This is a genomic window from Wenxinia marina DSM 24838, from assembly GCF_000379485.1.
Lineage (GTDB): Bacteria > Pseudomonadota > Alphaproteobacteria > Rhodobacterales > Rhodobacteraceae > Wenxinia > Wenxinia marina.
In genome coordinates, this window is sequence record NZ_KB902276.1 from 54,473 (window position 1) to 110,666 (window position 56,194).

The following is a 56,194-nucleotide window of genomic DNA, read 5'->3' on the forward strand; positions in this document are numbered from 1 at the left end:
CATGTCAGCCATGATCCGGACGATCTTGCGGACTGCGACAGGGTCCTCTGGCTCGATGGCGGAGGGGTGCGGGCCGAGGGGCCGGCGGGCGCGGTGCTGGAGGCGTACGTGGCCGAGATGACCCGGGCGGGAGAGCGCGATGATCTCGCTGACCTCGCCGGTTAGGACCCGCGCCCACGGCTGGCCGGCGGGGCCGAAGCTGGCGGGCCTGTGCCTCGCGACGCTGCTGCTGTTCCTCGCGGACTCCCTGCCCGTGCAGGCGGCGGCGCTGGCGGCGACGCTGGGCCTCTATGCCGCGTGCGGTGGGGTCTTCCTGCGCGAGGGGCTGCGGCGGCTGCGTCCGCTCTGGCCGTTCCTGCTGATCGTCGGCGCCTTCCACCTCTGGTCGGGGCGGACAGAGGAGGGGGCCGTCATCGTGCTGCGCCTCGTCACCGCGGTCGGCCTCGCCAACCTCGTGACGATGACCACGCGCCTCGGCGACATGATCGATGTCGTCCGCCGCCTGACCGCGCCGCTGCGCCGCCTCGGCGTGAGCACCAGGCCGCTGGAGATCGCGATCGGCCTCGTCATCCGCATGGTGCCCGCGATGTTCGCCCGCGGCCGGCAGCTGGGCGAGGCCTGGCGGGCGCGGTCGCCCCGGCGGGTGACGTGGCGCATCGTCCTGCCGTTCGCGCTGACCGCCCTTGACGATGCCGACCGCGTGGCCGAGGCGTTGCGGGCGCGGGGCGGCCTGACCCCGGCCCCCGAACGAGAGGTCTGAGATGGAACGGTCCGTCACCCTGGTCGCGGTCTTCGCCGCCCTCACCGCCGTGCTGGGGCTGATCCCGCCGGTCACCCTCGGCTTCGGCGTGCCGGTCACGGCGCAGAGCCTTGGCGTCATGCTGTGCGGCACCGTTCTCGGCGCCCGGCGCGGGGCGCTGGCGATGCTGCTGTTCCTGCTGCTGGTCGCGCTCGGCCTGCCGCTCCTCAGCGGCGGGCGCGGCGGTCTCGGCGTCTTCGTCGCGCCGTCGGCGGGGTTCCTGATCGGCTTCCCCGTCGCCGCCTTCGTCACCGGCTGGATCGTGGAGCGCTGGCGCGCTGCGCCGCTCGGACTCGTCGCCGGAATCGCCTCGGTCGTGGGCGGGATCGCGGCGCTCTACGCCTTCGGAATTGCCGGGCTGATGCTGGCGCTCGGCCGTTCGCTGCCCGAGGCGGCGCTGCTGGCGCTCGCCTTCCTGCCGGGGGACCTGGCCAAGGCGGGCCTCGCCGGCGCGCTGACCGCCGGCCTCGCCCGGGCGCGGCCCGGCAGCCTGCTCAGCCGGCCCGATGTCCACGCGGCTTGAGGAGCTGCTGGCGCGGCGCCGGTCGATCCGCGCCTTCACGGGCCGGACGGTCTCACGGGTCGAAATCGAGGCGCTGCTGGCGGCCGCCCGCCGCGCGCCCTCGGGCGCGAACCTGCAGCCCGGTGCCTTCCACGTCCTGACCGGCGCGCCGCTCGCGGACCTGAGCGCGGCCCTGCAGGACGCGCTCAAGACGGACGCGCCGACCAGCCGCGAATATTCCTGGTTTCCCGCCGAGATGCCGGCCGAGCTCAAGGCCCGCCAGCGCGCCGCCGGCTATGCCCTGTACGAGGCGCTGGGGATCGGGCGACGGGATCTCGACGGCCGCCGCCGCCAGTGGGCGCGGAACTACGACTTCTTCGGTGCGCCGGTCGGGATCGTGGTGACGATCCGCCGCGACATGGGCGCGGGCGGGTTCATGGATCTCGGCATGGCGCTGATGGCGCTGATGCTTGCGGCGACGGAGCGGGGACTGGCGGCGACGGGCATCGGCGCGCTCGCGACCTACGCGTCCGTCGTCCACGCCCGCCTCGGGCTGCCGGAGGAGGAGATGGTCGTCTGCGGCCTCGCGGTGGGCGCGCCGGACGAAGGTGCGCCGGTGAACGCCGTGCGGACCGAGCGGGCGCCGGTCTCCGACTTCGCGACCTTCTCGGGGTTCGACTAGGCCCGCAGGACCAGCGCCGTCCCGATCCCGCCCGCCGCGGCGATGGCGGCGAGACCGGCCTCGCCGGGCGCGAGGCCGTGGAACAGGTCCACCGCCAGCACCGCGCCCGACGCGCCGACGGGGTGGCCCCGCGCCAACGCGCCGCCGTCCGGGTTCACGATGTGCGGCCGCAGCCCCAGCCCGTGCACGCAGGCGATGGCCTGTACCGCGAACGCCTCCATGATTTCGGCCCTCGCAAGGTCGTCCGCATTCAGCCCCGCCGCCGCCAGCGCCGCGCGGCCGGCGGCCACCGGGGCGAGGCCGGGCAGGTCGGGCGCGCCGCCGAGCGTGGCGCCGGAGAGGATGGCCGGCCCGGTGCGGCCGAGCGCGGCGGCGGCCCGGGGCGAGGCGACGACGCAGACGGCGGCCGCGTCCGCCGCGACCGCCATCGTCGCGACCGTGACGGCGCCGCGCACCGGGCGGGCGCGGGCGAGGAGGCGGGGCGTCAGCCTCCGGGCGAAGGGGTCGGCCGCGACGCCGTGCAGGGGCACCATCCCGGGCGCCGGCCCGGCGGCGAGGGCCTTGCGGTGGCTCTCGGCCGCCCAGGCCTCCTGCGCCGCCCGGTCGATCCGGAGCTCCCGGCCCAGCCGGTCGGCGGCCTCGGCCATGCCCGGGTCGCGATCCGGCCATGGCGTGAAGGGCGCCTGGTCGTAAGGGACCGCCGGTCCGCCGTCCGGGTCGGTCCGCAGGCGCTGGGGCCGGCGCGAATAGCTCTCCACCCCGCCCGCGACGACGACGTCATAAACCCCCGCCCGCACGAGCGCGTCGGCGAGGAGGAGCGCGTCGAGACCGCCCGCGCATTGCCGGTCGATGGTCAGCCCCGCCACCCGCTCCGGCAGCCCGGCGGCCAGCGAGGCGACCCGCGCGAGGTTGCCGCCGGCGCCGAGGGCGTTGGAGAGGATCACTTCGCCCACGTCCTGCGGCCCAAGGCCGGCGTCGGCCAGCGCCGCCCGGATGACCGGCGCGGCGAGTTCGTGCGGCAGGAGGCGCGCGAAGGCGCCGCCGCGGGGGACGATCGCGGTGCGGCGTGCGGCGAGGAGGCGGGCATTCATGCCCGGCCTCCGGCGGACCGCGTCCGCCCCGTCACTCCGTCACCAAACGCTGGATCGCTGCGAGGTCCGTCTTGCCCGCCGGCAGCAGCGGCAGCGCGTCCACGACCCGCACCCGCCGCGGGACCGCCTGCGGCGGCAGGACCGCGCGGCACCCCTCGCGGATCGCGTCCGACTCCGCCGGCCCGGTCACGACGCCCACGATCACCGCGCCCCGCGCCGCGTCCGGCAGGGCCACGGCCGCGGCGGGCCGGCCGGTGAGCCCCGCAAGCGCCGCCTCGACGTCCTCCAGGAAGACGTCCCGCTCGGCCACCCGCACCACCCGGTCGCGCCGGCCGGACAGCCAGAGGTGCCCGTCCGCGTCCAGCCGTCCGACCTCGCCCACGGTGACCCAGCCGTCCCGGCTGCGGGTCAGCGCGCTGCCGGCGCCCTCGTAGCCGTCGAACAGATAGGGCGAGCGCACCCAGACCTCGCCGGTCCCTCCGTCGATCGACAGCTCCACCCCCGGATAGGGCCGGCCGACCGCCCCCTCGGGCGTGCCGTCGTCCGTCAGCGTCACGAAGCTCGTTTCGCTCGCGCCGTAGAAGGCGCGCAATTCGGCCGCCGGCATCCGCTCCACCAGCCGCGCGCGCAGCTCCGGCGACAGCCGGCCGCCGCCGCAGAGGACCAGCCGGACGCCGGGCAGCGGGTCGCCGTCGACCAGAAGGCTCAGCTGCGAGGGGGTCGCGTAGATCACGGTCACGCCCAGCTCCGCGGCCGCGCGGGCCTGCGCCCGGCCGTGCCGGCCGCCGAGCAGGGCGAGGCCGCAGCCGAGATGCAAGGCCTCGATGGCGGCGTAGAGCGTCAGGGAATGGCCGAGGGCGCCGAGCGCCGCGACGACGTCCGCGGGGCCGAGGCCGAAAAGCTGCGCATTCACCTCGAAGCTGGCGATCCAGCTCGCCGGGCGGCGGTGCACGACCTTGGGCGCTCCGCCCGAGCCGGAGGTCCGGCACCAGAGGAACGGCGCCTCCCGTGCCTCGACGCCGCCTTCGCCGGCGACGATCCCGCGCCCCTCCCGCAGCGCCCGCACCAGCGCCGCCGCGCCGGGCGCGTCGGGCGTCAGCAGGCGGCTCTCGGGATGCAGGCGGAACCTCTCGTCCATGTCCCCGGCATGCCCTGCCGCCGCCGCGGGCGCCAGCCCCGACGAGTGTTGGCATCGCCCGCCGCAGAGGGCAAAAGGGCGGGCGAGGGAGAGACGAGACATGACCGACAGACCCGTCCTGATCGCCGGCGGCGGCATCGCCGGCCTTTCCGCCGCGCTGACGCTGCACCAGATCGGCGTGCCATGCGTCGTCTTCGAGGGCGTCACGTCGCTCAAGCCGCTCGGCGTCGGGATCAACCTGCAGCCGAACGCGGTGCGCGAGCTGTCGGACTTGGGCCTCGGCGAGGACTTTCTCGACCGCGTCGGGCTGCCGGCGAGGGAATGGGCGCTGGTCGGCCTGAACGGCAACGACATCTATTCCGAGCCGCGGGGCCGCGACGCCGGCTACGACTGGCCGCAGTACGCCGCGCACCGGGGCCTTCTGCACGTGGCGCTGGCCGACGCGGTCCGCGACAGGCTGGGCGACGGCGCTCTGCGCCTGGGCCGGAAGGTCACGGGCTACGAGACGCGGGCGGACGGCGTGACGGCGATCGTGCGGCGCGCCGACGGGACGGAGGAGCGGCACGAGGGGGCGCTGCTGATCGGCGCGGACGGGATCCATTCGGCGATCCGGGCGCAGATGCACCCGGACCAGCCGCCGATCCACTGGGGCGGCGCGCTGATGTGGCGCGGCACGACGCGGGCGCGGCCGATCCGCACCGGCTCGTCCTTCGTCGGGCTCGGGACGCACCGGCACCGGATGGTGATCTACCCGATCTCGCGCCCCGATGCGGACGGCCTCGCCACGATCAACTGGATCGCCGAGGTGACGCTGGACGACATGGACGGCGCGCAGCGGGACAGCTGGTTCCGGCCGGTCGAGGTCGCGGAGTTCGCGCACCATTTCGACGGGTTCCGCTACGACTGGCTCGACGTGCCGGCGCTGCTGGCGGAGGCGGACATCGCCTACGAGAACCCGATGATCGACCGCGACCCGGTGCCCACCTGGGTCGACGGGCGGGTGGCGCTGATCGGCGACGCGGCGCACGCGATGTATCCCACCGGCTCCAACGGAGCGAGCCAGGCGATCGTGGACGGACGGGTGCTCGGGGCCGAGCTGGTGGCGCACGGGGTGGGGCCGGAGGCGCTTGCCGCCTACGACGCGCGCCTCTGCGGTCCGATCTCGGAGGTGGTGCTCCGGAATCGGGGGGCGGGGCCGTTCGGCCTGCTCAACCTCGTGGACGAACGGTGCGGCGGGGTGTTCGACGACATCGACGCGGTGATCCCGCCGGACGAGCGGCGGGACTTCATGGCCGGCTACCAGCGCGCGGCGGGCTTCGCGAAGGACGCGCTGAACGCCGCGCCGCCGACGATCCCGCCGGGCGCGACCGTGCGCGAGCCGGCGTGAGGGCGGGCGGTACGGATCAGTCCCCCTCCCTCGGGACGATCGCGCCCGGCAGGCCGACGACCCGGGACGCCAGAGCGTGGCCGGCGGCCAGCGCCGCGGCGTCGTCCCCGCCGGTGAGGCGGGCGGCGAGGTAGGCGCCGTTGAAGCTGTCCCCGGCGGCGGTGGTGTCGACGACCTTCGGGGCGGGCGGGAACGGTCCGGCGGGGGCGCCCGACAGCGCGATGGGTCCATCCGGGCCGCGCTTTAGCGCGCCGTCCGTCACGCCCCAACCCCGCAGCCGCGCGACGACCCCCTTGGCGTCCTCGTCCCCCCAGAGGGCGATTTCGTCGTCGCAGGACGGCAGGCCGATGTCCGTGACCTCCCACACCGCCCGCATCGCGGCGCGGGCGGTCCGGACATCCTCCCACAGGCGCGGGCGGTAGTTCGAATCGAAGACGACTTGGCCGGGATGGCCTGCGAGCGCCGTGGTCAGGCCCGCCCGGACCGCCGGCGGCAGGATGGCGAGCGTGATGCCGGAGAGGTAGACGACGTCGAAGCCGTCCAGGAGGCCGAACCCGTTCTCGAACAAGGTCCGCGCCGCCGAGGCGTCGCGCCAGTAGCTGAAGCTGCGCTCGCCGTCGGGGTCCGTCGCGATCGCGTAGATTCCCGGCAGCCGCGTCGGATGCCGGGCGAGGAGCCGGGTCGAGACCCCCTCGGCCTCGGCGAAGGCGGCGAGCATGTCCGACAGGCTGTCCTGCCCGACAACCGAGACGAAGGCGACCTCGTGAGCGGGTCCCAGACCGCGGGCGAGGTAGATCGCGGTGTTCAGCACGTCCCCCGCGAAACCGATCTGCCGGCCCGGATTGTCGGGCGTCAGCTCCACCATCGCCTCGCCGACGCAGGCCACCGTCACCATCGTCCCTCTCCTCCGCGCGCATCGGGACAATGGCCGGGGCCGGCGGTGGCGGCAACCGGGGATGGCGTACGGCGCTCGGCCTGCGGCCATCGCCCCGCCCGCCGTCCCCGGGAAGGCCGCTTCGGCCGCGGGTGCGGTGCGGTGGGAGGGGGAAGGGCCCGTGCTGGGGAAGCGGTTCAGGGGCAGGTGTGCCCTGAACGCGCCCCGTCCAGGGTGGGTCGGTCCGGGTCCGCGTCAAGGATGAACCGGCTTCGCCGGCGCGCGTGCGCGCGTCCTTGACCCGGCCCCGGACCTCGGGGCGCAGCGGTCGCGGACGTCAGGGCGGCGGGAGGGGGTGTTCGCGGGGCGGAGGAGGCGGGTCGGTTCGGAAAGGCCGTTGCTGCGGTGGCGGGGGTTCGTCCCCGCCATCGACCGTGGGTCTCACACGCCGTTCAGCGTGATCCGGACGGGGGCGTCGGAGGGTGCCTCGGGCCAGACCGGGGAGCCGCCGGGGACGGCGCCGGCAAGAGCGCCGCTGTCGGCGTCGATCGCCAGGGCGACGTTGAGCGACGCGCCGCCCTCGCGGCGGGCGAAGGCGCAGACGCCGGCCGGCGCCTCGATCGGGTGATACCCGCCCGACAGGAACAGCGCCGGCCGCTCGCGGCGCAGCCGCAGGAGCGTCCGCGTCAGCTCGAACTTGGCGGCGTCGAGCGGGCGGGCCGGCGCCTCGCCCTCCAGCGCGCGGGCGCGGGCGCCGAAATCCACCTCGCGCCGGTTGTCGGGATCGGTCAGCGCGTAGGCGGCGAATTCGCAGCCCTGGTAGATGTCGGGGATGCCGGGCACCGTCAGCTTCAGCGCGGTCTGGATCAGCGACAGACGGTCCGCGATCCGCAGGATCGGCGTCACCTCCATCGCGTGGCGGGGGAAGTGCTGGGCGAGGCGGCGGACATAGGTCTGCGCGGCTTCCTCGAGCTCCAGGTCGGGGGCGGTCCAGAACGTTTCGGACTTCGCCTCGCGCAGCGCCTTGACCACGTGGTCGGCGAGGCGGTCGCCCATGTCCCCGTCGGACTGGTCGAGGGCGAGGAAGGTCTGGGCCACGTACCAGACGAGGTTGGGGTTCAGCCGCTCTGGCGCGAAGCCACGACAGATGCGGAACCAGGCGCCGAACGCCTCCGGGGCGCGGGTGATCGCGGCGATGCGCATCCGCGCGTCCTCGCTCCGCTTGGTGTCGTGCGAGGAGGTGAGCGTCAGGCCGTGGGGCATCCTCTCGGCGCGTCGGGACATCGCCCGGTGGAAGCCGTCGATGCCGAGCGAATCGTCGTCGGGCTCGCTGCCGACCTCGTTGGCGGAGAGCAGGCGCACCTCGCGGTAGAAGGCGGTGTCCTCCTGGCTCTTGGCGACGGCGGCGCCGGTGACCTGCTGCAGGCGCAGCCGGAAGGCGGCGGTCTCCTTTGTCGGGCGTGTCAGGACCTCGGCGAGGAAGGGCAGGGCGCCCGGGTCGGTCAGCCGCGCGGCCGCCTCGGCGGCGGTGCGGCGGACGAGGGCGGCGTCGGCCTGCGACACCTCGCCGTCCGTCATGTAGGTGCGGTAGCGCGGGAAGGCCGCGATGAAGGCGAGGAGGGCCTCTCGCAGCGTCTCGGGCCCCAGCTCGCAGCCGACGGGGTCGTCGGCGGCGATGGCGGCGAGCTGGCGCTGCAGCGTCCATAGCTCGGCCGCAAGGTCGTGGGTCATGATCTGCCGCCGCGCCCGGTGCAGCACGTCCTCGACCGGGTCGGTGCGGCCGGTGGCGGCCCGGTAGGCGTCATCGACGGCATCGAGGCCGTCGGCGTCGGTCAGCAGCCGGCTGAAGGCGCGGGCGGCGACGTAGCCGGTCGTGCCCTCGATCGGCCAGTCGCGGGGCAGCGTCTCGGGGCCGGAGAGGATCTTCTCGACCCAGATCGGGGTGTCCGGCAGGCGTCCGCGCAGCCGCGCGAGGTAGCCGGCCGGATCGGCGAGGCCGTCGATGTGGTCGATCCGGATGCCGTCGACGATGCCGCTGTCGACGAGGTCGAAGGTCAGGCGATGCACGTCCTCGAACACAGCCTCGTCCTCCACCCGCACGCCGATCAGGCCGGTGACGTTGAAGAAGCGGCGGTGGCTGAGGGCGTCGCTTTCCGTCCGCCAGTGGACGAGGCGCCAGGGCTGAGCGGCGTGGAGGGCGCGGAGCGCTCCGGCGTCGCCGCCGCGGGCGCCGTCGATCTCGGCGCCGGCGGCGAGGGGCACGCGCAGGCCGCCGTCGATGACCAGCACGGGACCTTCCTCGTCGTCCTCTACGGCGAGCTTGCCGTCCGCCAGCACGTCCTCGAACGGCGCGGTCAGCCAGGGCAGGCGGATGCGCTCCTCCTCGGGGTCGAGGTCGAAATGACGCGCATAGCGGCTGTCCGGGCCGCGGCGCAGGACGTCGCGCAGCCACGGCGTCTCGACCGAGAAGGCCATGTGGTTCGGCACGATGTCGAGGACGAGGCCGAGGCCCTCCGCCTTCAGCGCTGCCGACAGCCGCTCCAGCCCCGCGCGGCCGCCGAGGGCCGGGTCCACTTCGCCCTGGTCGGTCACGTCGTAGCCGTGGGTGGAGCCGCTCTGCGCTGTGAAGAGAGGCGAGGCGTAGAGGTGGCTGATCCCCAGCCGGGCGAGGTAGGGGGCCAGCGTGGCGGCGCGGTCGAAGTCCATCCCGCCGCGGAACTGCAGGCGGTAGCAGGCGGTGGGGAGGGTCATTCCGTCTCCGGTCCGGGCCGTTCGGCGCGCATGAGGGATGCGGTGGCGACGAAGGCGGGGTGGTCCGCGATCGTCTCCACCAGCGTCGGGCTGCGGGGCTGCCAGTTGGGGTACTCGTCGAGGGTGCCGGGCACGTTCGTCGGTGCCTCGGGACCGACGAGGTCGGCGAGGCGCACTCCCGCCAGCAGGCAGGGCGTGCGGGCGAGGAAACGGTGGGCGGCGTCGAGTATGCCCGGCGGCAGCTCGTCGGTGTCGGGATCGACGGGGCCGTCGAGGAGTCCCGCGCTGCGCAGGCATGCGATCAGCGCCGCCCGTTCCTCGCGCCGGTTGGCGGCGTCGGAGGCGGACTGCGCGGCGTCGACGAGGCCGAAGGTGCGCCGCCGCTCCACGTCCTCGCCGCGCCACCAGGCCGAAAGGACGGGCAGGTCGTGGGTGGACAGGCAGGCGAGCGCGGTGCGGGGATAGGCGGAGGCCGGCTTGAACCCGGTTTCGTCCTGCTCGAACACCAGGATGCGGTAGGACAGGACGTTCGCGCCCGACATCGTCCGGCGGAAGCCGGGGGGCACGAAGCCGAGATCCTCGCCGATCACCAGGGCCTGATGCTCGTGGCTGAGGTCGGCGAGCGTGCGGACGAGGTCGGCGAACGGGTAGCGCAGGTGCGTGCCCTCGGCGGGGCCGGCGCCCCACGGGATCAGGAACAGCTGCCACAGCGCCATCGCGTGGTCGATCCGCAGAGCGCCGGCGTCCTGCATCTGCGCGGCGATCATCTCGCGGAACGGCTCGAAACCGGCGGCCTGGAGCGCGGTGGGCGAGGGGGCGGAGAGGCCCCAGTCCTGGCCCTCGGCCGCGAACATGTCGGGCGGTGCGCCGACGCCGAGGCCGGGAAGCGCGGCCGCGGCGCCGGACCAGGTGGACGAGCCGTCCGGTGCCTCGCCGACGGCGAGATCGAGGTAGAGGCCGATCCGCATGCCGGCGGCGTGCGCCGTCGCGGACGCCTCGGACAGCTGGCGGCGCGCGATCATCTGCAGCCAGACGTGGAACAGGGCATCGTCCGCGAGCTCTTCGGACAGCAGGGCAACCTCGGCGCCTTGCGGGTCCTGCAGCGCCTGCGGCCATGCGTGCCAGCCGGCACCATGGCCTTCGGCGACCATACGGGCCGAGATCGCCTCGAACAGGGCGTGCAGGCGCAGCGGTCCGCCGCCGGCTTCGGCAAAGGCCGCGAGGCCCTCGCGCTCCGCCCCCGCGTCGAAGGCGGCGCGCAGGGCGCCGATCTTGACGCGGGCGAGGGCGGGATAGTCGAGGAGCTCGGCCTCCCGCAGCGCCGCGACCTCCGCCGGCTCGGTCACGCCGTCGACGCGGTCGGGGGCGATGTAGAGCGGGTTCAGGAACCGCCGGTTGGACGGGAAGAACGGGCTGCGCCGGTGCGGATCGGACAGGAAGAGGGCGTGGACGGGATTGATGCCGAGGAAGTCGGCGCCGGCTGCGCCGCAGGTCCGCGCCAGTACCGCGAGGTCGGCGAAGTCGCCGATGCCCCAGTTCCGCGCCGATCGCAGCTCGTAGAGCTGGCAGAACACGCCCCAGCCGGGCGCGGTCTCCAGCGTCGGCGGCAGCCAGCAGCGGACGTCCTCCGGCAGGTCCATCTCGCACGGGGCGGCTGGCCCGCCCGGAGGCGCGTCGGGATCGACGCCGAGGCCGTCGAGGATCAGCCGCAGGGTCGTCTCGGGCACGGCACGCCCGGCGCCGCCGAACGGATCGTCGTAGGACAGCGTCAGCCCGTGGTGGCGGGCGAGGCGGTGCAGCTCGCGCTGGCTCATGTCCCGAGCCAATGGACGGCCGAGATCGGGCCGCCGGGCGCTCCGACACGGTGCAGCTCCTCCCCCGTGGCCGGGGGCAGGTCGCGCGGCTGGTCCTCGAGGTTGGCGCGCAGCTGCAGCAGCGCGCCGCCGCCGAGCCGCCAGTCGACGGCGATCGCGCCCTCGTCGGCCTTGAGGACCGTCCCGCAATGCGGCCCGGCCCCGGCGAGAAGTGGCACGATCCGCTCGCGGCGCAGGGTCAGCAGGTGCCTTGTCCGGTCCAGCGTCGCGCGATGGTCGTCGTCCGAGAGCTTGGCCCAGTCCAGCTTCGACGCCTCGAAGGTGGAGCGCGCGATCGGATCGGGAATCGAGGAGGTATCGGCCACGGTGAAGGCGGAAAAGTCCGCGAACTCGCGACGGCGTCCCTCGGTCACGGCCCGGGCTAGATCCCCATCGAACCCGGCGAAGAAGCAGAAGGACCGGGTCTCGCCGTACTCCTCGCCCATGAACATCAGCGGGATGTGGGGCGACAGCAGCAGGATGGCGGTCAGCGCGTCGACCATCCGCGGCGAGGCAAGGTTGCACAAGCGCTCGCCGAAGGCGCGGTTGCCGATCTGGTCGTGGTTCTGCAGGAAGTCGACGAAGGCCGTCGGCGGCTGGTGGCCCGAGGTCTTGCCCCGCACCTTGCCGCTGCGGTCGGGCTCGCCCTGATAGGCGAACCCTTCGGCAAGCGTCCGTGCAAGATGTGCCCATTCCTTCTGGGCGAAATCCGCGTAGTAGGCCTCGGTCTCGCCGGTGGCGATCACGTGAGCCACGTTGTGAAAGTCGTCGTTCCATTCGGCGGTGTGCAGCGTGACGCGCCCGTCCTCGCGCTCGTGCAGGTGGGTGACGTTGCGGGAATCCTCGGTCGTCAGGTGCACCGGGCGGCCCGGCAGGGCGGCGCGGAGTTCGCGGGCGAACTCGATCAGCACCTCCTCGTCCGAAGGGTCGTCGATGTGGTCGATGGCGTCGAGCCGGAGCCCGTCGAAGCCGAACTCGCGCAGCCAGTAGAGGCCGTTCTCGATCATGAACCGCCGGACGGGCTGCCGCTCGAAGGCGATCGCGCCGCCCCAGGGAGTGTCCTTCTCGTCGTGGAAGAAGTCCGGCGCGTAGGCGTGCAGGTAGGACCCTTCGGGGCCGAAATGGTTGTAGACGACGTCGAGCAGGACCATCAGCCCGCGCTCGTGCGCGGCGCGGACCAGCGCGCGCAGGTCGTCGGGCGTGCCGTAGGCCGGGTGCGGCGCGTAGAGCAGGACGCCGTCGTAACCCCAGCCGCGGTCGCCGGCGAACTGGGCCACCGGCATGATCTCGATGGCCGTGAAGCCGGCCTTCGCGATGTGGTCCAGGCGGTCGATGGCGGCCCGGAAGGTGCCCTCGCCGGTGAAGGTGCCGACATGCAGCTCCAGGATGGCGGCCTCCTCCCACGGGCGCCCGGACCAGCCGGCCCACGGGTCGTCGGCGGGCGGCGCGGTCAGCAGCGACGGGCCATGCACGTCGCCCTGCTGGCGGCGGGCGGCGGGGTCCGGCACGGCCATCCCGTCCGGCAGGACGAACGAATAGGGCGCGCCTTCCTCGGCCTCGACCTCCAGCCCGAACCAGCCGTCGCCTTCGGCCTCCATCGGCCGGTCGGCGGCGCCGAGGCGCAGGGAGAGGCTGTCGGCACCGGGCGCCCAGAGGCGGAGGTGCCAGTGGCCGGGGCGGGTGGGCACCGCGCCCCATGCGGGGCGGCGGTCAGTCATCGGCCGGGGCCTCCAGAACGATCATGGAGCGGGGGCCGAGCGTCAGGTTCGAGGAGTCCACGACCGGCGCGTCGGTGGGGTCGGCCACGCCCTCGGCGGTGTCGATCAGGCGCGCCCACGGCCCGACCTTGGGCTCGGGCACGGTGAAGGGCACGTCCTCGTGGCTGGCGTTGAGCATCAGGTACACGTTGGTGCCGCGCTGGTGCAGCATCAGCCCCACCGCCTTGGACAGGCCGTTGTCCCAGTCGCCCGGCTCCATCGGGGTCCCGTCGGGGCGGAGCCAGCGGGCATAGCGGTTGCCGCGGGCGTCGGGGCCGGAATGCAGGTACCGCTCGGCGAGGAAGAGGCCGCGGGTGTTGCGGATCTCGAGCACCCGCCGCACGAATTCCTCGAACGCCTGCTGCCTCTCGTCCGGCGACCAGTCCAGCCAGTTCATCTCGCCCGGCTGGCAGTAGGTGTTGTTGTTGCCGTCCTGGCTGCGGCCCCGCTCGTCGCCCATCAGGATCATCGGCGTGCCCTGGGACAGCAGCAGCGTCGTCATCATGTTGCGGCGCTGGCGGTCGCGCAGGGCGATGATCTCGGGATCGTCCGTCGGCCCCTCGACGCCGCAGTTCCAGCTGAGGTTGTGGCTGTGGCCGTCGCGGTTGTCCTCGCCGTTCGCCTCGTTGTGCTTCTCGTTGTACGAGACGAGGTCCATCAGCGTGAAGCCGTCGTGGGCGGTGATGAAGTTCACGCTCGCCCAGGGGCGGCGGCCGTCGTGGCTGAACGTGTCGGCCGACCCGAGCATGCCGTTCGCCAGCTTGGGCAGCAGACCGTCGTCGCCCTTCCAGAAGGCGCGCGTGTTGTCGCGGTACTGGTCGTTCCACTCCGCCCAGCCGGGGGGGAAGTTGCCGACCTGGTAGCCGTTGGCCCCGGTGTCCCAGGGCTCGGCGATCAGCTTGACGTTGGCGAGGACGGGGTCCTGGCGCGTCGCCTCGAGGAACACGGCGTGCTGCGAGAAGGAGTCGCGGTCGCGGCCGAGCGTGGAGGCGAGGTCGAAGCGGAAGCCGTCGACGTGGCACTCCTCCACCCAGTAGCGCAGGCTGTCCATGACCATCTGCAGAACACGCGAATTCTTCATGTTCAGCGAGTTGCCGGTGCCGGTCGTGTCGAAATAGTAGCGGGGGTCATCGGCGAGCGTGTAGTAGGACGCGTTGTCGATGCCGCGGAAGGACAGGGTCGGGCCCTGCTCGGACCCTTCGGACGTGTGGTTGTAGACCACGTCCATGATGACCTCGATCCCCGCCTCGTGCAGGCGGCGGACCATCAGCTTGAACTCGTGCAGGCTCTCGTTCGGCGACAGGTACCGCTGGGCGGGCGCGAAGAAGCCGAGCGTGGCGTAGCCCCACCAGTTGACCAGACCTTTGTCGGCGAGGTGGCCCTCGTCGTAGAAGGCCTGCACCGGCAGCAGCTCCAGCGAGGTGACGCCGAGCTTCACGAGGTGGTCGATCACCCGGGGATCGGCGAGGCCCTCGAAGGTGCCGCGCAGGTGCGGCTCCACCTCGTCGTTGCCCATCGTCATGCCGCCGACATGGGCCTCGTAGACGATGGTCTTGGCCCACGGGATCTCGGGCCGAACGTCGTTGCCCCAGGTGTGGGCGGTGTCGACGACCATGCATTTCGGCATCACGAACGCGCTGTCGCGGCGGTCGAAGGACAGGTCCTTCTTCTCGTGCCCCATCCGGTAGCCGAACAGGGCGGGGTGGGAGCGCAGGTTGCCCCGATGCTGCAGGGCGTAGGGGTCGAGGAGCAGCTTGTTGGGATTGAAGCGGTGCCCTGCCTCGGGCGCGTAGGGCCCGTGGACGCGGTAGCCGTAGAGCTGCCCGGGCCTGACGTCCGGCAGGTAGCCGTGCCAGACCTGATGGGTGAACTCGGGCAGTTCGATCCGCTCGATCTCGCGCTTGCCGCGGGAGTCGAACAGGCACAGCTCCACCTTTTCGGCGTGGGCCGAGAACAGGGCGAAGTTGGTCCCCGTGCCGTCCCAGGTCGCGCCGAGTGGCACGTCCGACCCGGCGAGGATGCGGCGGTCGGACAGGACGGCAGGAGACTGCATGTAGGTCACTCCGGAACGAGGAAGATGGTGGCGAGAGGCGGCAACGTGACCGCCACCGATGCCGGCTGCCCGTGCATCGCGTCGTCCAACGCACGTATCGCGCCGCCGTTCCCGACCCCGGACCCGCCGTAATCCGATCCGTCGGAATTGAGCGCCTCGCGCCACGTCCCGCCCTGCGGCACGCCGAAGCGGAAGTTCTCGCGCACCACCGGCGCCATGTTCGAGATGACGACCACCGGCTTGGTCCCGTCCTCGCCGTAGCGGACGAAGGAGAAGACGTTGTTGACGTCGTCGCCGCCTTCGATCCACTGGAAGCCGTCGCCGCGGCAGTCGCGCTGGTGCAGCGCCGGCTCGCCCCGGTAGAGGGCGTTGAGGTCGCGGACGAACCTGCGGACGCCCTCGTGATGGTGGTCCTGCAGCAGATGCCAGTCGAGGGACTGGTCGTGGTTCCACTCCTTCTCCTGCCCGAACTCGCTACCCATGAAGAGCAGCTTCTTGCCCGGATGGCCCCACATGAAGCCGTAATAGGCGCGCAGGTTCGCGAACTTCTGCCAGCGGTCTCCCGGCATCTTGCCCAGCATGGAGCCCTTGCCGTGCACCACCTCGTCGTGGCTGAGCGGCAGCACGAAGTTCTCGGAGAAGGCGTAGACGAGACCGAACGTCATCTCGTTGTGGTGGTAGCGGCGGTGGATCGGGTCGTGGCTCATGTACTGGAGCGTGTCGTGCATCCAGCCCATGTTCCACTTGAAGTCGAAGCCGAGGCCGCCCTCGCTGACGGGGCTGCTGACGCCGGGCCAGGCGGTCGATTCCTCGGCGATCGACAGCGCGCCCGGGACGTAGGCGCGGACCGTCTCGTTGGTACCCTTGAGGAACTCGATCGCGTCCAGGTTCTCGCGGCCGCCATACTGGTTCGGCACCCACTCGCCCTCGTTGCGCGAATAGTCGAGGTACAGCATCGAGGCGACGGCATCGACGCGCAGCGCGTCGACGTGGAACTCCTTCAGCCAGTAGGTCGCGGAGGCGCGCAGGAAGTTCGCCACCTCGCGCCGGCCGAAGTTGTAGATCAGCGTGTTCCAGTCCTTGTGGAAGCCCTGACGGGGATCGGCATGTTCGTAGAGGGCGGTGCCGTCGAACTGGCCGAGGCCGTGGGCATCGGTGGGGAAGTGCGCGGGCACCCAGTCGACGATGACGCCGATGCCGGCGCCGTGCAGGCTGTCGACCATCGCGGCGAAATCCTCGGGCGAGCCGAAGCGCGAGGTGGGGGCGAACATGCCGACCGGCTGGTAGCCCCAGGAGCCGGAGAACGGGTGTTCGGTGACCGGCAGGAACTCCACATGCGTGAAGCCCATCTCGCCGACATAGTCGATGAGCTGCCGGCCAAGCTCCGCGTAGCTCAGCATCTCGTTGCCGTCGCCGCGGCGCCAGCTGGCGAGGTGGACCTCGTAGATCGAGATCGGCTCGGCCCGCTGGTCGCGGCCGCGGGCGGCGATCCAGCCGTCGTCGGTCCATTCGTGGCGGGGCAGGCCGTGCACGACGCTGGCCTGCTGCGGCGGGACCTCGGCGTAGGTGCCGACGGGGTCCGCCTTCAGCGGCAGGAGCTGGCCGTAGGCGCCGACGATCTCGTACTTGTAGATCTCGCCCCGGCCGATGCCGGGCACGAACAGCTCCCACAGGCCGGTGGCGCCGCGGCGGCGCATGGCGTGCCGCCGGCCGTCCCAGGCGTTGAAGTGGCCGACGACGCTGACGCGTCGGGCGTTGGGCGCCCAGAGCGCGAAGGTCGTGCCCTCGACGCCGCCATGGGTCGTGGGGTGTGCGCCGAGGCGGCGGTACAGCTCCTCGTGCCGGCCCTCGGCGAGGAGGTATTCGTCCATCTCGCCAAGCACCGGGCCGAACATGTAGGGGTCCGCCAGCTCCCACGAGTGCCCGCCGCGGTTGGCGCAGCGCAGGCGGTACTCGAACGGCTTGCGCTTCTTGGGGATGACGCCGTGGAAGAACCCCTCGGGGTCGATCTTCGTCAGCGGCGCGACCTCCTTGCCCTTGGCGTCGAGGACCGTCACCTCGGACGCGTCGGGCGCGAAGACATTGACGACGACCGGCCCCTTGCCGTCGTCGAGGTGGTGCATCCCCAGCCAGCGGAAGGGGTCCCCCTGCTGGCCGCGCAGGATCGCCTCGATCTCGTGCCGGGGCGGGGCGGTGTCGGGGATGGTGTCGCGGGTCGTGTCGGTCATTCGGACGCTCCCGTGTCGTCGGTGAGGGCGAGAAGGCCGCGGAGCGGGATGTCGATCCAGTCCGGCCGCATCGCCAATTCGTAGCCGACCTCGTAGGCCGCCTTGTGGATGAGGAAGAGATCGAGGAGGGCCTCCTCGAACTCACGGTCGGACGGGTGCAGCGAGGCCCCCGCCATCGTGTCGCGATAGGCGCCGAGGAAGGCGCCCTGCGTCGCCTGCCGCCAGTCCTCGACTCCGCGCATCGTCGTCTCGGCGTCGGCGCCAAGCTCGATCCGGCGGCGGGCGGTGGACCACAGCGCATAGTCGAAGGACCGCAGCATCCCGGCGACGTCGCGCAGCGGCGTGGTCCGGGCGGTGCGTTCCTCCAGCGGCCGGGCCGGCTCGCCCTCGAAGTCGATGATCATCACGTCGGTCTGCACGACGAGGACCTGGCCGAGGTGGTAGTCGCCGTGGATGCGGCTCTGCCCGCCCGACGGCTCCATGCCCTTCAGCGCCGCGAGGCGGTCCTTCAGGATGCCCCGCCGCTCCAGGACCGCCTCGGCCAGCTCGCGGCCGGGGGAGGGCAGGTCGGCGGCGCGGGCGGACAGGCGGTCGAGGTGGCCGTCCAGCTCCCCGGAGACGGTATCGACCAGCGCCGACAGGTCGTCCGCCGTCAGCGGCTCCTGCGCGAAGGCGCTGCCCGGCTCGCCGCTGGCGAGCGCGAGGTGCAGCTCCGCCGTGCGCTGGCCGAGGACGGTGCCGAGGTCGAGCGGTCCGCCCATCACCGGCGCGTCGCCCTCGTCGGCCGGCTCGGCCAGGTCCAGCCGCTCCATGTCGCGCTCCAGCGCCTCGGTTACGTAGGTCCAGGCGTCGCCCTGGTTGCGCACGAACTCGGACGCGGCGGCGAGGGTGGTGACGGTGCCGTCAGCGTCGATCCAGTCGACCGTGCCGAGAAGCGCCGGCGTCGCCTCGAACGCCGTCTCCTCGGTGAGGAAGCGGCCGACCTCGATGTCGGGCTGCACGCCCTTCTGCAGACGGCGGTACAGCTTGAAGATCACGGCGTCGCCGAACGCGATGGAGGCGTTGGACTGCTCGGCCGACAGGAGCCGGGGCTCGCCCGGATCCTCGTCCACGTCGGCGAGGCCGGACAGGGGCCGGAACTCCACCCGGCCCTCGCCGGCCTCCAGCGTGTCGCCGGCCCGCAGGCTCGCGAGCAGCGACTTCGCCATCTCCTCGTCCTTGGCGCCATCGAGGATCGCGCCGACGCGGTTCGCCTGGCGCAGCTTGGCGAGCGTCGCCGGCAGGCGCGGTCCCATCGTCAGGGCATCCTCGCCCCAGACGGCCGACAGCGGCAGGAAGTAGCGCTGCGTCTCGCCGCCGACGCTGACGTCGGCGACCGACAGCATGTGCCGCCCGCCGCCCAGCTCGGCCAGCTGGTGCAGCTGCACTCCGTCGATGCGGCTGTCCTTGGCGGCGAACCAGCGCTGCAGCGGCAGGTAGTCGCGCAGGGTCTGGCGCTGGAACTGCGCCGCCGACGTATCGGCCAGCGCGCCGGACAGGCGGCCGTTCCGCGTGGTCAGCGTCAGGAAGTCCGGCAGCATCTGCGTGTAGGGCGTGTGCCAGGAGGGCGCCTCCTCCTCCCCCGCCAGCAGGAACCAGTAGAAGCCGTAGGCGGGCAGGGTCAGCAGGTACGGCAGCTCGCCGATCGGCGGGAAGGCCGACTGGCCGGTGAGCTCCACCGGCACCCGGCCCTGATAGGCGGACAGGTCGATCTCGGCCGCCTGCGCCTGCCGGCTGACGTTGGCGACGCACAGCACCGTCTCGTCCTCGGTCTTGCGCAGGAAGGCGAGGACCTTGCGGTTGCGCGGATACAGCAGCTCGATCTCGCCCCGGCCGAAGACAGGGTGGCGCTGGCGCACCGCGATCATCCGCTTGATCCAGTTCAGCTGCGAGGACGGCGCGGCGGCCTGAGCCTCCACGTTCACCGCCTGGTAGCCGTAGATCGGGTCCTGGATCGTCGGCAGGAACAGCTGCTGCGGATTGGCGCGGGAGAAGCCGGCATTGCGGTCGGCGGACCATTGCATTGGGGTCCGCACCCCGTCGCGGTCGCCGAGATAGTAGTTGTCGCCCATACCGATCTCGTCGCCGTAATAGACGACCGGCGTGCCCGGCATGGAGAAGAGCAGCGAGTTCAAGAGCTCGATCTTGCGCCGGTCGTTCTGCAGCAGCGGCGCGAGGCGGCGGCGGATGCCCATGTTGATCCGCGCCCGCTTGTCGGACGCGTAGAAGTTCCACAGGTAGTCGCGCTCGCGGTCCGTCACCATTTCCAGCGTCAGCTCGTCATGGTTGCGCAGGAAGATCGCCCATTGCGACTGTTCGGGGATCGCCGGCGTCTGCCGGATGATGTCGGTGATCGGGTAGCGGTCCTCCTGCGCCACGGCCATGTACATCCGCGGCATCAGCGGGAAGTGGAAGCCCATGTGGCATTCCTCGCCGTTCTCGCCGAAGTAGGGCCGCGTATCCTCGGGCCACTGGTTCGCCTCGGCCAGCAGCATCCGCCCGGTATAGTGCTTGTCGAGGTCGGCGCGGATCGCCTTCAGCACCTCGTGCGTCTCGGGCAGGTTCTCGTTGTTGGTGCCGTCGCGCTCCACCAGGTAGGGGATCGCATCGAGGCGGAGGCCGTCGACGCCCTTGTCCAGCCAGAAGTGCATCGTGTCGAGCACGGCTTCCATCACTTCGGGATTGTCGAAGTTGAGGTCCGGCTGGTGGTCGAAGAAGCGGTGCCAGTAGAACTGCTCGGCGACCGGGTCCCACGTCCAGTTGCTGTCGTGGGTGTCGTTGAAGATGACCCGCGTCTTGTCCATCCAGCGGGAGGGGTCGTCCGACCAGACGTACCAGTCCCGCTCGGGCGAGCCCTTGGGCGCGCGGCGGGCGCGCTGGAACCATTCGTGCTGGTCGCTCGTGTGGTTGATGACCAGCTCGGTGATGACCTTGAGGCCGCGGCGGTGCGCCTCCTCAACGAAGCCTTCGAAATCCTCCATGGATCCGTAGGACGGGTTGATCGCCTTGTATTCGGCGATGTCGTAGCCGTCGTCGCGCAAGGGGGAGGGGTAGAAGGGCAGGAGCCACACCGCCGTCGCGCCCAGCTCCTGCACGTGGTCCAGCCGGCTCATCAGGCCGGCGAAATCGCCGATGCCGTCGCCGTTGCTGTCCTGGTAGGCCTTCACGTGCAGCTGGTAGATCACCGCGTCCTTGTACCAGTCGGCGGCGGTCGCTTCGGGATCGGCGGTCAGGAGTGTCTTGTCTGCGATGTTCATGCCGCCCCTCCCGGCGGGTGGAGTTTCCAGATGGCATAGGGCCGCTCGTGCGGGTCCAGCGTCAAGCGGTGGCTCTTGCCGTGCCAGGTGAAGCGGTTGCCGTGGATCACGTCCTCGACCTCGATCGAGGCGCCGTCGGGCAGCCCGAACTCCCACAGCGGCACGTCGAAGTCGAACGCGTCGCCGTTGTGCGGGTCGATCAGGACGTGGAACAGCAGGTAGTTGCCCGCGCGTTCATCGAACCGCCCGTAATAGAGGGTCCGGTCGGTCCAGGCGGTGAAGAACTTCAGGTTCAGGAAGTCCTTCATCGCCGGGTTCTCGGCGCGGACGCGGTTGATCAGGCGGATGTCGTCCTTGATGTGCCCCGGCGCGTCCCAGTCGCGGTGGCGCAGCTGGTATTTCTCGCTGTCGAGGTACTCCTCCTTGCCCGGCAGCGGCGCGCTCTCGCACAGCTCGAAGCCGGAATAGAGGCCCCAGTTGCCGGACAGCGACGCGGCGAGGATCGCGCGGGTGCGGAAGCCCGGCCGGCCGGAATATTGCAGGAAGACCGGATTGATGTCGGGCGTGTTGACGAAGAAGTTCGGCCGCATGAAGTGCCGGCATTCCTCGGTCGTCAGCTCGGTCACGTATTCCCGCAGCTCGTAGGCCGTGTTGCGCCAGGTGTAGTAGGAATAGCTCTGGTTGTAGCCGACCTTGGCGAGGCGCTTCATCACCTTGGGCCGGGTGAACGCTTCGGACAGGAAGATCGCGTCCGGGTACTGACGCCGCACCTCGGAGATGATCCATTCCCAGAACGGGAACGGCTTGGTGTGCGGGTTGTCGACGCGGAAGTTCAGGACGCCGTGGCCGGCCCAGAACAGGAACAGGTCGCGGATCGCCTCCCAAAACGGCACGTTGGGACCGTCGTCGAGGTAGTAGCGGAAGTTGACGATGTCCTCGTACTTCTTCGGCGGATTCTCGGCGAACTTGATGGTGCCGTCGGGGCGACGTTCGAACCAGTCGGGGTGCTCCTCGATCCAGGGGTGATCGGGCGAGGCGTTGAGGGCGACGTCGATGGCGATCTCGATGCCCTCGGCTTTCGCGGCGGCGACGAGGGCGTCGAAGTCGTCCAGCGTGCCGAGCTGCGGGTGGACCGCGTCCATACCACCGTCGCGCGAGCCGATGGCGTAGGGCGAGCCGATGTCGCCCGGCTCGGCCTTGAGGGAGTTGTTCTTGCCCTTGCGGTTGGTCTCTCCGATCGGGTGGATCGGCGGGAAATAGAGCACGTCGAAGCCGAGGTCCTTCACGTAAGGCAGCCGGCCGATCACGTCGCGAAACGTGCCGTGCTGCCCCTCGGGCCCGGCGGAGCGGGGGAACAGCTCGTACCAGGCGGAGAAGGCGGCCTTCTCGCGGTCGACCCAGACGGGGAGGTCGTGGCGGTAGCGCGTCTCGTTGGCGCGGGGGCCGACGCGGGTCATCAGATGGTGCGCGTCGTCGATCAGCAGGGCGGCGGAGTCGCCGGACTTCGCCGCGGACGCCAGCGCCTTGACCGCGGCGGCGTCCTCCTTCGGCGGCTTCGTCATCTTCAGAAGGTCCGCCGCCTCCTTCATCTCGACGCTCACGTCCTGACCGGCCGCGACCTTGCGCTCGGTCCCGTGCGCCCAGGTGCCCCAGAGGTCGCGCCAGGCGAGGATGGTGAAGCGGGTCGGCCCGACCTCGTCCCACGTCACCTCGGCCGACCAGCGGTCGTTGACGCCCTTCTCCATCCGGACCTCGCGGCCGTCCGCGAGAAGGACGGCCGCGCCCATCACCTCGTGCCCGTCGCCGAAGATGTCGGCCTCGATCAGGACCGGCCAGCCCGCAACGGCCTTGGAGGCGAAGCGGCCGCCGTCGATTTCGGGCGAGACGCCCTCGATCGCGACGCGCCGCGCGGCGAGGTCGGAAAGGTCGCTGCCAGCCTCGGGCGGCGTGGTACGGCCCCGCTTGGGTGTCGATGCCATGATCTGTCCCCCGTCTTCGGCGGCCCGATCGCGCGGGCCGGTTCCCGGCGGCCGCAGCCACTTGCCCCTTCGGGCATCGCTGGGCCGCCTTTGCAACGCAACGCCGCCGGCGCCGCGCGTGTTCCTGAAGAGACTGTAGTCCCGCCCGCCGCGCCGGCCAGCGTTGCCAGACGCGGGCGGGGCGTCGATGATCGCCGCACGGGGCAGGGGACGAGGGTGGCTGACCGGCTGACACGCTACCGCGCGAAGCGGGATTTCGGCCGGACGCCGGAGCCGGCGGGCGGCGCCCCCGGCGGCGCCATGCGCTTCGTCGTGCACAAGCACCATGCGACGGCGGATCACTACGACCTGCGGCTGGAGCTGGGCGGCGTGCTGAAGAGCTGGGCGGTGCCGAAGGGGCCATCGCTGAACCCCGACGACAAGCGCTTCGCGGTGGAGACCGAGGATCATCCGGTCGAGTACCTCGAGTTCGAGGGCGTGATCCCGGCGGGCGAATACGGCGGCGGGCCGATGATCGTCTGGGACACCGGGACATGGGCGCCGATGGGCGATGCCGAGGCGGACATCGCCAAGGGCGCGTTCAAGTTCCGCCTTGCCGGGCAGAAGCTGTCGGGGGGTTGGATGCTGGCGCGGCTGAAACCGAAGAAGGGCGAGGCGAAAACGGGCTGGCTCTTCTTCAAGGAGCATGACGGGGCGGCGCGGACGGATGGCGATGTGCTGGATGATCGGCCGGAGAGCGTTAAGAGCGGCCTCACCATCGAGGCGCTCGCCGCTTCCGCCGCGCCTGCGGCTCCCGCGCGGGCGCCGACCCTCCGCCCCGGCCGTCTGCCGGGCGTCGTGAAGGCGGCGCTGCCCGCGACCTTCTCGCCGCAGCTGGCCGAGACCGGACCGCCGCCGGAGGGCGACGGTTGGCTGCACGAGATCAAGCTCGACGGGTACCGCACGCTCGCCTTCGTCGAGGCGGGGCAGGTGCGGCTGATAACCCGGGGCGGACTGGACTGGACGGTCCGGTACGGCGACCTGCCGGACGCCGTCGCCGCGCTGCCCTGCAAGGCCGCACTGATCGACGGCGAGATCGCGGTGCCGGACGACACCGGCCAGACGCAGTTCGCCCTGCTTCAGCAGGCGCTCTCCGACAAGGCGGGCCACTGGATGGTGTTCTACGCCTTCGACCTGATCCACCTGAACGGCTGGGACCTCTCCGCCGTCCCGCTGGAGCGGCGCAAGGCGCTGCTGAAGGACCTGCTGACCGGCGCCGGACCGGCGCTGCATTACTCGGACCACGTGGAGGGCAACGGCCCCGGCTTCTTCGAGCGGGTCAGCGAGATGGGGCTGGAGGGCATCATCTCCAAGCGCCGAGACGCGCCCTACCGGCCGGGGCGACAGGCGTCGTGGATCAAGACGAAGGCGGTGCTGACCGGCGAGTTCGCGATCTGCGGCTATACCGTGTCGAAAGCGGCCGGCGGCCTCGCCGCGCTGGCGGTGGCGGAGGAGGCGGAGGGCGAGTGGACCTACCGCGGCAAGGTCGGCACCGGGTTCGACCGGGCGACGGCCGAGGGGCTGCTCCAGCGGCTGGAGCCGATGCGCGACGACGCCCTGGTGCTGCCCGGCGCGCCGAAGGAGGTGTTCCCGGTCCGGCCGCTGCTGACGGCGCGGGTCCACTACACCTCGCTCACCCGCGACGGGTCGCTGCGCCACCCGGTCTTCAAGGGCCTGCGCGAGGTGGCGCTGGGCGCCGCCACGGCCGCCCCGCGCAAGCGGCTCATCACCGACGCCGACCTCGCCTCGATCTGGGTGACCAACCCCACGCGGCGGCTGTTCGGCCGGTCGGGCGCGACCAAACTGGACGTTGCGGTCTACTACGCCGCCGTCGGCGACGCGATGCTGCCGCACCTGTTCGGCCGGCCCGTCAGCCTCGTCCGCTGCCCCTCGGGCCGGCCGCAGGACTGCTTCTTCCAGCGCCATGCCTTTACCGGCATGCCGCCGTCGGTCGGCGTGTTCGAGACGCGGAATTCGGACGAGGAGGACAGGACCTACCTCTACATCCGCGACGTCCGCGGCTACCTCGCGCTCGCCCAGTTCGGAGTGATCGAGTTCCACTCCTGGGGGACCGAGTACGACCGGCTGGAGAGACCCGACCGCGTCACCTTCGACCTCGACCCCGGCGAGGGCGTGCCCTGGCGCGAGACGGTGGACGCGGCGGTCCATATCCGGGGCGAGCTGCAGGCGCTGGGCCTGACGGCGTTCGTCAAGACGACCGGCGGCAAGGGCCTGCACCTCGTGGTGCCATTGAAGCCGAAGGCCGACTGGCCCCGCATCCACGCCACGACGGGCCGCATCGCCGAACGGCTCGCCGCCGGAGCGCCGGGCGTGTTCGTCACCACGATGGCGAAGGACAAGCGCACCCGCCGCATCTTCATCGACTTCCACCGCAACGCCCGCGGCGCGACCGCCGTCGCCCCCTATTCGTTGCGCGCGCGCACCAATCTGCCGGTATCGACGCCCGTTTCGTGGGCGGATCTCGAAAATATCGACGCACCGGGGGACTTGAACTACTCTACTGTTCCGGGACTTGTGGCGGGATCGGACGATCCGTGGGCGGCCTTGGAGGCCGCCGCGGCCGATCTGCCGAAAGGCATATGAAGGACCGGATATGGCACCCCGCGCGACCTGGAAGGGCTACCTCAAGCTGAGCCTCGTGACCTGCCCGGTCCGGCTCTACAACGCGACGTCGTCGTCCTCGCGCATCAGCTTCAACCAGCTGCACAAGGACACGCACAACCGCATCAACCTCAAGCCCGTCGACCCCGAGCTTGGCCTGGTGGAGCGGTCGGACCTCGTGAAGGGCTACGAGTACGAGAGCAAGAAGTACGTCATCATCGAGGACGAGGACCTCGAGGCGGTGCGGATCGAAAGCAATCACACGCTGAACATCGAGGCGTTCGTCGACGCGGGCGAGGTCGCGCCGATCTACCACGACAGCCCCTACTACCTGGCCCCCGACGGCGCGATGGCCGAGGAGACGTTCGCGGTCCTGCGCGAGGCGCTGGCGCGGGCGAACAAGCTGGCCGTCGCGCGGCTGGTCCTGTCCTCGCGCGAGCGTGTCGTGACCATCGGCGCGCTGGACAAGGGCATGTTCGTGCAGGTGCTGCGGGCGCCGAACGAGGTGCGGGCGGCCTCGGCCTATTTCGACGAGATACCGGATGTTAACCCGGATGCCGACATGCTGCAGATGGCCGAGAAGCTGATCGAGCAGAAGACGGTGAAATTCGATCCCGCCGACTACGAGGACCGGTACGAGCAGGCGCTGATGGCGATGATCAAGGAGAAGCTGAAGGGCCACAAGCCGATCATCGCGGCCGCGCCGGAGCGCGGCAACGTGGTGAACCTGATGGACGCGTTGAAGGCTTCGCTCGCCGAACAGAAGCCGCCGGCCAAGAGCCGCGCCAAGGCGCCGGCAAAGGAGGGCGCGGCGAAGAAGCCCGCGGCGAAGAAGACCACAGCCAAGGCCACCGGCACCGACGACGCCAAGCCCGCGCCCAAGCGGGCGAGCGGCGGGCGCAGGACCGGCACGAAGTAGCGGATGGGCGCCCTCACCGGCATCACCGTCGGCCTCGCGGGGGCGCTCGACGCCTTTCCCCGCCGGATCGCCGCGCGCGCGGTGGGGACGGCCGGCGGCTCGCTGCGGCGGGGTGTCGGGCGGGGGACCGGGCTGGTCGTGTTCGGCCGGGGGATGCTGCGGCGGTGGGATGCCGCGCGGATCGGGGCGCTGCTGGACGAGGCGACGGCGGTCGGCGCGCAGCCGGTCAGCGAGACGGGGCTGCTGCGCCGACTCGGCCTGCTGGACGCCGCGCCGGACGGGCCGCACGACGCCGAGGCGCTGGCGCGGCTGTCGGGCCTGGCGGAGCGGGACGTGCGCCTCCTCGCCCTCTTCGACGCGTTCGAGGCTGACACCGCACCCTTCACCTTCCGCGACCTCATCCTCGCCCGCAAGTACGCCGCCCTGACCAACGCGGGCGCCGGCTGGGACACGATCGCCCGAGCCGTGCACCGGGTGCCGGACGTCGGGGCGCTTGCGGCGCTGACGCTGGACCTCGGCTCCGAGGGCATCGTCGCCCGCCGTCCGGGCTGGCAGGGGACGCTGGACGGGCAGGGCACGCTCGGCCTCGTCGCGCCGGAGGAGGACGCGGACGACCTGTTCGACGCCGCCGGCGCGGCGGAGGAGGAGGGCGACTGGGATCGCGCGGCGCAGCTCTACAACCGCTGCCTGACTCTGGACCCCTCGGACGGGGTGGCGGCGTTCAACCGCGCCAACTGCCTCGCCGCGCTCGGCCGGGCGGCGGAGGCGGCCCACGACTACGCCCGCGCGGTGAAGCGCGACCCGCGCTTCGCCGACGCCTGGTTCAACCTCGCCCGCCTGATGAGCGACGCGGGCCACGAGGATGCGGCGCGGCGGCACCTGTCGCGGGCGCTGACGATCGATCCGGCCTACGCCGACGCGATGTTCAACCTCGCCAGGCTGGAATACGAGGCCGGCAACGGGGTGGAGGCGGCGCGTCTGTGGCGCGCCTATCTGGAGCATGACGCGGACGGCGAGTGGGCGCAGCGCGCCCGCAACGGCCTCGCCCTGATCGCGCTGGAGCGGGCGGCGGCGGGATGACCGATTTCCTGAAGGACGGGCCGGCGGACGCGCCGGTGACGGTGCTGCTGGCCCACGGGGCCGGGGCGCCGATGGACAGCCCGTCAATGCAGGCGATCACGCAGGCGCTGGCGGCCGAGGGGCTGACGGTGGCGCGGTTCGAGTTCGCCTACATGGCCGGCCGCCGGCAGGGCGTGAAGAAGCCGCCGCCCCGGGCCGAGACGGTGATGGACGAGTACCGCGAGGCGGTCGCTGGGCTGGGCGCGTCTGGGCCCTTGGTCATCGGCGGCAAGTCGATGGGCGGCCGGGTGGCGAGCATGGTGGCGGACGACCTGGGCGTCGCGGGGCTGCTGTGCCTCGGCTACCCGTTCCATCCGCCGGGCAAGCCGGGGCAGCTGCGGACCAAGCACCTGAAGGACCTGAAGACGCCGGCGCTGATCGTGCAGGGGACGCGCGATCCGTTCGGCACGGTGGACGAGGTGCCGGGCTACGACCTGTCGGGCGCGATCGAGGTCTTCTGGGTGGAGGACGGCGAGCACGACCTCAAGCCGCGCAAGAAGGTCACCGGCAAGAGCCAGGCCGACGCGCTGGCCGAAGTGGCGGCGAAGGTGCGGGACTGGGCGGCCGCCCTCCGCTGATGCGGATCGCGACGTGGAACATCAACGACGTCCGCAAACGTGTTGATCTCGTTCTGGAGTTTCTCGCCGAGGTCCAGCCCGACGCGCTGTGCCTGCAGGAACTGAAATGCGAGGACGGCGCGTTTCCGGCCGACGCGTTCGAGGCGGCGGGCTACGGCGCCGTCTGGCGCGGCCAGCGGACCTGGAACGGCGTCGCCATCCTCGGCCGCGGGCGGGCGCCGGTCCTGGTCCGCGACACGCTGCCGGGCGACCCGGACGACCGCGAGGCGCGCTACATCGAGGCGGCGGTGGAGGGGGTGCTGATCGCGTGCCTCTACGCCCCGAACGGCAACCCCCAGCCGGGGCCGAAGTTCGAGCGCAAGCTCGCCTGGACCGACCGGTTCGTGGCCCACGCCGCGGCCCTGTGGGAGGCGGGCGTGCCGGCGGTGCTGGCCGGCGACTACAATATCGCGCCGACGGCCGCGGACGTCTACGAGGGCCACTCCTACGACGACAACGCCCTGATCCAGCCGGGGCCGCGGGCGCAATGGGAGCGGCTGGTGGCGCAGGGCTGGGTCGACGCGGTGCGGGCGGGATTTCCGGACGGCGAGGCGTTCACCTTCTGGGACTACCGGCGGCGGCGGTGGGAGAACGACAAGGGCCTGCGGCTGGACCACCTCCTGCTGTCGGGGGAGGTCGCGCCGCGCCTGCGGGAGGTCTGCGTGGACCGTCCCTGGCGGGGCCGGGAGAACGCGAGCGATCACGCGCCGGTGTGGGTGGATTTACGGTGAGGGGGCGTCGGTCGTCTCAGGAAAACCCGCCCCGGGCTTGACCCGGGGCCCCGCAAGGTCGGGGTGGATCGGGGTCCCGGGTCAAGCCCGGGACGGGTTTCCGATGGCATCGACAGTCAAGCCCGGGACGGGTTCCGATGGCATCGGCAGTAACGCCCGCCCGGAATCAGCCGCGCAAGCGGCCTCGGCAGCGTCTGGCCGCCCCCCGGCCACACGCTTCCTCGCCCCCTGCGAGACGCTGAAGGTCGTCCGGGGGAGGCGGGATGAAACTCCCCTACCGCGTCGTCAGCGCGTCTGACCGCGGCCAGACCCTGCCCTCCGTCGCGCCAAGAGCCCCCAAAAAAGGAAAGGCGCGTCTCCGCGCCTTCCGCCGGTCCTGCGACCGGGGGGAAGCGCCAATGGCGCTTCCTTTTCCTGACGCCCCTCAGGCCGCCGTCTTCGCCGTCAGGTCGAACCGGTCGGCGTTCATCACCTTGGTCCAGGCGCGGACGAAGTCCCGAGCGAACTTCTCCTTGGCGTCCGCGGCGGCGTAGACCTCGGCCAGTGCCCGCAGCTGCGAGTTGGAGCCGAAGACCAGGTCCACCCGGCTTGCGGTCCACTTGTGCTCGCCGGTCTTGCGGTCGGTGCCGATGTAGACGTGCTCGTTCGCCTCGTCCTTCTTCCACGCCGTTCCCATCGCGAGAAGGTTGGTGAAGAAGTCCGCCGACAGCGTCCCGGGACGGTCCGTGAAGACCCCGTGCGAGGTCCCGCCGGTGTTGGCGCCAAGCACCCGCAGACCGCCGACCAGCACCGTCATCTCCGGCGCGCTGAGCGTCAGCAGCTGCGCCCGGTCGACCAGCAGCTGCTCGGCCGGCACCGTGAACTCGGCGTGCAGGTAGTTGCGGAAGCCGTCGGCCCGCGGCTCCAGCGGCTCGAAGCTCTCGGCGTCGGTCTGCTCCTGCGTGGCGTCGGTGCGGCCGGGCGCGAAGGGGACCGCGACCGGCGTGCCGCCGTCGGCGGCCGCCTTCTCGACCGCGGCGGTGCCGCCGAGGACGATGAGGTCGGCGAGCGACACCCGCTTGCCGCCGGTCGCGGTGGCGTCGAAGTCCGCCTTGATGCCCTCGAGCACGCCCAGCACCTTCTGCAGCGTTGCCGGGTCGTTCACCTCCCAGTCCTTCTGCGGCGCGAGCCGGACGCGGGCGCCGTTGGCCCCGCCGCGCTTGTCAGAGCCGCGGAAGGTCGAGGCCGAGGCCCAGGCGGTCGAGACCAGCTCGGACACCGTCAGGCCGCTGGCGAGGATCTTCTCCTTCAGCGCCTTCACGTCCGCGTCGTCGACCAGCGGGTGGTCGACCGCCGGCACCGGGTCCTGCCAGATCAGGTCCTCGGACGGCACTTCGGGGCCGAGGTAGCGGACCTTGGGCCCCATGTCGCGGTGGGTCAGCTTGAACCAGGCGCGGGCGAAGGCGTCGGCGAAGAGGTCCGGGTTCTCGTGGAAGCGGCGCGAGATCTTCTCGTAGTCCGGGTCGAACCGCATCGACAGGTCGGTGGTCAGCATGTTCGGCGTGCGCCGCTTGCCCGGCTCGTGCGGGTCCTCCACCGTGCCCTCGGCCTCGGGGTTCTTCGGCTTCCACTGGTGGGCGCCGGCCGGGCTCTTCGTCAGCTCCCAGTCGTATTCGAAGAGGATGCGGAAGTATTCCTGGCTCCACTGAATCGGCTTGGTGGTCCAGATGACCTCGAGCCCGGAGGTGAACGTGTCGTTGCCGTGCAGGCCGTGCTTGTGCTTCCAGCCGAAGCCCTGCTCGGTGATGTCCTCGCCCTCGGGCTCACCCGAGATGTCCTCGGGATTGCCCGCGCCGTGGGTCTTGCCGAAGGTATGGCCGCCGGCGATCAGGGCCACCGTCTCCTCGTCGTTCATGCCCATCCGGCCGAAGGTCTCGCGGATGTCGTACGCGGCGGCGAGGGGGTCGGGCTTGCCGTCGGGGCCTTCGGGGTTCACGTAGATCAGGCCCATCTGGACGGCGGCGAGCGGGTTCTCCAGCGCGCGGCCCTCGGCATAGCGGGAGTTGGGCTTGTCGGACGTCGCCAGCCACTCCTCCTCGGTGCCCCAGTAGATGTCCTCCATCGGCTCGTAGACGTCCTCGCGGCCGCCGCCGAAGCCGAACGTCTTGAAGCCCATGGATTCCAGCGCGACGTTCCCGGCGAGGATCATCAGGTCGGCCCAGCTGAGCGCGCGGCCGTACTTCTGCTTCACCGGCCAGAGGAGGCGGCGGGCCTTGTCGAGGTTGGCGTTGTCCGGCCAGGAGTTCAGTGGCGCGAAGCGCTGCGAGCCGGAGGACGAGCCGCCGCGGCCGTCGCCGGTGCGGTAGGTGCCGGCGGAGTGCCACGCCATGCGGATGATGAAGGGGCCGTAGTGCCCCCAGTCCGCCGGCCACCAGTCCTGGCTGTCGGTCATCAGGGCGGTCAGGTCGCGCTTCACCGCGTCGTAGTCGAGGGCGTTGAACGCCTCGGCGTAGTCGAAGTCCTCGTCCATCGGATCGCCCATGGGCGAGTGCTGGTGCAGGACCTTGAGGTTCAGCGCGTTGGGCCACCAGTCGCTGTTCTTGCGGCCCTTGTGGCTGTGGTGCATGACCGGGCACTTCGGGGCGTCGTTGCCGTCCATGATCTGTTCTCCTGGCAATTGGTCGGGCGGGGCGGGGCGCCCCGGGATTCGTCTCGGGCGCCACCTTAGGCCGCCCCGCCGATAGGTTTAAGTTGCATCTCCTGATCGGGACGATAATTCCTGCTTATGGCGAGTCCCACCCTCAAACAGCTGCGCTATTTCGACGCCCTCGCCGCGCAGGGCCATTTCGGCCGCGCGGCGGAGCTGTGCGCGATCTCGCAGCCGGCCCTGTCGATGCAGATCCGCGAGCTGGAAGAGCAGTTCGGCACGCCCCTGTTCGAGCGCGGGGCGCGGCAGGTGCGGCTGACCCGCGTCGGGGCCGAACTGGCGCCGCGGGTGCGGGACATCCTGCGGTCGGTGGACGAGCTGGGCGACATCGCCCGCGCCACGCGGGGACGGCTGGAGGGGCGGCTGAACGTTGGCGTGATCCCGACCGTCGCGCCCTATCTGCTGCCGGCGCTGATCGGTGCCCTGCGGCAGAGCCACGCCGGCCTCGACGTCCACGTGCGCGAGACGCTGACGCCGCGCCTGATCGAGGAGCTGGCCGACGGCCGCATCGACACCGCGATCGTCGCGCTGCCGGTGGACGAGCCGACGCTCGCCGAGGTCCCGCTCTTCACCGAGCGGTTCGTGCTGGTGCGCCCCGCGGCCGAGGCCGACGCCCCGGTGCCGGGGGGCGAGGCGCTGGCGCAGATGAAACTGCTCCTGCTGGAGGAGGGGCACTGCTTCCGCGACCAGGCGCTCGCCTACTGCGCGGCGGGTGCGTCGGCGCCGCGCGACGGGCTGGACGGCACGTCGCTGTCGACGCTGGTGCAGATGGTCGGCGCGGGTCTGGGCGTCACGCTGATCCCCGAGATGGCGATCCCGGTCGAGGCGCGCTGGCCCGGCGTCGCCGTCGCCCGCCTGCCGTCGCCCGAGCCGGCGCGGACGATCGGCATGGTCTGGCGCCGCACCAGCCCGCTCGCCGCGCAGTTCGCCGGCATCGCCGAGGTCGTCCGCGCCGCCGCGGAACCCGCCTGACCCGAGGGCGCCGCCTTGCGGGAGATCGGGGCGCACTCTATCTGCCGCAGGCCGGACCGTGCCGGCGGGGGAGGAATCTTGAGCGACATCCGACACTACTTCCTCTGGCCGATCGTCTTCACCGTTCTCGGGCTCGCAGGCACCTTCGCCCTCGGCTGGGAGGGGGGCGGACACCTTTCCGGCGCGCTGTCGTTCCTGATGATCGGCTGCGTTCTCGCCGTCCTCGAGATCTCGCTGTCGTTCGACAACGCCATCGTCAACGCCAACAAGCTGAAGTCGATGACCCCGGTCTGGCAGCGGCGCTTCCTGACCTGGGGCATCCTCATCGCGGTGTTCGGGATGCGGATCCTGTTCCCGCTCGCCGTCGTCGCCATCGCGGCGCAGATCGGGCCGTGGGCGGCCGTCGTCCTCGCCGCCACCGATCCGGACGAATACGCGCACATCATGCACGACGCGCACCTGTCGATCGCCGCCTTCGGGGGGACGTTCCTGATGCTGGTCGCGCTGGATTTCTTCCTCGACGACGAGAAGGAGGTGCACTGGCTCGGCTCCATCGAGGCGCGGCTGAACGGACTCGGCCGGCACCGCTGGGCGGGGATCGCGATCGTGGTGGCCACCGCGGCCGTCTTTGCCGTGCTGCTGCCGCCGGTGGAGCGGGAGGAGTTCGCGGTCGCCGCGGCGCTGGGCCTCGGCACGTTCCTTCTGGTGGAACTGGTGGGCCACGTCCTCGACCGGCGGAACCAGGCGGTGGCGGGGGCGGCAGCGGGTGGCTTCGGCGCGTTTCTCTACCTGGAGGTGCTGGACGCCTCGTTCAGCTTCGACGGCGTCATCGGGGCGTTCGCGCTGACGCAGAACCTGTTCCTCATCGCCATAGGCCTCGGCATCGGCGCGTTCTACGTCCGCGCCATGACGATCATGCTGGTGGAGCGGCGGACGCTGATGAAGTTCCGCTATCTCGAACACGGCGCGTTCTACTCGATCCTCGCCCTGTCGGTGGTGATGTACCTGCAATCGATCGTCCACGTCCCGGAGGTCATCACGGGTCTGGTCGGCGCCGGGCTGATCGGGCTGTCCTTCCTGTCCTCGCTGCGGGCCGGGCGGGAGGAGGAGGCAGAGCCGGAGGCCGCCGCGGAGCGGGGCTAGCGCGGGGGCCAACCTTGTTTCGAGGGCGGACACCGGATGGATCGGGGCCCCGGCTCACGGCCGGGGCGGGGTCGCCAGGGCGGAACTTCCCGCGCTGATCCGGCCCGTCGATGCAGACCCGTCCCGGGCCTGACCCGGGACCTCGCGCGGCCCTCTCCCTGTCGATACCGACAAGGCCGCGCCGTCCGTGACCGGACCGACTACCTGCCCAGCGGCATCCGCTGCGGCCCTTCCAGCCGCTCGGCCAGCTCGGCCACCTCCGCCGGCTCACGGCCGGGGCGGGGTCGGCAGGGCGGATCTTCCCGCGCTGATCCGGCCCGTCGATGCAGACCCGTCCCGGGCCTGACCCGGGACCTCGCGAGGCCCTCTCCCTGTCGATACCGACAAGGCCGCGCCGTCCGTGACCGGACCGGCTACCTGCCCAGCGGCATCCGCTGCGGCCCTTCCAGCCGCTCGGCCAGCTCGGCCACCTCCGCCGCCTGCCGGTCCGCGTCCCAGCCGAGGACGCCGCCGGCGATCTCGGCCATGCGGACAAGGTCGCGGCGCGAGAGCGGGCCGCCCATGGCGAGCGTGGTGCGGCGCAGGACGATGTCGGACAGGTGGCGGACGTGCTCGTGCCGCGCGATCCAGGCGATCTCGGCCTCGCTGTGGTCGATGCGGTCGGGCAGCGAAGGCGAGGCGCCCTCGCGGGCGATCGCCTTGGCGACCGTGCCGTAGCGCGTCAGCAGCTCGTCCACCCGCGCCTCCGGCAGGCCGCTCGTCCGCGCCGCGGTCGCGATCCACCGGGCGCGGGCCGCGGCCTCGCGGGGGAAATCCCGGCCGCCGCCGACCGGCAGGTCCCGCGTCGTCCGCCGCCGGACCTTGCCGAGGCGCTTCAGGGCGAGATCCGCCACCTCCTCGGCGAAGCCGCGGAACGTGGTCCACTTGCCGCCGACCAGCGAGACGATCGCGAAGGGCCGCCCCTCGGCCGGCTCCACCACCGGCGCGGAATGGTCGCGGCTGATGAGGCCGGGCACCTTCGCGTCGGAGGCGGGCAGGGGCCGGATCCCGCTGTAGGCGTAGACGATCCGCTCGCGCCCGAACTCGCGGCCGGGCATCAGGGCCTTCAGCCGCGTCAGGATGTACGCGACCTCGTCCTCCTCGCAGCGCACGCCGTCGGGGTCGCCCGCTGGGATGTCGGTCGTTCCGGCGAGGATGCGCCCCAGGTGCGGATAGACGAGGAGGATCCGCCCGTCGTCGGCCTCGAAGTAGATCATCCGCCCGTCCAGTTCGGCCACCAGGTCGGGCATGTCCAGAAGCAGGTGCGAGCCCTTGGTGCCGCCGATCAGCTTCGACGGGGCGCCGAGCGCGGCGTTGACCCGGTCGATCCAGGGGCCGGCGGCATTGGCGACGAAGGAGGTCCGCACCAGGCGCCGCCCGTCCTCGCCCTCCAGCACCAGCGCGCCGTCCTCGATCCCGGCGACGGAGGTCCGCGTCAGCGCCTCGGACGACGGCGAGAGGGAGAGGCCGTCGGCCACCAGCTCCCACACCATCCGCTCGGGCGCACGGACGCGGGCGTCCCAGTAGGCGGCGGAGGCGACGATGCGGTCGGTCAGGCTGGGCAGGGTCCGCAGGCTCCGCGCCCTGCCGCGCAGGCGGTGGCGGGGCATCACCCGGGCGCGCAGGCCGAGCAGGTCGTAGATCGTCAGTCCCGCCTCGATCAGCAGCGCGCCGCGGCTGCGGGCCGCGCCCTTCGCGCCGAAGAGCGTCTTGAGAGCCGCGCCCACACCCTTGGTCCACGAGAAGATCGGGATCACCGTCTGCAGCGGCGTGACCGTGTGCGGCGCGTTCCGGAGAAGCAGGTTCCGCTCCAGCGTCGATTGCGCGACCAGGCCGAACTCGCCGGTCTCGAGGTACTTCAGCCCGCCGTGGATCATCCGCGAGGGCGCCGAACTGGTGCCGGCGCCGAAATCCGCCTTCTCGACGATGAGGCACCGCAGGCCTTGGGCGCAGAGGTCGCGGAACAGGCCGGCGCCGTTCACTCCGGCGCCGACGATCACAGCGTCGAACCGGTCGCGCTCCGCGCTCATCGGTTCCGCCCCCGCATGTCAGGGGCGCCCGTAGCGGACGAAGGCGAAGCGGCGCCCGTCCGGATGCCAGCAGGGCACGTTGATCGACCCCTGCCCGCCGAAGAAAGAGAGGATCGTGCGGGTCCCGCCCGTCCTGGGGTCCAGCATCCGCAGCTCGACCTCCCTGTCGCGCGGATGGCCCTCGGTGCCACCCTCGTAGGCGAGGTAGAGGATCTCCCCGCCGGCGGGCGAGGGGTGGGGGAACCAGTTGTCGGAACCGTCGTGCGTCATCTGCTCGGCATCCGAGCCATCGGGTCGGACACGCCACAGGTCCATCGTCCCGCCGCGGGTCGAATTGAACCAGATCCAGTCCCCGTCCGGCGTGTAGTCCGGCCCGTCGTAATGGTGCGGGCCCGAAATCACGCGCGTCTCGTCGCCGCCGGACACGGGGCAGGTCCAGATGCCGAACTCCTCGTCCCGGACCGCGGTGTAGGCGAGCCGCGCCCCGTCGGGCGACCAGCCGTGCCACCAGCTCGGCATGTTCGCCGTGACGCGGACCGGCGTGCCGCCCTCGACCGGCAGCGTGTAGATGCAGCTCTTGCCGCCCGTATGGTGCGAGATGACTAGCGTGCGGCCGTCCGGGGACAGGCCGTGGTCGTTGTTGCACCGGTCGGCGAAGGCGGTGTCGACCGGCACCAGCCGCGGCTCCGCCAGCGGGACCCGCCAGATCAGGCCGTCCCCGTTGACGATCAATGCCGCGCCGTCGGGTGTCCAGTTCGGCGCCTCGATCAGCCGGTCGGTCTGCAGCACGACCTCCTCCGCCCCGGTGGCCGGGTCGAGGATCGCGAGCGTGGAGCGTGGGTCTGTCATCGGATTGCCCTCCCCAGCGGTTGCTATAGCGTGTCGGGCGGGCCGGGCAACCGGCGGGGGCAGGGGACGGACATGCGGCTTTTCGACCTGACCGGGCGCACCGCGCTCGTCACCGGCGCCTCGATGGGCATCGGCCGCGCGCTGGCCGAGGGGCTGGCGGCGGCGGGCGCGCGGGTCGTGCTGAACGCCCGCCGGGAGGGGCCGCTGGAGGCGGCGGCGGAGGAGATGCGGGCGACCGGCGCCGACGTCCGGACGCTGGCCTTCGACGTCACCGACCGGGCGGCGGTGCGCGCCGCCATCGACGGGTTCGAGGTGGAGACCGGACCGATCGACATCCTGATCAACAACGCCGGCATCCAGCACCGCGCCCCGCTGGACGAGTTCCCTCCCGAGGAGTTCGAGCGCCTGTTCGCCGTCAACGTGACCGCCGTCTTCGACGTCGCGCAGGCGGTGGCGCGCCACATGATCCCGCGCGGGCAGGGGCGGATCGTCAACATCGCCTCGGTGCAGGCCGCGCTCGCCCGGCCCGGGATCGCGCCCTACACGGCGACCAAGGGCGCGGTGGCGAACCTGACGAAGGGGATGGCGACCGACTGGGCGCGTCACGGCCTCAATTGCAACGCCATCGCGCCGGGCTATTTCGACACTCCGTTGAACGCCGCGCTCGTCGCCGACCCGGAGTTCAGCGCCTGGCTGACGAAACGCACCCCGGCGGGCCGCTGGGGCCGGGTGGAGGAGCTGGCGGGCGCCGCCGTGTTCCTGTGCTCGGACGCGGCCAGCTTCGTCAACGGGCACGTCCTGTACGTGGACGGCGGCATCACGGCGAGCCTCTGAAGGAGACGGACATGAGCGAGACCCTCGTCGTCGGCAGCTACGACGGCCCCGACAAGGACGCGATGGAGCGGGACTTCCCCGGCCCCCGCGTGGCCGAGATCACCGAGGCGCCGGACCTGCCGGCGGACGTGCGCGAGGCGGTGCGCGCCGTCGCCTACAAGGGCCACGAGCCCTTCACCGCGGCCGAGATGGACGCGCTGCCGAACCTGAAACTCATCGCCAACTTCGGCGTCGGCTACGACAGCATCGACGTGGCCGCAGCGACCGAGCGGGGCGTGACGGTGACGAACACGCCCGACGTCCTGAACGACGACGTGGCCGACGTCGCGGTCATGCTCCTCCTCGCGCAGCGGCGCGGGCTGATCGAGGCGGACTCCTGGGTCCGCTCGGGCGATTGGCCGCAGAGGGGGATGCAGCCGCTGCAGCGGACCATCGCGGGCACGACGGTGGGGATCGTCGGGCTGGGCCGGATCGGGCGCGAGATCGCGGACCGGCTGGCGGCGCTGAAGATGGAGGTCCACTACCATTCCCGCTCCGAGAAGGAGACGCCCGGCTGGACCTACCACGCCGACCCGGTCTCGCTGGCGGGGGCGGTCGAGTCGCTCGTCGTCTCGCTCGTCGGCGGGCCGGAGACGGAAGGCTACGTCTCGGCCGAGGTGCTGGACGCGCTGGGGTCCGAGGGGGTGGTGGTGAACATCTCGCGCGGGACGACGATCGACGAGGGCGCGATGCTGGACCGGCTGGAGGACGGGCGGCTGGCGGGCGCCGGCCTCGACGTGTTCCTGAACGAGCCGGACGTCGATCCGCGCTTCTTCGCGCTGGCGAACGTCGTGCTGGCGCCGCATGTCGGCTCGGCGACCCATGCGACGCGGGCGGCGATGGGCCGGCTGCAGCGCGACAACCTCGCGGCGTTCCACGCGGGCGCTCCGCTCAAGACCCCGGTGAACTGATGTCCTTCGTCCTGCCCCCGCCGCCCGTCCCCTCTCTCGCCGTTGCGGGCCGGGACGAGCGCTTCGCCGTCCGCCGCATCTGGTGCGTCGGCCGCAACTACGCCGAGCATGCCCGCGAGATGGGCCACGACCCCGAGCGCGAGCCGCCCTTCTTCTTCGCCAAGCCCGCCGACGCGCTGGTCGAGGACGGCGCGACGGTGCCGTATCCGCCCGCGACCGCGGACCTGCACTACGAGGGCGAGCTGGTGGTGGCGATCGGCCGCGCCGGGCGCGACATCGACGAGGCGGACGCGCTGTCCCACGTCTGGGGCTACGCCGCCGGCAACGACCTCACCCGCCGCGACCTGCAGTCCGAGGCCAAGGCGCTGCGCCGGCCCTGGGCCCTCGCCAAGGGGTTCGACCTCTCGGCGCCCGTGGGCGCGCTGGTCCCGGCCGAGGAGATCGGGCACCCGGCGACGGGCATGCTGCGCCTGACGGTGAACGGCGCCGTCCGGCAGGAGGCGGACATCGCCGAGATGATCTGGCCCGTCCCCGGTATCCTCGCCCACCTGTCGCGGCTGGTGGAGCTGCAGCCGGGCGACCTGATCATGACCGGCACGCCGGCCGGCGTCGGCGCGCTGAAGCGCGGCGACGTCTGCCGGGTGGAGATCGATGGGGTCGGGGCGGTGGAGACGGCCATCGAAGCCTGAAACGGAGCCTTTACGCTGACCCGGCGGCCGGGCTTGCGGGTGGCGGGGCCGGCGGTAGTCTGGCCGCGCGTGCCCGCCGGCCCCGTTCGGCGGATGGTGAAGATGCCTGTCGCCCCCGGCCCAGGCCAACCCTGCGAGGCCCGATGTTTCCCACCTTCGCCAAGGACGGCAGCGATCGCGTCATCCCGCTCTTCGCGGTCAGCAAGGAGGGGCTGAAGCAACGCCTCGACCAGCTGTCCGGTCCCGCCCGCACCTGGACCGAGGCGAGCGGCTTCGCGGCCGGTCCGGGCGAGTGCCTCGCGGTGCCCGATCCCGAGGGGCGGGTGGGCCTGGCCCTCGTCGGCCTCGGCGACGCCGCCGGCGCCGCGCGGCACCGGTTCCTGGTGGGGCGCGGCGCCTCATCCCTGCCGGCGGGGACCTACAAGCTGTCGGGGGGCGGTCTGGGACAGGACCACCTCGCCGAGGCGGCGCTGGGCTGGCTGCTCGAGAGCTACCGATACACCCGCTACAAGGCCGGCAAGGCCCCCGGCGCGCGCCTGCTGGCGCCCGAAGGCGTCGATGCCGGCCGGATCGAGGCGATCGCCGCCGGCGAATGCCTGACCCGCGACCTCATCAACACGCCCGCCGCCGACATGGGACCCGCGGAGCTGGAGGCGGCGGCGCGGGATCTCGCGAAGGAGATGGGCGCCAAGGTCGAGGTGATCGCGGGGGACGAGCTGCTGGCGCAGAACTTCCCGATGATCCACGCGGTCGGCCGCGCCGCGACGCCCGCGCGGGCGCCGCGTCTGATCGACCTGCGCTGGGGCGCCTGGGGCCGCAAGATCACGCTGGTCGGCAAGGGCGTCTGCTTCGACACCGGCGGCCTCGACATCAAGCCCGCCGCGTCTATGGGCCTGATGAAGAAGGACATGGGCGGCGCCGCGACCGTGCTGGGGCTGGCGCGGATGATCATGACGCTCGGCCTGCCGATGCGCCTGCGGGTGCTGATCCCGGCGGTCGAGAACGCGATCGCGGGCGAGAGCTTCCGCCCGCAGGACGTGCTGACCAGCCGCAAGGGCCTGACGGTGGAGGTGAACAACACCGATGCCGAGGGGCGGCTGGTGCTGGCCGACGCGCTGGCGCTGGCGTCCGAGGAGGATCCCGACCTCCTCGTCTCGATGGCGACGCTGACCGGCGCGGCCCGGGTCGCCGTCGGCCCCGACCTCGCGCCGTTCTTCACCGACGACGAGGCGACGGCGGCGGCCTTGTCTCGCGCCGGGTCGCAGGTCGCGGATCCGGTCTGGCGGATGCCGTTCCACGCGCCCTACGAGAAGATGATCGAACCGGTCATCGCCGATCTGGACAACGCGCCGTCGGGCGGGATGGCGGGGGCGATCACCGCCGCGCTGTTCCTGCGCCGCTTCGCCGAGGCACAACGCTACGTGCATTTCGACATCTACGGCTGGGTCCCGGCCGCCGCGCCGGGCCGGCCGAAGGGCGGGGCCGGGCAGGGGGCGCGCGCCCTTCTCGCCGCGCTGCCCGAGATCGTGAAGCTGTGAGCCGCCCGTCCGAGCGCTATGCCGGCCGTCGCACCGTCGGGGACGACCGCGAGGCCGGGCGCCTGCTGCAGGCCCGGCGGACGGTCGTCGACCTCCTCGACCGGCCGCGCCACGAGGGCGGCACGCGGCAGCGGCAGATCCTGCTGCACGCCGGTTTCGTGGTGCTGGAGGAGGTGGAGGGACCGGACTTCGGCACCGGGTCCGAGCGGCGCTGGCTGTTCGGCTACGCCGAGCGGGACGGCTACCTCGGCTGGGCCGCGGGGAGCGATCTGGCGGAGCCCGCGGACGCGTTCACGCACGTCGTGGCGGCGCCGCGCACCTACCTCTACGGCCGGCCCGAGCTGAAGGCGGGGGACGAGCCGCTGTATGTCTCGCACGGCACCCGCCTCGCGGCCGGACCGACCTTCGAGGACGGCCGCTGGACCGAAGTGTCCCGGCTCCGCGAGGACGAGCACGAGTGCAAGACGACCTCGACCTTCTACGTCCCCATAGCGCACCTGCGCCCGCTGGACGCGCCCGAGAGCGACCCGGCCGCGGTGGCAGAGCGGCTGATCGGAACGCCGTACCTGTGGGGCGGCAATTCCGGCTTCGGCATCGACTGCTCCGGCATGGTGCAGGCGGCGTTGCACGCCTGCGGGATCGACTGCCCCGGCGATTCCGACCTGCAGGAGGCGATCGGGCAGGACATCCCGCCGGACGCGCCGCTGCGGCGGGGCGACCTGGTCTTCTGGCGCGGGCACGTGGCGATGATGCGCGACGCGGAGACGATGGTCCACGCGAACGCGCGCGCGATGGCGGTGTCGGTCGAGGGGTTCGCCGAGGCCTGCGCCCGGATCGAGGCGCAGGGCGACGGCGGCGTGACGGCGCGGCGGCGGGTCGCCGGCTGACCGTCAGTCCACCGCGCGGATCAGCTTGCGCTCCAGCACGCTGAGGACGCTGGCGAGGTCGTGGCCGCGCTTCAGCACCTGTCCCTCGGCCCCGAACAGCGCGTACTGCCCCTGCCGCATCCGCAGGGCGGGGCGCTTCTCGATCCGGTAGAGGGGCGTCTCGGCCGTCCGGCGGAAGACCGAGAAGACCGCTACGTCGCGCAGGCACGATATCCCGTAGTCCCGCCACTCGCCGGCCGCGACCATGCGCCCGTAGAGCGAGAGGATCGGCATCAGCTCGGTCCGGTGAAAGGCCACCTGTTCGGGATGACGGCCGGGGAACGCGGCGGGCGTGAGCACGGTCATGGGACAAGATTTGCGCGAATTTTCCTGCATTTCAAGGCGCCATCAAGTCGCCGCGAAATGGTGCCGGCCCGGCCACGGGATGTCCGAACGCCGGCCGCATTGGCAGGGGATAACGAACTCATCGGCCAGGCCCCCGGCGGTCCGTGTTTTCAGCCCCCACCCAAGCGGGGCGCCGGGGACCTGGTCCGAAATCCCCTCAGCCGCACCTGATCCGCGCGATGCGCTCGGCGCCGTCGATCTCGAAGTTGATCCGCGCGGGCCGGAAGTCCTCGGTGATCGCGTCGCCCGGACGGATCAGCCGCACGGGGCCGAGGATCAGCACCCGCTCCAGCGCCGTGACGTCCCGGCCGATCAGCGCGCCACGGCCCGCAGCGCCGCAGGTATCGTCGGCCGCCGCCGGAACGGCGGGTCCGGCCGGGGGCGGGGGCGCGGCGGTCATCCCCGCGGGGCCGCAGGCGGCGACGAGGCAGAGGAGGGTGAAGGCGGCGGCGCGGGTCATGCCCGCGATACCATCGCCTCCGGGCCGCCGGCGCAAGTCCCTCAGCCGCAGGTGACCCGGTCCACCAGTCCGTCCTGTCCGAGATAGATGTTCAGGCGCGTCGCCACGTATTCCATCGTCACGACGTCGTCGGGTTCCAGCACGCGGGCGTTCAGGTCGGCGGGCAGGGTGACCGCGGCCAGCGACTGGCCGACGAGCCATTGGTAGCCGCTCGCGCCGCAGGCGTCCGACGGCTCGGGCGGCACGTCCTGCGGGGGCGGGGGGACCATCTCGCAGGCGGCGAGAAGGGCGATCAGGGGGAGGGGGGCGAGTCTCATCATGCCGCATCATCTGGCGCGGTCCCGGGCGGCGACAAGTGGTTGAAATCCCCCCGCCGATCCGGGACGGTCGGCGGCGACACTGACCCCGAGGAGAACCGCCCATGCGCACCCGTGCCGCCGTCGCCACCGCAGCCGGCAAGCCGCTCGAGATCATGGAGGTCAACCTCGACGGCCCGCGCGCCGGCGAGGTCCTGATCGAGGTCAAGGCCACCGGCATCTGCCACACCGACGAGTTCACCCTCTCCGGGGCCGACCCCGAGGGGCTGTTCCCCGCGATCCTCGGTCACGAGGGCGCGGGCGTGGTGATGGAGGTGGGCGAGGGCGTGACCTCGCTGAAGCCGGGGGACCACGTCATCCCGCTCTACACACCCGAATGCCGCGAGTGCGAATACTGCCTCAACCCCAAGACCAACCTCTGCCAGTCGATCCGCACGACGCAGGGCCAGGGGCTGATGCCGGACGGGACCAGCCGGTTCTCGACGCTCGATGGCGATCCGATCCTGCACTACATGGGCTGCTCGACCTTCAGCAACCACACGGTGCTGCCCGAGATCGCTCTGGCGAAGGTGCGGCCCGACGCGCCGTTCGACAAGATCTGCTACATCGGCTGCGGCGTCACGACCGGCATCGGCGCCGTCATCAACACCGCCAAGGTCGAGATCGGCAGCCGGGCGATCGTCTTCGGCCTCGGCGGGATCGGGCTGAACGTGATCCAGGGCCTGCGGCTGGCCGGCGCGGACCAGATCGTCGGCGTCGATCTCAACCCCGACAAGAAGCCGATGGCCGAGCGGTTCGGGATGACCGACTTCGTGAACCCGTCCGAGGTCGAGGGCGACCTCGTCCCCTACCTCGTCAACCTGACGAAGGGTGGCGCGGACTACACGTTCGACGCGACCGGCAACGTCAAGGTCATGCGGCAGGCCCTTGAATCCGCTCACAAGGGCTGGGGCGAGAGCGTCATCATCGGGGTCGCCCCGGCGGGCGCCGAGATCTCGACCCGGCCGTTCCAGCTGGTCACCGGCCGGGTCTGGCGCGGCACCGCCTTCGGCGGGGCGCGGGGCCGGACGGACGTGCCGCGAATCGTCGACTGGTACATGGACGGCAAGATCGAGATCGACCCGATGATCACGCACACGATGGGTCTCGACGACATCAACAAGGGCTTCGACCTCATGCATGCGGGCGAGAGCATCCGCTCGGTCGTCGTCTACTGATGGACGCCGCAGCCCTCCGCGGCGTCGTGCCGTACCTGCCGACGCCGCTCGGTGCGGACGGGAAGGTCGACAGCGCCGCTCTGGCGCGGCTGTGCGAGCACCTGATCGCATCGGGCGTCCACGGCCTGACGCCCCTCGGCTCCACCGGCGAGTTCGCCTACCTGGACTTCGCCCAGCGCGAGGCGACGGTGCGGGCGACGGTCGAGGCGGCGGCGGGGCGGGTGCCGGTGATCGCCGGCGTCGCCGCCACAGCGACGGCGGACGCGGTCCGGCAGGCGCGGCGATGGGCGGAGCTCGGCGCCGACGGCATCCTCGCGATCCTCGAGGCCTACTTCCCGATCCCCGAGGCGGGGGTGGTGGAGTACTTCACCGCCATCGCCGACGCGAGCGACCTGCCGGTCACGCTCTACACCAATCCCAACTTCCAGCGTTCCGACCTCACCCTCGACGCCATCGACCGGCTGGCGGACCATCCGAACGTACGGTTCCTCAAGGACGCCTCGACCAATACCGGGCGGTTGCTGTCGGTGCTGCAGCGCTCCGGCGACCGGATCGGCGTCTTCGCCGCGTCGTCCCACATCACGACCGCCGTCATGCTGATCGGCGGCCGCGGCTGGCTGGCCGGGCCGTCCTGCCTGGTGCCGGAGCAGTCGGTCCGGCTGTACGAGCTGTGCCGCGCGGGGGAGTGGGAGGCCGCGATGGTCCTGCAGCGCGACCTCTGGGCGGTGAACCAGGTGTTCGCCCGCTACAACCTCGCCGCGGCGGTCAAGGCCGGGCTGCGCCTGCAGGAGTTCGACATGGGCGATCCGGTGCCGCCGCAAAGGCCGCTGGCGGCGGAGGCGGTGGCCGACATCCGCGCCGCGCTGGAACGGGCGGGGGCGTTGCCGGCCTGAGTCCGCTTTCCATCCGCCCCGCGCAGGCATAAGAGGCGCCCATGGCAGACAGACCCCTCCTCGCCGTCCTGATCGACGCCGACAACACCTCTCCCAAGCACGCCCACGCGATCTTCGACGAGATCGCCAGCTTCGGCGAGGCGTCCGTGCGGCGCTGCTACGGCGACTTCTCCAGCCAGCAGATGGCGGGCTGGAACCGCGTCCAGGCCGAGCACGGACTCGTTCCGCTGCACTCGCCCGCGAACACGGTCGGCAAGAACTCGTCCGACATCTCCCTCGTCATCGACGCGATGGATCTGATGCATACCGGGCGCTTCACCGGGTTCGTGCTGGTCTCGTCCGACAGCGATTTCACCCGCCTGGCGAGCCGTATCCGCGAGCAGGGGCTGGACGTCTACGGCATCGGCCAGAAGAAGACGCCGGACGCCTTCAGGAAGGCCTGCAAAAGGTTCATCTTCCTCGAGAATCTCGGCGCCCAGCCGGAGCCGAAGGAGGCGGGCGAACGCCCCGCCGTCAAGGCCGACGCCCCGCCGCTGACCGAGGCGCGGGACCTGATCCTGCGGGCGATGGACGGGATCGAGCAGGACGACGAGTGGTTCACGCTCGGCGCGCTCGGCCAGTACATGGCCACGGCCAATCCCGACTTCGACACCCGCACTTACGGCCGCAAGAAGCTGTCGGACCTGGTCGCGGATCTCAAGATCTTCGAGACGCGGCGGGGGCCGGGGAACCAGTTGCTGGTGCGGCGGATCGACTGACGCTCAGGCGCCGTAGCGGGCGAGGAAGGTCTCGACCGCGCCGTCGATCACGCGCGCCTTCTGCGCCGGCGAGAAGTCGCGCTGCAGGTTGAAGACCAGCTTCACGAAGATGTCCGCCTTGCACAGTTCGTGGAACTGGTCTGCGGCGAGGTCGAAATCGTCGATCCTCAGCTCGCCCCGGCCGGCGGCCTCGCGGAAATAATCGACCAGCAGCCGTCGCACGCGGGCCGGGCCCGTCTCGTAGAACGCACGCCCCAACGACGGGAAGCGCTCGCTCTCGGCGACGCACATGCGGAAGATGCGCTGCCCGAACTGGGAAGTGAGGAAGGCGATGACGCGGGTCGCGATGTCGGTCAGGACGTCACGCACCGGCCGCGCCCGGTCGATCTCGGCCAGCGCGACCTCGGTCTGGCGCTGGCACTCGGCCTGCGCGACTTCGGAGAACAGGAGCCGCTTGTCGGGGAAGTAGCTGTAGAGCGTGGCCTTAGAGACATTCGCGGCGCGGGCGATGTCGTCGACGCTGGCGCCCTCGAACCCGTCCGACAGGAAGACTTCCCGCGCGCCGGCGAGCACCTGGTCGAACTTGCGGCCTCGTCTGACCTCTCCCGACGATCCGTCCGGCACCCGAACACCTCCCACGCTCCTGACCGCAAACGGTAGACCGCCGGGCGATGCAGCGGCAAGACATGGATAATTTTGAAGAAAACGATGCCTCGGAAAAGGTTGGAGCCGTGACGGGGGAACGACCGTCACGGCTCCTTGGACTGGTCCGGGTCCCTGGGGTTGGGGAGGGACAGGACACGGACCGCACAACACGGGAACAACTGCGTGCATGGTCGTAACTCGTGCGGCGACGTCGGGTTCCGGCCGGCGCCGAAATTTTTTGAATCCCGCCCGAGGCGGCGGCTTGCGGCGGCGCGAGGCTCGGATAGCTTAGAACCATTCCAGAAAAGAGCCTGCAGATGATCCCCGCCTTCACCAGCCGCCGCCGCTTCAAGGACCTGTCCGAGCGCGAGATTCTCGCGCTGGCCATCTCGTCCGAAGAGGACGACGCCCGGATCTATCGCAGCTACGCCGACATGCTGCGGACCCGGTTCCCGGCCTCGGCGTCGGTGTTCGAGGGGATGGCGACGGAAGAGGACGGCCACCGCCGCCGTCTCATCGACGAGTTCGGCCGCCGCTTCGGCGACACGATCCCGCTGATCCGGCGCGAGCACGTCTCGGGCTACTACGCCCGCCGCCCGATCTGGCTGGTTGAGAACCTCGGGATCGAGACGATCCGCGGCGAGGCGACCCGGATGGAGCGGGACGCCCACCGCTTCTACCTCGCCGCCGCCGCCAGGACGCAGGACGCCGGCACCCGCAGGCTGCTGGGCGACCTCGCCGCGGCCGAGGCGGGGCACGAGCGGGCGGCGGGCGACCTGGAGGCGACGCATCTGGGTGAGGATGCCCGGACGGCCGAGGCGGACGCGGATCATCGTCAGTTCGTGCTGACCTGGGTCCAGCCGGGGCTGGCGGGGCTGATGGACGGCTCGGTCTCGACGCTGGCGCCGATCTTCGCCACCGCCTTCGCGACGCAGGACACCTGGACGACCTTCCTGGTCGGCCTCGCCGCCAGCATCGGCGCCGGAATCTCGATGGGCTTCACCGAGGCGGCGTCGGACGACGGCCAGATCTCGGGCCGGGGCTCGCCCTGGAAGCGGGGCGTGGCGTCGGGCGTGATGACCACGGTTGGCGGGCTGGGGCACGCGCTGCCGTACCTGATCCCGCATTTCTGGACGGCGACGGTGACGGCGATGGTCGTCGTGTTCGTGGAGCTGTGGGCGATTGCGTGGATACAGAACCGCTACATGGACACGCCCTTCCTTCGCGCGACGTTCCAGGTGGTGCTGGGCGGGGCGCTCGTCTTCGCCGCGGGGGCGCTGATCGGGTCGGGGTAGGGCGGCGGGCAGGGTGACGCCGGGGCGGTGGGTTTCACCCACCCTGCACGGCGCCGCCGTTCGCTGTAGGGTGGGTGAAACCCACCGTGCCGACGAGGTTCCGCATGTACCGAAAGGGCGAGGTCGCCTACCGTCCCCTCCCGCTCCCCGACCGGGTGCAGATGCCGCCGCAGGAGTCGCTCGCCGCGGCCGAGCGCTTCCGTGACTACATGCGCAAGCGCCATTCGGTCCGGCACTATGCCGCCGATCCCGTGCCCGAGGCGGTCATCCGCACCTGCATCGCCGCGGCCGGCACTGCGCCCTCGGGCGCGAACCACCAGCCCTGGCACTTCGCCGCCATCGCGGACGGGGCGATGAAGGCCCGCATCCGCGAGGCGGCGGAGGAGGAGGAGAGAGCGTTCTACTCGGGCGGCGCCGGCGACGAATGGCTCGCCGCGCTGGAGCCGATCGGCACCGGCGTGGCCAAGCCGCACCTGACCGACGCGCCCTGGCTCATCGTCGTCTTCGCCCAGCGCTGGGGCGAGACCGAGGACGGCACGCGCTACAAGAACTACTACGTCCCCGAGAGCGTCGGCATCGCGACCGGCCTGCTGATCGCCGCGATCCACCATGCCGGGCTGGTGTGCCTCGAGCACACGCCGAATCCGATGAAGTTCCTTCCCGCCATGTGCGGCCGCCCGGCGAGCGAGAAGGCGGTGATGATCCTGCCGGTAGGGTATCCCGCGGCGGACGCCACGGTGCCGGAGGTGGCCAAGCGGAAGAAGCCGCTGGAGGAGATCATGACGGTGTTCGGGTAGGGCCTCCCGAGGGGAGCAAGGTTTCCGCCGCGATGTCGCGCCCCGTCGCGCGAGGTCCCGGGTCAGGCCCGGGACGTGCAGGCGGGGGAGAACCGCGGCCCGCCCCACTGTAGACCCGCCCCGGCCCTGCGCCGGGGCCCCGCTCGTCCGAGCGCACCCGCCCCCGTCGCGGGCCGGGGGCTCCGCTCGCCTGAGGCGCTCCCGCCGCAGCCGCGCCCCCACCCGCTTGCCTTCCCCCGCCCGGATGCTAAGCCCCGGAGCGATGTGGCCGATCCTCCTCCAGACGCTGCCGTTCTTCGCGATCATCGGCCTCGGCTACGGAGCGGGGCGGGCGGCGTTCTTCCCGCCGGAGGCAACCGCAGCGCTGACGAAGTTCGTGTTCTACTTCGCGCTGTCCGCGATGCTGCTGCGCTTCTCGGCGAACCTCTCCTTCGGCGAGCTTCTCGATCCGCAGTTCCTGCTCGCCTACCTCTGCGGCACGGCGGCGGTCTACGCCCTCGTCACGCTGGTGGCGCTGGCCCGCCGGCGCGGCGCCGCCGAGGCGGCGGTGGAGGCGCAGTGCGGGGCGATCGGCAATGTCGGCTTCCTGGGCCTGCCGCTCCTCGCCATGCTGATGGGGGACGAGGCGGTGCGCTGGAACATGATGGTCCTCGCGGTGGACCTCATCGTCTTCGGCTCGCTCATCGTGATCGTCATCACCGGCTCGCGCGACGGGCGGCTGTCGCCGGCGATCCTCGGCACCGTCGGCACGGGCCTGCTGAAGAACCCGATGATCGTCTCGATCGTCTTCGGCCTGTGCTGGTCGGCGAGCGGGGTGCCGCTGCCCGATCCCCTCAACTCGCTCCTCGTGACGCTCGGCGCGGCGGCGACGCCCGGCGCGCTCTTCGCCATCGGCGCCTCTCTCGCCACCAAGTCGGCCGAACGGGTGGCCGTCGCCGGCTGGCTGTCGCTGGCCAAGCTGCTCCTGCATCCCGCCGCCGTGGCGGTCATGGCGCTCTACGTCTTCGACGTGGACTCCTACGGCGCGGCGGTCATGATCGCGGCCGCCGCATTGCCTGTGGCGGGCAACGTCTACATCCTCGCCGCGCACTACGGCGTCGCCCCGCAGCGGGTGTCGGCGGCGATCCTCATCTCCACCGCCGCGAGCGTGCTGACGGTCAGCTTCGCGATCGCCCGCGTCGCGGCGCTCTACTGAAAGGACAACCCCATGCGCACGATCTCGGAAAACCGGTGCTTCGGCGGGACGCAGGGCGTCTATGCCCACGACAGCCAGGCCACGGGCTGCGAGATGACGTTCGGCCTGTTCCTGCCCGAAGAGGCGGCGCAGGGGCCGGTGCCGGTCCTGTGGTTCCTGTCGGGCCTGACCTGCACCCACGAGAACGCGATGGTGAAGGCCGGCGCGCAGGCGCACGCGGCGCTGCACGGGATCGCGCTGGTCTTTCCCGACACCTCGCCCCGGGGCGAGGGGGTCGCGGACGACGAGGCGTTCGACATGGGGCAGGGGGCCGGCTTCTACCTGGACGCCACGAAAGAGCCGTGGGCGCCGCACTTCCGGATGGAGCGGTACGTGACGGAGGAGCTGCCGAAGCTGCTGTTCGGTGAGGTCCCGCTGGCCGAGGAGCAGCAGGCGATCACCGGCCACTCGATGGGCGGTCACGGGGCGCTGACGCTGGCGATGCGGCACCCCGGGCGGTTCCGGTCGGTCTCGGCCTTCGCGCCGATCTGCAACCCGTTGGAGAGCGACTGGGGCCAGCGGCAGTTCGAGGGCTACCTCGGCTCGGTCGAGGCGGGGCGGGTCCACGACGCGACTCTCCTGATGGCCGAGCGGGGGCTGGACGCGCCGCTGATGATCGACACCGGGACCGCCGACCAGTTCGGCGACAAGCTCGGCACCGCGGCGTTCGCGGGCGCGGTGGCCGAGCGGCGGGCCGAGGCGACGCTGCGGCTCCAGAAGGGCTACGACCACAGCTACTTCTTCGTGTCGACTTTCATGGGCGACCACGTGGACTTCCACGCCGAGGCGCTGTGGGCGTGATCTGGGTCGACGCCGACGCCTGCCCGGTGAAGGCCGAGATCGAGGCCGTCGCCACCCGCCACCGCGCGCCGGTCCGGATGGTGTCGAACGGCGGCATCCGCCCGTCCTCCAACCCGCTGGTCGAGATGGTCTACGTCGCCGAGGGACCGGACGAGGCCGACAAGCACATCGCGGACCAGGCGGGTCCCGGCGACGTGGTGGTGACGAACGACATCCCGCTCGCCGCGAAGTGCGTCGCGGCGGGGGCCCGTGTCATCAAGCCGAACGGCGAGGCGCTGACGACCGCCAACGTCGGCGGCGCGCTCGCCGCCCGCGACCTCGCCGCGGACCTGCGGGCGGCCGATCCGTTCCGGCAGGGCGGCGGCCGGCCGTTCGGCAAGGCGGACCGCGCGCGGTTCCGCGACGGGCTGGAGCGGGCGATCCGCGCCGCCGCTTTGGACGCGGGCTGATGCGGCCCGCGCTGCTGGGCCCCCTGTCGGCGGCGCTTGCCGTCACCGCCTTCTCGATCAACGATCTCTGCATCAAGATGATGAGCGGCGACTACGCGCTGCATCAGGTGGTGCTGATCCGCTCGACCATCGGTCTGGCGGCGCTTCTCGCCGTCCTCGTGCCGACCTTGGGCCTCGCCGCGCTGCGGCCGAACCGGCCGTTCATGCACCTCGCCCGCGGCCTCTGCGTCGTCTTCGCCAACACCTGTTTCTTCCTCGGCCTCGCGGCGCTGCCGCTGGCCGAGGGGGTGGCGCTGTTCTTCGTCTCGCCGCTGGTGATCGCGGTCTTCTCGGTGATCTTCCTGCGCGAGACGGTGGGGCCGTGGCGCTGGGCCGCCATCGCCCTCGGCCTCGTCGGCGTGGTGATCGTTCTGAGGCCGGGGACCGAGGCCTTCCGCCCCGCGGCCCTGCTGCCGATCCTCGCCGCCTTCGGCTATGCCAGCCTGCACATGCTGACCCGCCGGATCGGCGCGACCGAAAGCGCGGCGGCGATGGCGGTGTCGATCCAGACGGTGTTCATCGTGGTCTCGGGCGTGATCGGCCTGTCCCTCGGGCACGGCGCCTTCGCCGGGTCGGGCGATCCGTCCATCGCGTTCCTGCTGCGGGGCTGGGTCTGGCCCGCCGCGGCCGACTGGCCCGTGCTGGCGCTGATCGGCCTCGCTTCGGCCACGGGCGGCTACTTCATCGGCCAGGCCTACCGTCTCGGCGAGGCGGCGCTGGTCGCCCCGTTCGAGTATCTGGCGATGCCGCTCGCCATGATCTGGGGGATCGCCTTCTTCGCCGAATGGCCGGACGGGACCGCGCTCGCCGGGATCGCGCTGATCCTGGGCTCCGGCCTGTTCATGATCTGGCGCGAGGCGCGCGCGCGGCGTCCCGCGCTGCCGGACGCGCCGCGCACCCGGCGCTGACCCCCTTGGCCCCGCCGCGGGGGCGGGGCTAAGGTGCCCGGCGAGGCAGGAACAAGGGAGCGGAGCGCATGGCAGGCCCAGGGCCCGACGGTGTGCGCGGGGTCGTGTTCGACATCGGAAACGTCCTCATCGAGTGGAACCCCGAGCGGTTGTACGACCGCGTCGTCGGGCCGGAGCGGCGGACGCGGCTGTTCGCCGAGGTGGACCTGCATTCCATGAACAACGACATCGACGCCGGCGCGCCGTTCGAGGCGACGGTGACGGACTGGGCCGCCCGGCATCCGGACTGGGCGGACGAGATCGGCCACTGGCACCGCAGCTGGGGCGAGATGGCCTCGCCGGTGATCGCCGGCACGGTGGAGCTGCTGGAGGGGCTGCGCGCGAAGGGCGAGGTGGGCCTCTTCGCCCTGTCCAACATCGGGGTCGAGACCTTCGCGATGGCCGTACAGGCCTACCCCTTCCTCGGTGAGTTCGACACCGCCTTCGTCTCGGGCGAGATGCGCATCGTGAAGCCGGACCCGGCCATCTACGCGGCGGTCGAGGAGGCGACGGGGCTCGGCGGTCCCCAGCTCCTGTTCATCGACGACCGGGCGGAGAACGTGGAGGCCGCGGCCTCGCGCGGGTGGAACGTCCACCAGTTCGACGGGCCGGATGGGTTGGCGGCGCGCCTCGCCGACGAGGGCCTGCTGGAGCGGACGGCATGAGCGGCCCGGTCATCATCGGCTTCGAGGAAGAGGGTCTCGACTGGCTGGCCCTCACCGACGCGCTGGCCGAGGGGCACCGGCGCCCGAAGCCCGAGGTCGAAGACATCTTCCTGCGGCGGGGCGGCGACACGCTCCTGAACCGGGCGGCGTGGATCGACGGGATGGGCGTCCTGGTGAAGAGCGCGACGATCTTTCCCGGCAACAGCGCTCACGGCAAGCCGGCGGTCGGGGGCGCGGTGACGCTGTTCTCGGACGAGGATGGCGGGCTGGAGGCGGTGATCGACTTCCACCTGGTGACGAAGTGGAAGACGGCCGGCGACAGTCTCCTCGGCGCCCGCCGGCTGGCGCGGCCGGACTCGCGGACGATCCTCATCGTCGGCGCCGGCACGGTCGGCCGCTCGCTGCGCGCCGCCTACGGCGCGGCCTTTCCGGGCGCCCGCTTCCTCGTCTGGAACCGCACGCCCGAGGGCGCACGCGCCTTTGCCGCCGAGTTCGACGCGACCGAGGCGGCCCCCGACCTCGAGGCGGCGGTGGGGCAGGCGGACATCGTCACCTCCGCCACCATGACGACCGAGCCGCTGATCCGCGGCGACTGGCTGCGCCCGGGCCAGCACATCGACCTGATCGGCGCCTACCGCCCCGACATGCGCGAGGCGGACGATGCCGCGCTCGCCCGCGCGCGGGTGTTCTGCGACGCGCGGGCGACGACGGTGCATCACATCGGCGAGTTCGCGATCCCGATCGCGGCGGGTGCGTTCGACGAGGCGGACATCCTCGCCGACTTCACCCAAGGGGAGGCGATGGCGCGCACCTCGGACGACGAGATCACGCTCTTCAAGAACGGCGGCGGCGCCCACCTCGACCTGATGACGGCGCGCTACATCCTCTCCGTCCGGGGCGGCGCGCGATGATCTGGTGGCTGATCGCCGCGCTCGTCGTCGCCGGGATCGCGGCGCTGCCGTTCTGGCTGGAGAGCCGGCGGGGCCCGCCCGACGCGCCCCGCGGCGGCGAGATCCTGGATCTGCCCCAGGGCGACACCTACCGGGAATGGCACGGTCCCTCGCGCGGCGCCCGGGTGGTGGCGATCCACGGCCTGACGACGCCGTCGCCGGTGTGGGGCGCGCTCGCGGCCGGCCTCGGGCGGCTGGGCTACCGGACGCTGACCTACGATCATCTCGGCCGCGGCGCCTCGGACAACCCGGCAGAGCCGCAGGACGCGGACCATTACGTGCGCCACCTGCACGATCTCCTGGGCGCCGAGGGGCTGGTCGAGGACGTGACGCTGATCGGCTACTCGATGGGCGCGTCGGTCGCCGTCGCCTACGCCGCGGCGCATCCCGAGCGGATCAAGCGGGTGATCCTGCTCGCCCCTGCCGGGATCGTCACGCCGCGGATCAATTCCAGCTTCGCCGTGCGCTGGCGCGGGATCGGCGACTGGTACTACCTCGCGACCGAGCCGGCGCGCTTCCGGGCCGAGCTGCGGCATGTGGGGCGGACGCCCGCCGTGCCGGACCTGCCGGCGGTCATGGCGGCGCAGACCCGCCGCCGCGGGTTCTTCCCGTCCATCCTCGCCTCGCGCCGGGGCATCCTGTCCGGCCCCCGCGAGGCGGAGCATCGCAAGCTGGCGAAGGACGGCGTGCCGCTCGTCGCGATCTGGGCGGCGCAGGACGAGGTGATCCCGCTCTCCGGCCTCGGCCGGCTGGCGGAGTGGAACCGGGCCGCCAAGCAGGAGGTGGTCGCGGGCGCCGGCCACGGCCTGCCGTACACGCACAGCGACGAGGTGCTCGCCCTCCTCAGCGGCATCCTGCAGGAGCCGTGAGGGCGCCCGCGATTCGGCGGAGGGTCAAGGACGCCGCAGGCGCCGGCGCAGCCGGGTATCCTTGACGGTGAGGAGGATCAGCGATCGCCCCAGTGGAGCGATCACCCTCCGAACCCGAATCGTCAGAACGATCGATGAGGCGCGTTCAGGGGTGAGGCGGACCAGCATTCGATCCGGTGGATCGAATGCCCGCCGAACGCCCCTGAACCGCCTCCCCAGCAGGGTCACCGACCTCCCGGCTAGGACCGAGGCCAAGCACCCGGGCGTCCGTAGTGTAGGCGTCGGTACAGACTTAGGCCGGCCGCGGCGTCATGCCGCCCGGGGTCCGCGACTCGCGGATCGGCAGGTGCACGATCGCCGAGAACGCCCCCACCGCGACGCCCACCCACCAGACCGCGGTGTAGTTGCCGAAGGCGTCGTAGAACCGCCCGCCCAGCCACACGCCGAGGAAGCTGCCCAGTTGGTGGCTGAAGAACACGATCCCGTAGAGCGTGCCCATGTAGCGCAGCCCGTAGAGGTGCGCGACGAGGCCCGAAGTCAGCGGCACGGTGGCAAGCCAGAGCGATCCCATGACGACCGAGAAGATCAGGACGGTTGCCGGAGTGATCGGCGTCAGGATGAACCAGGCGGCGACGAGGGTCCGGCCGGTGTAGATGCCGGCCAGCAGGTACTTCTTGGGATACCGCTTGCCCGCCCATCCCGCGGCCAGCGTGCCGGCGATGTTGCAGAGGCCGATGAGCGAGATCGCGATGGCCCCGAGAGCCGAGGTCGAGGTGATGCCGAGATTGTAGAGCGTCGTGCCCGGCAGGATCGGGTCGCACATCTGCGTCACCAGCGCCGGGAAGTGCGCGGTCACGAAGGCCAACTGGTAGCCGCAGGAGAAGAAGCCGAGGAAGATCAGCGTGTAGGACGGGTCGCGGAAGGCGCGGCCGAGGATCCGGCCCATGGACTCCTCCAGCTCCGCCTTCGGCACGACCGGCGCCCGCATCATCGGCAGGACGGCGAGAACGGCGAGGATGGCGGCCGCGAAGACGAGGAACACCGACTGCCACGCCAGGAAGCCCAGCATCCACTCCGCCAGCGGCGCTCCGACGACCTGCCCGGCGGAGCCGGCGGCGGTCGCGATGGCGAGGCTCATGGAGCGGTTGTCGTCCGACGACGCGCGGCCGACGACGGCGAGGATGACGCCGAAGCCGGTCCCCGCGACGCCGAAGCCGACGAGGATCTCGGTCATCTGCGCGCCGAGCGGCGTCGTCGCACCGGCCGACAGGACGAGGCCGACGGCGTAGGTGATCGCGCCGAGGATGATCGCCTTGCGGTCGCCGATCCGCTCGGCGATGGCCGCGAAGATCGGCTGCCCGATTCCCCAGGCGAGGTTCTGGATCGCGATGGCGAGGCTGAACTCCGCCCGCGGCCAGCCGAACTCCTCGGCGATGGGGATCTGGAACACGCCGAAGCTGGCGCGGATCGCGAACCCGGTCAGGATGATGATCGAGCCGGCGATCAGGACGGGCGAGAGGAGGCGGGGTTGAGGCTGCATGATGGCGCCATTTGCGCCGCGGCCTGCCGGGGGGTCAAACGCGATTTCGTGACGGTTACAATCGCGGCGGCGGATGGGGGTGAGGGTCGTGTCGGGGCGCGAGCGGGTCGTGCCGGCCTGCGCCCCTCATGGCATTGTCACGCGCTGCCGATCGGGGCCCCGGCTCAGGGCCGGGGCGAGGCCGCGCTCCCCCGCCGCCCGGACGACCCGCCCCGGGCCTGACCCGGGGCCTCGCGGGGCGATGCCACGCCCACAAGGCCCCGCGGCGCCCCGCCCGGGCCTCAGGCGCCGTCCAGCTCGCCCGGCTCGTACCAGTCCCCCATCCTCGCCTCGATGCCCTCCTGCAGCATCGACGCGAACCCCTCGGGGTCCTGCGTCCCACCGTCCTGTCCACGGTAATGGTAGGGATAGACGTAAGCCGGCGCGAAGGCGTTCACGCCCTCGGCGGCCTGCTCGGCCGTCATCGTGAAGGGCAGGTTCATCGACACGAAGGCCAGATCGATGCCGGTCAGCGCCTTCATCTCGTCCGTCGCCTCGGTGTCGCCCGAGATGTAGATGGTGAAGCCGTCGATCGTCATGACGTAGCCGTTGTCGCGGCCCTGCGGGTGATAGTTCGTCCGCCCCTCGGTGATGTTGTAGGCCGGGACGGCGTTCACCGTCGTTCCGAGCGCGTCCGCCGACTCGCCGTTGCCGATGGCGGTGGCGCGGGCGGCCAGATCCTCGGGGAGCATCTCCATGACAGCCGGATTGACGATCATCGGCGCCTCGCCCGGAAGGGCCGCCAGCGTCTCGGCGTCGTAGTGGTCGCCATGCTCGTGGGTGACGAGGATCAGGTCGGCCGGGGGCATGTCGGCATACATGTCGGCGCCGCCGACCGGGT

The 56,194-nt window shown here is 71.8% G+C and carries 48 protein-coding genes (2 of these 48 cut by a window edge); 29 read left to right on the top strand and 19 right to left on the bottom strand.

The genetic code is table 11. The features are described 5' to 3' along the window. The 4 genes in view from A37W_RS0100300 to A37W_RS0100315 are tightly spaced (at most 1 nt apart) and all read left to right on the top strand, a layout consistent with a single transcriptional unit that may run on beyond the window. On the top strand, positions 1-165 hold the 3' portion of the coding sequence (locus A37W_RS0100300) for an energy-coupling factor ABC transporter ATP-binding protein (protein WP_018301019.1). Its footprint begins 600 nt before the window's first position; 165 of the gene's 765 nt are visible here — the last part of the coding sequence; its start codon lies beyond the left edge, outside the window; the stop codon is at positions 163-165. After that, positions 140-760 (top strand): energy-coupling factor transporter transmembrane component T family protein, encoded by a 621-nt coding sequence (locus A37W_RS0100305; protein WP_018301020.1) that lies wholly within the window; start codon positions 140-142, stop codon positions 758-760. Before A37W_RS0100300 ends, A37W_RS0100305 begins: the two co-directional genes overlap by 26 nt. Before the next feature lies 1 nt (position 761). Continuing rightward, positions 762-1,322, top strand: a complete 561-nt coding sequence (locus tag A37W_RS0100310) for a biotin transporter BioY (RefSeq protein WP_018301021.1) — start codon at positions 762-764, stop codon at positions 1,320-1,322. Next, complete coding sequence (locus A37W_RS0100315) at positions 1,306-1,983, top strand: nitroreductase family protein (protein ID WP_018301022.1); 678 nt, start codon at positions 1,306-1,308, stop codon at positions 1,981-1,983. The genes A37W_RS0100310 and A37W_RS0100315 overlap by 17 nt, the downstream gene beginning before the upstream one ends. On the opposite strand, the gene A37W_RS0100320 is transcribed toward A37W_RS0100315, so the two are convergent. Both A37W_RS0100320 and A37W_RS20570 read right to left on the bottom strand, forming a co-directional pair. Continuing rightward, on the bottom strand, positions 1,980-3,074 hold the full coding sequence (locus A37W_RS0100320) for a thiolase family protein (RefSeq protein WP_018301023.1): 1,095 nt from the start codon (positions 3,072-3,074) through the stop codon (positions 1,980-1,982). The two genes, A37W_RS0100315 and A37W_RS0100320, sit on opposite strands and share 4 nt — an antisense overlap. Before the next feature lie 31 nt (positions 3,075-3,105). Then, positions 3,106-4,212, bottom strand: a complete 1,107-nt coding sequence (locus tag A37W_RS20570; RefSeq protein ID WP_018301024.1) for an AMP-binding protein — start codon at positions 4,210-4,212, stop codon at positions 3,106-3,108. A 100-nt stretch (positions 4,213-4,312) separates the two neighbouring features. Between A37W_RS20570 and A37W_RS0100330 the strand changes: the two genes are divergently transcribed. Further along, a complete protein-coding gene (locus A37W_RS0100330; RefSeq protein WP_018301025.1) occupies positions 4,313-5,599 on the top strand; it encodes a flavin-dependent oxidoreductase in 1,287 nt (428 codons plus the stop codon). Positions 5,600-5,615: 16 nt separating this feature from the next. Here A37W_RS0100330 and A37W_RS0100335 read toward each other — a convergent pair whose 3' ends face one another. The 8 genes from A37W_RS0100335 to A37W_RS0100370 all read right to left on the bottom strand — a co-directional run bounded on the left by A37W_RS0100335 (position 5,616) and on the right by A37W_RS0100370 (position 22,390). Beyond that, a complete protein-coding gene (locus tag A37W_RS0100335) occupies positions 5,616-6,494 on the bottom strand; it encodes a sugar kinase (RefSeq protein WP_018301026.1) in 879 nt (292 codons plus the stop codon). A 420-nt stretch (positions 6,495-6,914) separates the two neighbouring features. Then, positions 6,915-9,224 carry a malto-oligosyltrehalose synthase gene (gene treY / locus A37W_RS0100340; RefSeq protein WP_018301027.1) on the bottom strand — a complete coding sequence of 770 codons (2,310 nt, stop codon included), beginning with the start codon at positions 9,222-9,224 and terminating at the stop codon, positions 6,915-6,917. After that, positions 9,221-11,038 (bottom strand): 4-alpha-glucanotransferase, encoded by a 1,818-nt coding sequence (gene malQ / locus A37W_RS0100345; RefSeq protein ID WP_018301028.1) that lies wholly within the window; start codon positions 11,036-11,038, stop codon positions 9,221-9,223. Before malQ ends, treY begins: the two co-directional genes overlap by 4 nt. After that, positions 11,035-12,795 (bottom strand): malto-oligosyltrehalose trehalohydrolase, encoded by a 1,761-nt coding sequence (treZ, locus tag A37W_RS0100350; RefSeq protein WP_018301029.1) that lies wholly within the window; start codon positions 12,793-12,795, stop codon positions 11,035-11,037. Before treZ ends, malQ begins: the two co-directional genes overlap by 4 nt. Beyond that, on the bottom strand, positions 12,788-14,887 hold the full coding sequence (gene glgX, locus A37W_RS0100355; protein WP_018301030.1) for a glycogen debranching protein GlgX: 2,100 nt from the start codon (positions 14,885-14,887) through the stop codon (positions 12,788-12,790). The genes treZ and glgX overlap by 8 nt, the downstream gene beginning before the upstream one ends. Positions 14,888-14,892: 5 nt before the next feature. After that, a complete protein-coding gene (glgB, locus tag A37W_RS0100360) occupies positions 14,893-17,115 on the bottom strand; it encodes a 1,4-alpha-glucan branching protein GlgB (RefSeq protein WP_018301031.1) in 2,223 nt (740 codons plus the stop codon). After that, a complete protein-coding gene (treS, locus tag A37W_RS0100365; RefSeq protein ID WP_018301032.1) occupies positions 17,112-20,411 on the bottom strand; it encodes a maltose alpha-D-glucosyltransferase in 3,300 nt (1,099 codons plus the stop codon). The genes glgB and treS overlap by 4 nt, the downstream gene beginning before the upstream one ends. Next, positions 20,408-22,390 carry an alpha-1,4-glucan--maltose-1-phosphate maltosyltransferase gene (locus A37W_RS0100370; RefSeq protein WP_018301033.1) on the bottom strand — a complete coding sequence of 661 codons (1,983 nt, stop codon included), beginning with the start codon at positions 22,388-22,390 and terminating at the stop codon, positions 20,408-20,410. The genes treS and A37W_RS0100370 overlap by 4 nt, the downstream gene beginning before the upstream one ends. Before the next feature lie 216 nt (positions 22,391-22,606). Between A37W_RS0100370 and ligD the strand changes: the two genes are divergently transcribed. From ligD to A37W_RS0100395, 5 genes are read left to right on the top strand one after another with little or no spacing between them, the layout of a single operon-like run. Beyond that, positions 22,607-25,033 carry a DNA ligase D gene (gene ligD, locus A37W_RS0100375; RefSeq protein ID WP_018301034.1) on the top strand — a complete coding sequence of 809 codons (2,427 nt, stop codon included), beginning with the start codon at positions 22,607-22,609 and terminating at the stop codon, positions 25,031-25,033. 10 nt (positions 25,034-25,043) lie between these two features. Further along, on the top strand, positions 25,044-25,970 hold the full coding sequence (gene ku, locus A37W_RS0100380; RefSeq protein ID WP_018301035.1) for a non-homologous end joining protein Ku: 927 nt from the start codon (positions 25,044-25,046) through the stop codon (positions 25,968-25,970). 3 nt (positions 25,971-25,973) lie between these two features. Further along, positions 25,974-27,050, top strand: a complete 1,077-nt coding sequence (locus A37W_RS0100385; protein WP_018301036.1) for a tetratricopeptide repeat protein — start codon at positions 25,974-25,976, stop codon at positions 27,048-27,050. Then, a complete protein-coding gene (locus A37W_RS0100390; protein WP_018301037.1) occupies positions 27,047-27,667 on the top strand; it encodes an alpha/beta hydrolase family protein in 621 nt (206 codons plus the stop codon). The genes A37W_RS0100385 and A37W_RS0100390 overlap by 4 nt, the downstream gene beginning before the upstream one ends. Next, positions 27,667-28,437: an exodeoxyribonuclease III gene (locus A37W_RS0100395; protein ID WP_018301038.1), complete on the top strand. Its 771-nt coding sequence runs from the start codon at positions 27,667-27,669 to the stop codon at positions 28,435-28,437. The genes A37W_RS0100390 and A37W_RS0100395 overlap by 1 nt, the downstream gene beginning before the upstream one ends. 424 nt (positions 28,438-28,861) lie before the next feature. Here A37W_RS0100395 and katG read toward each other — a convergent pair whose 3' ends face one another. Beyond that, positions 28,862-31,075, bottom strand: a complete 2,214-nt coding sequence (katG, locus tag A37W_RS0100400) for a catalase/peroxidase HPI (RefSeq protein WP_018301039.1) — start codon at positions 31,073-31,075, stop codon at positions 28,862-28,864. Positions 31,076-31,201: 126 nt separating this feature from the next. Between katG and A37W_RS0100405 the strand changes: the two genes are divergently transcribed. Then, positions 31,202-32,095, top strand: coding sequence for a hydrogen peroxide-inducible genes activator (locus A37W_RS0100405; protein WP_018301040.1), 894 nt, complete (start codon positions 31,202-31,204; stop codon positions 32,093-32,095). 78 nt (positions 32,096-32,173) lie between these two features. After that, positions 32,174-33,238, top strand: coding sequence for a DUF475 domain-containing protein (locus A37W_RS0100410; RefSeq protein WP_018301041.1), 1,065 nt, complete (start codon positions 32,174-32,176; stop codon positions 33,236-33,238). A 413-nt stretch (positions 33,239-33,651) separates the two neighbouring features. Here the strand turns inward: A37W_RS0100410 and A37W_RS0100415 are convergent, their stop codons facing one another. Continuing rightward, positions 33,652-35,307: a glycerol-3-phosphate dehydrogenase/oxidase gene (locus tag A37W_RS0100415; RefSeq protein WP_018301042.1), complete on the bottom strand. Its 1,656-nt coding sequence runs from the start codon at positions 35,305-35,307 to the stop codon at positions 33,652-33,654. 18 nt (positions 35,308-35,325) lie between these two features. Then, positions 35,326-36,156, bottom strand: a complete 831-nt coding sequence (locus tag A37W_RS0100420; RefSeq protein ID WP_018301043.1) for a TolB family protein — start codon at positions 36,154-36,156, stop codon at positions 35,326-35,328. Between the two features lie 72 nt (positions 36,157-36,228). Here A37W_RS0100420 and A37W_RS0100425 point away from each other — a divergent pair, with 72 nt between their 5' ends. From A37W_RS0100425 to A37W_RS0100445, 5 genes are all read left to right on the top strand, one after another. Continuing rightward, the gene (locus tag A37W_RS0100425; RefSeq protein WP_018301044.1) at positions 36,229-36,990 is read left to right on the top strand and encodes an SDR family oxidoreductase; all 762 of its coding nucleotides are present in this window, start codon (positions 36,229-36,231) and stop codon (positions 36,988-36,990) included. An 11-nt stretch (positions 36,991-37,001) separates the two neighbouring features. Beyond that, positions 37,002-37,940, top strand: a complete 939-nt coding sequence (locus tag A37W_RS0100430) for a 2-hydroxyacid dehydrogenase (RefSeq protein WP_018301045.1) — start codon at positions 37,002-37,004, stop codon at positions 37,938-37,940. Further along, entirely contained in the window at positions 37,940-38,629 is a 690-nt protein-coding gene (locus A37W_RS0100435) for a fumarylacetoacetate hydrolase family protein (RefSeq protein ID WP_018301046.1), read from the top strand. Before A37W_RS0100430 ends, A37W_RS0100435 begins: the two co-directional genes overlap by 1 nt. A gap of 143 nt (positions 38,630-38,772) precedes the next feature. Beyond that, positions 38,773-40,167 carry a leucyl aminopeptidase family protein gene (locus A37W_RS0100440; protein WP_018301047.1) on the top strand — a complete coding sequence of 465 codons (1,395 nt, stop codon included), beginning with the start codon at positions 38,773-38,775 and terminating at the stop codon, positions 40,165-40,167. Further along, the gene (locus A37W_RS0100445; RefSeq protein WP_018301048.1) at positions 40,164-41,054 is read left to right on the top strand and encodes a C40 family peptidase; all 891 of its coding nucleotides are present in this window, start codon (positions 40,164-40,166) and stop codon (positions 41,052-41,054) included. Before A37W_RS0100440 ends, A37W_RS0100445 begins: the two co-directional genes overlap by 4 nt. A 3-nt stretch (positions 41,055-41,057) precedes the next feature. On the opposite strand, the gene A37W_RS0100450 is transcribed toward A37W_RS0100445, so the two are convergent. From A37W_RS0100450 to A37W_RS0100460, 3 genes are all read right to left on the bottom strand, one after another. Then, positions 41,058-41,399: a DUF2794 domain-containing protein gene (locus A37W_RS0100450; protein ID WP_018301049.1), complete on the bottom strand. Its 342-nt coding sequence runs from the start codon at positions 41,397-41,399 to the stop codon at positions 41,058-41,060. 196 nt (positions 41,400-41,595) lie between these two features. Beyond that, positions 41,596-41,898, bottom strand: coding sequence for an I78 family peptidase inhibitor (locus A37W_RS0100455; RefSeq protein WP_018301050.1), 303 nt, complete (start codon positions 41,896-41,898; stop codon positions 41,596-41,598). Between the two features lie 41 nt (positions 41,899-41,939). Then, positions 41,940-42,218: an I78 family peptidase inhibitor gene (locus A37W_RS0100460; RefSeq protein ID WP_018301051.1), complete on the bottom strand. Its 279-nt coding sequence runs from the start codon at positions 42,216-42,218 to the stop codon at positions 41,940-41,942. Positions 42,219-42,319: 101 nt separating this feature from the next. Here A37W_RS0100460 and A37W_RS0100465 point away from each other — a divergent pair, with 101 nt between their 5' ends. Genes A37W_RS0100465 through A37W_RS0100475 form a run of 3 tightly spaced genes read left to right on the top strand, consistent with a single transcriptional unit; the run spans position 42,320 to position 45,083 of the window. Continuing rightward, a complete protein-coding gene (locus A37W_RS0100465) occupies positions 42,320-43,432 on the top strand; it encodes an S-(hydroxymethyl)glutathione dehydrogenase/class III alcohol dehydrogenase (RefSeq protein WP_018301052.1) in 1,113 nt (370 codons plus the stop codon). Continuing rightward, a complete protein-coding gene (locus tag A37W_RS0100470) occupies positions 43,432-44,325 on the top strand; it encodes a dihydrodipicolinate synthase family protein (RefSeq protein WP_018301053.1) in 894 nt (297 codons plus the stop codon). The genes A37W_RS0100465 and A37W_RS0100470 overlap by 1 nt, the downstream gene beginning before the upstream one ends. Positions 44,326-44,366: 41 nt before the next feature. Continuing rightward, the gene (locus A37W_RS0100475) at positions 44,367-45,083 is read left to right on the top strand and encodes an NYN domain-containing protein (RefSeq protein WP_018301054.1); all 717 of its coding nucleotides are present in this window, start codon (positions 44,367-44,369) and stop codon (positions 45,081-45,083) included. Positions 45,084-45,086: 3 nt separating this feature from the next. On the opposite strand, the gene A37W_RS0100480 is transcribed toward A37W_RS0100475, so the two are convergent. Next, positions 45,087-45,707, bottom strand: a complete 621-nt coding sequence (locus tag A37W_RS0100480; protein WP_018301055.1) for a TetR/AcrR family transcriptional regulator — start codon at positions 45,705-45,707, stop codon at positions 45,087-45,089. A 338-nt stretch (positions 45,708-46,045) separates the two neighbouring features. Between A37W_RS0100480 and mbfA the strand changes: the two genes are divergently transcribed. The 9 genes from mbfA (at position 46,046) to A37W_RS0100525 (ending at position 53,774) form a co-directional block, all read left to right on the top strand. After that, entirely contained in the window at positions 46,046-47,023 is a 978-nt protein-coding gene (gene mbfA / locus A37W_RS0100485) for an iron exporter MbfA (RefSeq protein ID WP_018301056.1), read from the top strand. A 104-nt stretch (positions 47,024-47,127) separates the two neighbouring features. Then, complete coding sequence (locus A37W_RS0100490) at positions 47,128-47,820, top strand: nitroreductase family protein (RefSeq protein ID WP_018301057.1); 693 nt, start codon at positions 47,128-47,130, stop codon at positions 47,818-47,820. A 262-nt stretch (positions 47,821-48,082) separates the two neighbouring features. Further along, positions 48,083-49,015 carry an AEC family transporter gene (locus tag A37W_RS0100495; RefSeq protein ID WP_018301058.1) on the top strand — a complete coding sequence of 311 codons (933 nt, stop codon included), beginning with the start codon at positions 48,083-48,085 and terminating at the stop codon, positions 49,013-49,015. 12 nt (positions 49,016-49,027) lie between these two features. Continuing rightward, positions 49,028-49,855, top strand: coding sequence for an S-formylglutathione hydrolase (fghA, locus tag A37W_RS0100500; RefSeq protein ID WP_018301059.1), 828 nt, complete (start codon positions 49,028-49,030; stop codon positions 49,853-49,855). Then, the gene (locus tag A37W_RS0100505; RefSeq protein ID WP_026198206.1) at positions 49,852-50,304 is read left to right on the top strand and encodes a YaiI/YqxD family protein; all 453 of its coding nucleotides are present in this window, start codon (positions 49,852-49,854) and stop codon (positions 50,302-50,304) included. Before fghA ends, A37W_RS0100505 begins: the two co-directional genes overlap by 4 nt. Continuing rightward, on the top strand, positions 50,304-51,251 hold the full coding sequence (locus A37W_RS0100510) for a DMT family transporter (RefSeq protein WP_018301061.1): 948 nt from the start codon (positions 50,304-50,306) through the stop codon (positions 51,249-51,251). Before A37W_RS0100505 ends, A37W_RS0100510 begins: the two co-directional genes overlap by 1 nt. Positions 51,252-51,319: 68 nt before the next feature. Further along, entirely contained in the window at positions 51,320-51,955 is a 636-nt protein-coding gene (locus A37W_RS0100515) for an HAD-IA family hydrolase (protein ID WP_040753183.1), read from the top strand. Beyond that, positions 51,952-52,866: an ornithine cyclodeaminase family protein gene (locus A37W_RS0100520; protein WP_018301063.1), complete on the top strand. Its 915-nt coding sequence runs from the start codon at positions 51,952-51,954 to the stop codon at positions 52,864-52,866. Before A37W_RS0100515 ends, A37W_RS0100520 begins: the two co-directional genes overlap by 4 nt. Further along, a complete protein-coding gene (locus tag A37W_RS0100525; protein ID WP_018301064.1) occupies positions 52,863-53,774 on the top strand; it encodes an alpha/beta fold hydrolase in 912 nt (303 codons plus the stop codon). The genes A37W_RS0100520 and A37W_RS0100525 overlap by 4 nt, the downstream gene beginning before the upstream one ends. A gap of 292 nt (positions 53,775-54,066) precedes the next feature. Here the strand turns inward: A37W_RS0100525 and A37W_RS0100530 are convergent, their stop codons facing one another. Beyond that, positions 54,067-55,314 carry an MFS transporter gene (locus A37W_RS0100530; protein ID WP_018301065.1) on the bottom strand — a complete coding sequence of 416 codons (1,248 nt, stop codon included), beginning with the start codon at positions 55,312-55,314 and terminating at the stop codon, positions 54,067-54,069. 281 nt (positions 55,315-55,595) lie between these two features. Continuing rightward, on the bottom strand, positions 55,596-56,194 hold the 3' portion of the coding sequence (locus tag A37W_RS0100535; RefSeq protein WP_018301066.1) for an MBL fold metallo-hydrolase. Its footprint extends 190 nt past the window's final position; 599 of the gene's 789 nt are visible here — the last part of the coding sequence; its start codon lies off the right edge, out of view — the gene reads right to left on this strand; the stop codon is at positions 55,596-55,598.

What these genes read in the sequence shown, in the direction of transcription:
- A37W_RS0100460 (WP_018301051.1), bottom strand. Translation starts at nt 42,218, where the DNA reads ATGATGAGACTCGCCCCCCTCCCCCTGATCGCCCTTCTCGCCGCCTGC.
- A37W_RS0100475 (WP_018301054.1), top strand. Translation starts at nt 44,367, where the DNA reads ATGGCAGACAGACCCCTCCTCGCCGTCCTGATCGACGCCGACAACACC.
- A37W_RS0100310 (WP_018301021.1), top strand. Translation starts at nt 762, where the DNA reads ATGGAACGGTCCGTCACCCTGGTCGCGGTCTTCGCCGCCCTCACCGCC.
- A37W_RS0100330 (WP_018301025.1), top strand. Translation starts at nt 4,313, where the DNA reads ATGACCGACAGACCCGTCCTGATCGCCGGCGGCGGCATCGCCGGCCTT.
- A37W_RS0100420 (WP_018301043.1), bottom strand. Translation starts at nt 36,156, where the DNA reads ATGACAGACCCACGCTCCACGCTCGCGATCCTCGACCCGGCCACCGGG.
- A37W_RS0100515 (WP_040753183.1), top strand. Translation starts at nt 51,320, where the DNA reads ATGGCAGGCCCAGGGCCCGACGGTGTGCGCGGGGTCGTGTTCGACATC.
- A37W_RS0100385 (WP_018301036.1), top strand. Translation starts at nt 25,974, where the DNA reads ATGGGCGCCCTCACCGGCATCACCGTCGGCCTCGCGGGGGCGCTCGAC.
- A37W_RS0100455 (WP_018301050.1), bottom strand. Translation starts at nt 41,898, where the DNA reads ATGACCCGCGCCGCCGCCTTCACCCTCCTCTGCCTCGTCGCCGCCTGC.
- A37W_RS0100305 (WP_018301020.1), top strand. Translation starts at nt 140, where the DNA reads ATGATCTCGCTGACCTCGCCGGTTAGGACCCGCGCCCACGGCTGGCCG.
- fghA (WP_018301059.1), top strand. Translation starts at nt 49,028, where the DNA reads ATGCGCACGATCTCGGAAAACCGGTGCTTCGGCGGGACGCAGGGCGTC.
- A37W_RS0100395 (WP_018301038.1), top strand. Translation starts at nt 27,667, where the DNA reads ATGCGGATCGCGACGTGGAACATCAACGACGTCCGCAAACGTGTTGAT.
- treZ (WP_018301029.1), bottom strand. Translation starts at nt 12,795, where the DNA reads ATGACTGACCGCCGCCCCGCATGGGGCGCGGTGCCCACCCGCCCCGGC.
- ku (WP_018301035.1), top strand. Translation starts at nt 25,044, where the DNA reads ATGGCACCCCGCGCGACCTGGAAGGGCTACCTCAAGCTGAGCCTCGTG.
- A37W_RS0100415 (WP_018301042.1), bottom strand. Translation starts at nt 35,307, where the DNA reads ATGAGCGCGGAGCGCGACCGGTTCGACGCTGTGATCGTCGGCGCCGGA.
- A37W_RS0100520 (WP_018301063.1), top strand. Translation starts at nt 51,952, where the DNA reads ATGAGCGGCCCGGTCATCATCGGCTTCGAGGAAGAGGGTCTCGACTGG.
- A37W_RS0100530 (WP_018301065.1), bottom strand. Translation starts at nt 55,314, where the DNA reads ATGCAGCCTCAACCCCGCCTCCTCTCGCCCGTCCTGATCGCCGGCTCG.
- A37W_RS20570 (WP_018301024.1), bottom strand. Translation starts at nt 4,212, where the DNA reads ATGGACGAGAGGTTCCGCCTGCATCCCGAGAGCCGCCTGCTGACGCCC.
- A37W_RS0100525 (WP_018301064.1), top strand. Translation starts at nt 52,863, where the DNA reads ATGATCTGGTGGCTGATCGCCGCGCTCGTCGTCGCCGGGATCGCGGCG.
- glgB (WP_018301031.1), bottom strand. Translation starts at nt 17,115, where the DNA reads ATGACCGACACGACCCGCGACACCATCCCCGACACCGCCCCGCCCCGG.
- A37W_RS0100495 (WP_018301058.1), top strand. Translation starts at nt 48,083, where the DNA reads ATGTGGCCGATCCTCCTCCAGACGCTGCCGTTCTTCGCGATCATCGGC.
- mbfA (WP_018301056.1), top strand. Translation starts at nt 46,046, where the DNA reads ATGATCCCCGCCTTCACCAGCCGCCGCCGCTTCAAGGACCTGTCCGAG.
- A37W_RS0100320 (WP_018301023.1), bottom strand. Translation starts at nt 3,074, where the DNA reads ATGAATGCCCGCCTCCTCGCCGCACGCCGCACCGCGATCGTCCCCCGC.
- treY (WP_018301027.1), bottom strand. Translation starts at nt 9,224, where the DNA reads ATGACCCTCCCCACCGCCTGCTACCGCCTGCAGTTCCGCGGCGGGATG.
- A37W_RS0100430 (WP_018301045.1), top strand. Translation starts at nt 37,002, where the DNA reads ATGAGCGAGACCCTCGTCGTCGGCAGCTACGACGGCCCCGACAAGGAC.
- A37W_RS0100435 (WP_018301046.1), top strand. Translation starts at nt 37,940, where the DNA reads ATGTCCTTCGTCCTGCCCCCGCCGCCCGTCCCCTCTCTCGCCGTTGCG.
- A37W_RS0100510 (WP_018301061.1), top strand. Translation starts at nt 50,304, where the DNA reads ATGCGGCCCGCGCTGCTGGGCCCCCTGTCGGCGGCGCTTGCCGTCACC.
- A37W_RS0100470 (WP_018301053.1), top strand. Translation starts at nt 43,432, where the DNA reads ATGGACGCCGCAGCCCTCCGCGGCGTCGTGCCGTACCTGCCGACGCCG.
- treS (WP_018301032.1), bottom strand. Translation starts at nt 20,411, where the DNA reads ATGAACATCGCAGACAAGACACTCCTGACCGCCGATCCCGAAGCGACC.
- A37W_RS0100465 (WP_018301052.1), top strand. Translation starts at nt 42,320, where the DNA reads ATGCGCACCCGTGCCGCCGTCGCCACCGCAGCCGGCAAGCCGCTCGAG.
- A37W_RS0100425 (WP_018301044.1), top strand. Translation starts at nt 36,229, where the DNA reads ATGCGGCTTTTCGACCTGACCGGGCGCACCGCGCTCGTCACCGGCGCC.
- A37W_RS0100370 (WP_018301033.1), bottom strand. Translation starts at nt 22,390, where the DNA reads ATGGCATCGACACCCAAGCGGGGCCGTACCACGCCGCCCGAGGCTGGC.
- A37W_RS0100315 (WP_018301022.1), top strand. Translation starts at nt 1,306, where the DNA reads ATGTCCACGCGGCTTGAGGAGCTGCTGGCGCGGCGCCGGTCGATCCGC.
- A37W_RS0100450 (WP_018301049.1), bottom strand. Translation starts at nt 41,399, where the DNA reads ATGACCGTGCTCACGCCCGCCGCGTTCCCCGGCCGTCATCCCGAACAG.
- A37W_RS0100440 (WP_018301047.1), top strand. Translation starts at nt 38,773, where the DNA reads ATGTTTCCCACCTTCGCCAAGGACGGCAGCGATCGCGTCATCCCGCTC.
- A37W_RS0100405 (WP_018301040.1), top strand. Translation starts at nt 31,202, where the DNA reads ATGGCGAGTCCCACCCTCAAACAGCTGCGCTATTTCGACGCCCTCGCC.
- malQ (WP_018301028.1), bottom strand. Translation starts at nt 11,038, where the DNA reads ATGAGCCAGCGCGAGCTGCACCGCCTCGCCCGCCACCACGGGCTGACG.
- A37W_RS0100490 (WP_018301057.1), top strand. Translation starts at nt 47,128, where the DNA reads ATGTACCGAAAGGGCGAGGTCGCCTACCGTCCCCTCCCGCTCCCCGAC.
- katG (WP_018301039.1), bottom strand. Translation starts at nt 31,075, where the DNA reads ATGGACGGCAACGACGCCCCGAAGTGCCCGGTCATGCACCACAGCCAC.
- A37W_RS0100390 (WP_018301037.1), top strand. Translation starts at nt 27,047, where the DNA reads ATGACCGATTTCCTGAAGGACGGGCCGGCGGACGCGCCGGTGACGGTG.
- glgX (WP_018301030.1), bottom strand. Translation starts at nt 14,887, where the DNA reads ATGCAGTCTCCTGCCGTCCTGTCCGACCGCCGCATCCTCGCCGGGTCG.
- A37W_RS0100335 (WP_018301026.1), bottom strand. Translation starts at nt 6,494, where the DNA reads ATGGTGACGGTGGCCTGCGTCGGCGAGGCGATGGTGGAGCTGACGCCC.